59 protein-coding genes, 1 pseudogene and 1 riboswitch (2 of these 61 only partly in view) are annotated in these 55568 nt (G+C 67.5%); of the genes and pseudogenes, 31 read left to right on the plus strand and 29 right to left on the minus strand.

Annotated elements, in window-relative coordinates:
• The 4 genes in view from AU072_RS05105 to AU072_RS05120 are tightly spaced (at most 49 nt apart) and all read left to right on the plus strand, a layout consistent with a single transcriptional unit that may run on beyond the window.
• Positions 1-87: the 3' portion of a hypothetical protein gene (locus AU072_RS05105; protein ID WP_064412772.1), read on the plus strand. The gene continues 426 nt to the left of window position 1, outside the view; 87 of the gene's 513 nt are visible here — the last part of the coding sequence; its start codon lies off the left edge, out of view; the stop codon is at positions 85-87.
• Positions 88-136: 49 nt separating this feature from the next.
• Positions 137-448: a DUF2563 family protein gene (locus AU072_RS05110; protein WP_064412773.1), complete on the plus strand. Its 312-nt coding sequence runs from the start codon at positions 137-139 to the stop codon at positions 446-448.
• A gap of 17 nt (positions 449-465) precedes the next feature.
• The gene (locus AU072_RS05115; RefSeq protein ID WP_064412774.1) at positions 466-1020 is read left to right on the plus strand and encodes a hypothetical protein; all 555 of its coding nucleotides are present in this window, start codon (positions 466-468) and stop codon (positions 1018-1020) included.
• On the plus strand, positions 1020-1616 hold the full coding sequence (locus AU072_RS05120) for a hypothetical protein (protein ID WP_064347926.1): 597 nt from the start codon (positions 1020-1022) through the stop codon (positions 1614-1616). Before AU072_RS05115 ends, AU072_RS05120 begins: the two co-directional genes overlap by 1 nt.
• Here the strand turns inward: AU072_RS05120 and ipdF are convergent.
• Both ipdF and ipdE1 read right to left on the minus strand, forming a co-directional pair.
• Entirely contained in the window at positions 1613-2401 is a 789-nt protein-coding gene (gene ipdF, locus AU072_RS05125) for a (5R,7aS)-5-hydroxy-7a-methyl-1-oxo-2,3,5,6,7,7a-hexahydro-1H-indene-carboxyl-CoA reductase (protein WP_064412775.1), read from the minus strand. The two genes, AU072_RS05120 and ipdF, sit on opposite strands and share 4 nt — an antisense overlap.
• Positions 2398-3549: an acyl-CoA dehydrogenase IpdE1 gene (ipdE1, locus tag AU072_RS05130; RefSeq protein ID WP_064412776.1), complete on the minus strand. Its 1152-nt coding sequence runs from the start codon at positions 3547-3549 to the stop codon at positions 2398-2400. Before ipdE1 ends, ipdF begins: the two co-directional genes overlap by 4 nt.
• Positions 3550-3596: 47 nt before the next feature.
• Here ipdE1 and fadD3 point away from each other — a divergent pair, with 47 nt between their 5' ends.
• Genes fadD3 through AU072_RS05170 form a run of 8 tightly spaced genes read left to right on the plus strand, consistent with a single transcriptional unit; the run spans position 3597 to position 12580 of the window.
• Positions 3597-5141, plus strand: coding sequence for a 3-((3aS,4S,7aS)-7a-methyl-1,5-dioxo-octahydro-1H-inden-4-yl)propanoate--CoA ligase FadD3 (fadD3, locus tag AU072_RS05135; protein ID WP_064412777.1), 1545 nt, complete (start codon positions 3597-3599; stop codon positions 5139-5141).
• Entirely contained in the window at positions 5141-6265 is a 1125-nt protein-coding gene (locus AU072_RS05140; protein ID WP_064412778.1) for an acyl-CoA dehydrogenase family protein, read from the plus strand. Before fadD3 ends, AU072_RS05140 begins: the two co-directional genes overlap by 1 nt.
• 4 nt (positions 6266-6269) lie before the next feature.
• Positions 6270-7226, plus strand: a complete 957-nt coding sequence (locus AU072_RS05145; RefSeq protein WP_064412779.1) for an acyl-CoA dehydrogenase family protein — start codon at positions 6270-6272, stop codon at positions 7224-7226.
• The gene (gene ipdE2 / locus AU072_RS05150) at positions 7223-8164 is read left to right on the plus strand and encodes an acyl-CoA dehydrogenase IpdE2 (RefSeq protein WP_064412780.1); all 942 of its coding nucleotides are present in this window, start codon (positions 7223-7225) and stop codon (positions 8162-8164) included. Before AU072_RS05145 ends, ipdE2 begins: the two co-directional genes overlap by 4 nt.
• A gap of 36 nt (positions 8165-8200) precedes the next feature.
• Complete coding sequence (locus tag AU072_RS05155) at positions 8201-8926, plus strand: PhnD/SsuA/transferrin family substrate-binding protein (protein ID WP_064412781.1); 726 nt, start codon at positions 8201-8203, stop codon at positions 8924-8926.
• Positions 8923-10077 carry a pyridoxal phosphate-dependent aminotransferase gene (locus AU072_RS05160; RefSeq protein WP_064412782.1) on the plus strand — a complete coding sequence of 385 codons (1155 nt, stop codon included), beginning with the start codon at positions 8923-8925 and terminating at the stop codon, positions 10075-10077. Before AU072_RS05155 ends, AU072_RS05160 begins: the two co-directional genes overlap by 4 nt.
• A gap of 13 nt (positions 10078-10090) precedes the next feature.
• Positions 10091-11257, plus strand: coding sequence for an MFS transporter (locus tag AU072_RS05165; RefSeq protein WP_064412783.1), 1167 nt, complete (start codon positions 10091-10093; stop codon positions 11255-11257).
• Positions 11258-11302: 45 nt separating this feature from the next.
• Positions 11303-12580, plus strand: a complete 1278-nt coding sequence (locus AU072_RS05170; RefSeq protein ID WP_064412784.1) for an HNH endonuclease — start codon at positions 11303-11305, stop codon at positions 12578-12580.
• Here AU072_RS05170 and AU072_RS05175 read toward each other — a convergent pair.
• The 3 genes from AU072_RS05175 to AU072_RS05185 are packed head-to-tail and all read right to left on the minus strand — an operon-like array spanning position 12561 to position 16563.
• Positions 12561-14459, minus strand: coding sequence for an acetoacetate--CoA ligase (locus AU072_RS05175; protein ID WP_064412785.1), 1899 nt, complete (start codon positions 14457-14459; stop codon positions 12561-12563). The two genes, AU072_RS05170 and AU072_RS05175, sit on opposite strands and share 20 nt — an antisense overlap.
• The gene (locus tag AU072_RS05180; RefSeq protein ID WP_064412786.1) at positions 14456-15202 is read right to left on the minus strand and encodes a 3-hydroxybutyrate dehydrogenase; all 747 of its coding nucleotides are present in this window, start codon (positions 15200-15202) and stop codon (positions 14456-14458) included. Before AU072_RS05180 ends, AU072_RS05175 begins: the two co-directional genes overlap by 4 nt.
• Positions 15199-16563 (minus strand): MFS transporter, encoded by a 1365-nt coding sequence (locus AU072_RS05185; RefSeq protein WP_064412787.1) that lies wholly within the window; start codon positions 16561-16563, stop codon positions 15199-15201. The genes AU072_RS05180 and AU072_RS05185 overlap by 4 nt, the downstream gene beginning before the upstream one ends.
• 70 nt (positions 16564-16633) lie before the next feature.
• On the opposite strand from AU072_RS05185, the gene AU072_RS05190 reads away from it, so the two are divergent.
• Positions 16634-17590 carry a LysR family transcriptional regulator gene (locus AU072_RS05190; RefSeq protein ID WP_064412788.1) on the plus strand — a complete coding sequence of 319 codons (957 nt, stop codon included), beginning with the start codon at positions 16634-16636 and terminating at the stop codon, positions 17588-17590.
• A 10-nt stretch (positions 17591-17600) separates the two neighbouring features.
• Positions 17601-18368, plus strand: coding sequence for an alpha/beta fold hydrolase (locus tag AU072_RS05195; RefSeq protein WP_064412789.1), 768 nt, complete (start codon positions 17601-17603; stop codon positions 18366-18368).
• Between the two features lie 2 nt (positions 18369-18370).
• On the opposite strand, the gene hsaB is transcribed toward AU072_RS05195, so the two are convergent.
• From hsaB to hsaA, 4 genes are read right to left on the minus strand one after another with little or no spacing between them, the layout of a single operon-like run.
• Positions 18371-18937, minus strand: a complete 567-nt coding sequence (gene hsaB, locus AU072_RS05200) for a 3-hydroxy-9,10-secoandrosta-1,3,5(10)-triene-9,17-dione monooxygenase reductase subunit (protein WP_064412790.1) — start codon at positions 18935-18937, stop codon at positions 18371-18373.
• 19 nt (positions 18938-18956) lie between these two features.
• The gene (gene hsaC, locus AU072_RS05205; protein ID WP_064412791.1) at positions 18957-19856 is read right to left on the minus strand and encodes an iron-dependent extradiol dioxygenase HsaC; all 900 of its coding nucleotides are present in this window, start codon (positions 19854-19856) and stop codon (positions 18957-18959) included.
• Positions 19853-20764: a 4,5:9,10-diseco-3-hydroxy-5,9,17-trioxoandrosta-1(10),2-diene-4-oate hydrolase gene (gene hsaD / locus AU072_RS05210; protein ID WP_064412792.1), complete on the minus strand. Its 912-nt coding sequence runs from the start codon at positions 20762-20764 to the stop codon at positions 19853-19855. The genes hsaC and hsaD overlap by 4 nt, the downstream gene beginning before the upstream one ends.
• 12 nt (positions 20765-20776) lie before the next feature.
• A complete protein-coding gene (gene hsaA / locus AU072_RS05215; RefSeq protein WP_064347907.1) occupies positions 20777-21961 on the minus strand; it encodes a 3-hydroxy-9,10-secoandrosta-1,3,5(10)-triene-9,17-dione monooxygenase oxygenase subunit in 1185 nt (394 codons plus the stop codon).
• A gap of 236 nt (positions 21962-22197) precedes the next feature.
• On the opposite strand from hsaA, the gene AU072_RS05220 reads away from it, so the two are divergent.
• Positions 22198-23256, plus strand: coding sequence for a ferredoxin--NADP reductase (locus AU072_RS05220; RefSeq protein ID WP_064412840.1), 1059 nt, complete (start codon positions 22198-22200; stop codon positions 23254-23256).
• A gap of 40 nt (positions 23257-23296) precedes the next feature.
• Complete coding sequence (locus AU072_RS05225) at positions 23297-23845, plus strand: hypothetical protein (RefSeq protein ID WP_174523718.1); 549 nt, start codon at positions 23297-23299, stop codon at positions 23843-23845.
• 84 nt (positions 23846-23929) lie between these two features.
• Here AU072_RS05225 and AU072_RS05230 read toward each other — a convergent pair whose 3' ends face one another.
• Positions 23930-26068 (minus strand): acyl-CoA dehydrogenase family protein, encoded by a 2139-nt coding sequence (locus AU072_RS05230; protein WP_064412793.1) that lies wholly within the window; start codon positions 26066-26068, stop codon positions 23930-23932.
• A gap of 221 nt (positions 26069-26289) precedes the next feature.
• On the opposite strand from AU072_RS05230, the gene kstR reads away from it, so the two are divergent.
• The 3 genes from kstR to AU072_RS05245 are packed head-to-tail and all read left to right on the plus strand — an operon-like array spanning position 26290 to position 28666.
• Positions 26290-26970, plus strand: coding sequence for a cholesterol catabolism transcriptional regulator KstR (kstR, locus tag AU072_RS05235; protein ID WP_064412794.1), 681 nt, complete (start codon positions 26290-26292; stop codon positions 26968-26970).
• A gap of 2 nt (positions 26971-26972) precedes the next feature.
• Positions 26973-27725 (plus strand): trehalose-phosphatase, encoded by a 753-nt coding sequence (gene otsB / locus AU072_RS05240; RefSeq protein WP_064412795.1) that lies wholly within the window; start codon positions 26973-26975, stop codon positions 27723-27725.
• Positions 27722-28666, plus strand: a complete 945-nt coding sequence (locus AU072_RS05245) for a phosphotransferase (protein WP_064412796.1) — start codon at positions 27722-27724, stop codon at positions 28664-28666. Before otsB ends, AU072_RS05245 begins: the two co-directional genes overlap by 4 nt.
• On the opposite strand, the gene AU072_RS05250 is transcribed toward AU072_RS05245, so the two are convergent.
• From AU072_RS05250 to AU072_RS05265, 4 genes are read right to left on the minus strand one after another with little or no spacing between them, the layout of a single operon-like run.
• The gene (locus AU072_RS05250) at positions 28663-29763 is read right to left on the minus strand and encodes an Rv3575c family transcriptional regulator (RefSeq protein WP_064412797.1); all 1101 of its coding nucleotides are present in this window, start codon (positions 29761-29763) and stop codon (positions 28663-28665) included. The genes AU072_RS05245 and AU072_RS05250 overlap by 4 nt on opposite strands.
• Positions 29764-29795: 32 nt before the next feature.
• The gene (locus tag AU072_RS05255) at positions 29796-30662 is read right to left on the minus strand and encodes a metal ABC transporter permease (protein ID WP_064412798.1); all 867 of its coding nucleotides are present in this window, start codon (positions 30660-30662) and stop codon (positions 29796-29798) included.
• Positions 30662-31465: a metal ABC transporter ATP-binding protein gene (locus AU072_RS05260; RefSeq protein WP_064412799.1), complete on the minus strand. Its 804-nt coding sequence runs from the start codon at positions 31463-31465 to the stop codon at positions 30662-30664. The genes AU072_RS05255 and AU072_RS05260 overlap by 1 nt, the downstream gene beginning before the upstream one ends.
• Entirely contained in the window at positions 31452-32414 is a 963-nt protein-coding gene (locus AU072_RS05265; protein ID WP_064412841.1) for a metal ABC transporter solute-binding protein, Zn/Mn family, read from the minus strand. Before AU072_RS05265 ends, AU072_RS05260 begins: the two co-directional genes overlap by 14 nt.
• Positions 32415-32480: 66 nt before the next feature.
• On the opposite strand from AU072_RS05265, the gene bluB reads away from it, so the two are divergent.
• Positions 32481-33152: a 5,6-dimethylbenzimidazole synthase gene (gene bluB / locus AU072_RS05270; RefSeq protein ID WP_064412800.1), complete on the plus strand. Its 672-nt coding sequence runs from the start codon at positions 32481-32483 to the stop codon at positions 33150-33152.
• Complete coding sequence (locus tag AU072_RS05275; protein WP_064412801.1) at positions 33149-33907, plus strand: LamB/YcsF family protein; 759 nt, start codon at positions 33149-33151, stop codon at positions 33905-33907. Before bluB ends, AU072_RS05275 begins: the two co-directional genes overlap by 4 nt.
• Before the next feature lies 1 nt (position 33908).
• Here AU072_RS05275 and AU072_RS05280 read toward each other — a convergent pair whose 3' ends face one another.
• From AU072_RS05280 to AU072_RS27490, 5 genes and pseudogenes are all read right to left on the minus strand, one after another.
• Positions 33909-34559, minus strand: coding sequence for a (2Fe-2S)-binding protein (locus tag AU072_RS05280; protein ID WP_064412842.1), 651 nt, complete (start codon positions 34557-34559; stop codon positions 33909-33911).
• On the minus strand, positions 34556-35338 hold the full coding sequence (locus AU072_RS05285) for an ABC transporter ATP-binding protein (protein ID WP_064412802.1): 783 nt from the start codon (positions 35336-35338) through the stop codon (positions 34556-34558). Before AU072_RS05285 ends, AU072_RS05280 begins: the two co-directional genes overlap by 4 nt.
• Complete coding sequence (locus AU072_RS05290; RefSeq protein WP_064412803.1) at positions 35335-36405, minus strand: FecCD family ABC transporter permease; 1071 nt, start codon at positions 36403-36405, stop codon at positions 35335-35337. The genes AU072_RS05285 and AU072_RS05290 overlap by 4 nt, the downstream gene beginning before the upstream one ends.
• Positions 36402-37382, minus strand: coding sequence for an ABC transporter substrate-binding protein (locus AU072_RS05295; protein WP_064412804.1), 981 nt, complete (start codon positions 37380-37382; stop codon positions 36402-36404). The genes AU072_RS05290 and AU072_RS05295 overlap by 4 nt, the downstream gene beginning before the upstream one ends.
• A gap of 85 nt (positions 37383-37467) precedes the next feature.
• Positions 37468-37627: riboswitch (cobalamin riboswitch) on the minus strand.
• Positions 37628-37678: 51 nt separating this feature from the next.
• Positions 37679-37900, minus strand: a pseudogene (locus AU072_RS27490) (WhiB family transcriptional regulator); the annotation flags it as partial.
• Positions 37901-38087: 187 nt separating this feature from the next.
• Here AU072_RS27490 and AU072_RS05300 point away from each other — a divergent pair.
• Positions 38088-39008, plus strand: coding sequence for an MBL fold metallo-hydrolase (locus tag AU072_RS05300; protein WP_064412805.1), 921 nt, complete (start codon positions 38088-38090; stop codon positions 39006-39008).
• Positions 38999-40237 (plus strand): SLC13 family permease, encoded by a 1239-nt coding sequence (locus tag AU072_RS05305; RefSeq protein ID WP_064412806.1) that lies wholly within the window; start codon positions 38999-39001, stop codon positions 40235-40237. Before AU072_RS05300 ends, AU072_RS05305 begins: the two co-directional genes overlap by 10 nt.
• Here the strand turns inward: AU072_RS05305 and rlmB are convergent.
• From rlmB to carD, 4 genes are all read right to left on the minus strand, one after another.
• The gene (gene rlmB, locus AU072_RS05310; protein WP_064412807.1) at positions 40234-41178 is read right to left on the minus strand and encodes a 23S rRNA (guanosine(2251)-2'-O)-methyltransferase RlmB; all 945 of its coding nucleotides are present in this window, start codon (positions 41176-41178) and stop codon (positions 40234-40236) included. The genes AU072_RS05305 and rlmB overlap by 4 nt on opposite strands.
• Complete coding sequence (cysS, locus tag AU072_RS05315) at positions 41179-42579, minus strand: cysteine--tRNA ligase (protein ID WP_064412843.1); 1401 nt, start codon at positions 42577-42579, stop codon at positions 41179-41181.
• Positions 42580-42682: 103 nt separating this feature from the next.
• Positions 42683-43162 carry a 2-C-methyl-D-erythritol 2,4-cyclodiphosphate synthase gene (gene ispF / locus AU072_RS05320; protein WP_064412808.1) on the minus strand — a complete coding sequence of 160 codons (480 nt, stop codon included), beginning with the start codon at positions 43160-43162 and terminating at the stop codon, positions 42683-42685.
• A 5-nt stretch (positions 43163-43167) separates the two neighbouring features.
• Positions 43168-43656, minus strand: a complete 489-nt coding sequence (gene carD / locus AU072_RS05325; RefSeq protein ID WP_003888533.1) for an RNA polymerase-binding transcription factor CarD — start codon at positions 43654-43656, stop codon at positions 43168-43170.
• A 341-nt stretch (positions 43657-43997) separates the two neighbouring features.
• On the opposite strand from carD, the gene AU072_RS05330 reads away from it, so the two are divergent.
• The 3 genes from AU072_RS05330 to disA all read left to right on the plus strand — a co-directional run bounded on the left by AU072_RS05330 (position 43998) and on the right by disA (position 47189).
• Complete coding sequence (locus tag AU072_RS05330; RefSeq protein WP_064412809.1) at positions 43998-44564, plus strand: copper chaperone PCu(A)C domain-containing protein; 567 nt, start codon at positions 43998-44000, stop codon at positions 44562-44564.
• Between the two features lie 75 nt (positions 44565-44639).
• Positions 44640-46040 (plus strand): DNA repair protein RadA, encoded by a 1401-nt coding sequence (gene radA, locus AU072_RS05335; RefSeq protein ID WP_064412810.1) that lies wholly within the window; start codon positions 44640-44642, stop codon positions 46038-46040.
• Positions 46041-46070: 30 nt separating this feature from the next.
• On the plus strand, positions 46071-47189 hold the full coding sequence (disA, locus tag AU072_RS05340; protein WP_064412811.1) for a DNA integrity scanning diadenylate cyclase DisA: 1119 nt from the start codon (positions 46071-46073) through the stop codon (positions 47187-47189).
• Positions 47190-47203: 14 nt separating this feature from the next.
• Here the strand turns inward: disA and AU072_RS05345 are convergent, their stop codons facing one another.
• Positions 47204-47965, minus strand: a complete 762-nt coding sequence (locus tag AU072_RS05345; protein WP_064412812.1) for a hypothetical protein — start codon at positions 47963-47965, stop codon at positions 47204-47206.
• A gap of 58 nt (positions 47966-48023) precedes the next feature.
• Positions 48024-48644 (minus strand): carbonic anhydrase, encoded by a 621-nt coding sequence (locus AU072_RS05350; RefSeq protein ID WP_064412813.1) that lies wholly within the window; start codon positions 48642-48644, stop codon positions 48024-48026.
• Here AU072_RS05350 and AU072_RS05355 point away from each other — a divergent pair.
• Positions 48643-49518 carry an iron-sulfur binding domain-containing protein gene (locus AU072_RS05355; RefSeq protein ID WP_064412814.1) on the plus strand — a complete coding sequence of 292 codons (876 nt, stop codon included), beginning with the start codon at positions 48643-48645 and terminating at the stop codon, positions 49516-49518. The two genes, AU072_RS05350 and AU072_RS05355, sit on opposite strands and share 2 nt — an antisense overlap.
• A gap of 10 nt (positions 49519-49528) precedes the next feature.
• Here AU072_RS05355 and AU072_RS05360 read toward each other — a convergent pair whose 3' ends face one another.
• Positions 49529-50524 (minus strand): GlxA family transcriptional regulator, encoded by a 996-nt coding sequence (locus AU072_RS05360; RefSeq protein ID WP_064412815.1) that lies wholly within the window; start codon positions 50522-50524, stop codon positions 49529-49531.
• A gap of 71 nt (positions 50525-50595) precedes the next feature.
• On the opposite strand from AU072_RS05360, the gene AU072_RS05365 reads away from it, so the two are divergent.
• The gene (locus AU072_RS05365) at positions 50596-50850 is read left to right on the plus strand and encodes a hypothetical protein (RefSeq protein WP_064412816.1); all 255 of its coding nucleotides are present in this window, start codon (positions 50596-50598) and stop codon (positions 50848-50850) included.
• Here AU072_RS05365 and AU072_RS05370 read toward each other — a convergent pair.
• On the minus strand, positions 50824-51609 hold the full coding sequence (locus tag AU072_RS05370) for an alpha/beta fold hydrolase (RefSeq protein ID WP_064412844.1): 786 nt from the start codon (positions 51607-51609) through the stop codon (positions 50824-50826). The two genes, AU072_RS05365 and AU072_RS05370, sit on opposite strands and share 27 nt — an antisense overlap.
• A 54-nt stretch (positions 51610-51663) precedes the next feature.
• Between AU072_RS05370 and mhuD the strand changes: the two genes are divergently transcribed.
• The 3 genes from mhuD (at position 51664) to AU072_RS05385 (ending at position 54572) form a co-directional block, all read left to right on the plus strand.
• Positions 51664-51987: a mycobilin-forming heme oxygenase MhuD gene (gene mhuD / locus AU072_RS05375; RefSeq protein ID WP_064412845.1), complete on the plus strand. Its 324-nt coding sequence runs from the start codon at positions 51664-51666 to the stop codon at positions 51985-51987.
• Positions 51968-53341 carry a serine hydrolase gene (locus AU072_RS05380; RefSeq protein WP_235629822.1) on the plus strand — a complete coding sequence of 458 codons (1374 nt, stop codon included), beginning with the start codon at positions 51968-51970 and terminating at the stop codon, positions 53339-53341. Before mhuD ends, AU072_RS05380 begins: the two co-directional genes overlap by 20 nt.
• A gap of 88 nt (positions 53342-53429) precedes the next feature.
• Positions 53430-54572 carry a beta-propeller fold lactonase family protein gene (locus AU072_RS05385; RefSeq protein WP_064412817.1) on the plus strand — a complete coding sequence of 381 codons (1143 nt, stop codon included), beginning with the start codon at positions 53430-53432 and terminating at the stop codon, positions 54570-54572.
• Positions 54573-54609: 37 nt separating this feature from the next.
• Here AU072_RS05385 and AU072_RS05390 read toward each other — a convergent pair whose 3' ends face one another.
• Both AU072_RS05390 and AU072_RS05395 read right to left on the minus strand, forming a co-directional pair.
• Positions 54610-55155, minus strand: a complete 546-nt coding sequence (locus AU072_RS05390) for a histidine phosphatase family protein (protein WP_064412818.1) — start codon at positions 55153-55155, stop codon at positions 54610-54612.
• Positions 55152-55568, minus strand: partial view of a CbtA family protein gene (locus AU072_RS05395; RefSeq protein WP_064412819.1) — the 3' portion only. It continues 399 nt past the right edge of the window; the window shows 417 of its 816 coding nt (coding positions 400-816); its start codon lies beyond the right edge, outside the window — the gene reads right to left on this strand; the stop codon is at positions 55152-55154. Before AU072_RS05395 ends, AU072_RS05390 begins: the two co-directional genes overlap by 4 nt.

Below are 55568 nucleotides of genomic sequence, written 5' to 3' on the forward strand. Positions count from 1 at the left end.
AACGGCAAGCATTGGCTCATGGTCGTCGAGGGCGACAGCGACGTGCCCCTGGAGCCCCTGAGACGCTACGGCTTCCGCATTGGTTGACCCGGAATCTGTGCGCGGAACCCTCGTGGCATCCGCTTAGGCTCGAATCATGTTCGTCGATACCGAGATGCTGCGGATGGGAGCCGACTTCGCCAAGAGCGCCGGTGAGATCGTGAAACGGGGTGCAGAGGAGTTCGCGGCCACGTCGCTGCCCGCTGGGATCTTCGGTGACTTCGACGCCGCGCACGAGTTCCACAACGCCTTGGGCCGAGCGCACGAAGCTCAAGCCGCGACCATGCGTTGGCACCACGCCACCTTCGACGGTTTCGCCACCAAGGCCAGCGACGGAGCCACCACTTTCGATCAACGAGACGAGTCCGGCGCGGCGGCGGTGCGTTCGGCCGGCGAAGCCATCACCTGACCGATAAGGCCACGGCGATGGTCAATCAAACTGAAGCTCTGGCACGGGAGTTGGTGATATCCCGCGTACAGGAGCAGTTGATGCGGGCCGGTATGTCGTCCGAAGGTGCCGCCGCTGCAACCGACAGCATGGCGCGGGGCATCGTCCCGCAAGATCTCGCGGACGCGGCATCTGCTGCAAACAAACCAATCGCGGGTGGGGCGAAGGCTTTTGACTATCTCGCTCAATCGCTGCCCACCGGCGAGCACTGGAAGCCCGATGTGACGACTTTCTCGCCAAGCGATGTCGAAGTGCTCAAGAAGGTCGGAGGCAACCTAGGGGTGGCAGGGAACCTCGTCGACTTCGGCGTCGGAATCTACGAATGGCGAACGGGAACACCACTCGGCGAGGTTGCTGCCAAGACCGGTGGTGGCATGGTGGGTGCCTCAGGAATGGCTGCCGTCGGCGCATGGCTCGGGGCCCCTGCAGGTCCAGTAGGTGTTTTCGCGGGCGCGTTCATTTTGGGTTCCATCGGGTCCCTCGGCGGCGAGCAGATCGGCGAAACGATTTATCAGAAAATGGCTGGTAATTGATGAACGACTTCTTCATGTTTGTCGCTTTCGGCGGACTCGCCATCGCGATTGTCGCGGGATGGCTGCCCCTGCATATCGGGCGCATCGTCTACTGGTCCGGCGCCGTCATAACGACTGTGTCGGTGTTCTTCATGGCCTATCCCCACGACTGGGGGTCGGGACTGATGATGTCGCTCTTCGCCGCATGTGCTATCACCGGCGTGGCATACGTCCACACCGAGTTCATCTCTATTCGCGGCAAAACCTTCTCGCTGTTCGCCGACCCGAACACGATCGACGACTACGGACTCGGATTGACCCCCACGAAGACGTGGTGGCTGACAGTGTTGGGGGTGGCGATACTCGTTACAAGCGGTGTGTCTTATGTCGCCGACGGCGCTGCGGCCTGGCTCCCGGTTGGCATGGGCGCCATCGCCGTGTTCATCGCCGTCTCGCTCGGATACCGCGATGCGTTGGCCCGCAGGGTCATCGCAGCTGGACAGAAGATACAACTCGGGCTCTTGACGGTGCTGACCCTCGGCGCCTTCCCAATCCTTTATCTGATCGCCTACAAGGCTGGTACACGGCGGACCGCCGACAGGCGGATCACCGGCTAGGCCCGCTGGCTCGACACCGAAATCACTTCTCCAGTCAGGTAACTGGAGTACTCACTGGCCAGGAACGCGATCGTCGCGGCGACCTCCCAAGGCTCGGCGGCACGGCCGAACGCCTCGCCCTCCGACAGCCGGTCCAGCAGATCCGCGCTGCTGGTTTTCTCCAGGAACTTGTGCCGCGCGATGCTCGGCGAGACAGCATTGATGCGCACGCCGTACTCGACGGCCTCGATCGCACTGCACCGGGTCAGCGCCATCACGCCCGCCTTGGCCGCTGCGTAATGCGATTGTGAATGCTGTGCGCGCCAACCCAATACGCTGGCGTTGTTGACGATCGCACCGCCATGGTCCGCCTCGCGGAAGTAGCGCAACGCCGCGCGCGTCGCCCGCATCACCGATGTCAGGGTCACGTTGAGGACGCGGTCCCACTCCTCGTCCGTCATGTCGACGACCGGTGTTTGTCCGCCAAGGCCCGCATTGTTGACCAAGACGTCCAGCCGGCCCAACCGCGCCGTCGTCGAGGCGACCAGCGCATCCACCTGCGCGGTGGAGGTGACGTCGCAGACGACACTTTCGACCCGCCCCAACCCGAGTTCGAGCAACTGATCGCGGGTCTCCCCCAGCCGCCGTTCGTGATGGTCGGAGACGACCACGTCGGCACCCTCAAGCAGCGCCCGGCGCGCCACTGCGGACCCGATTCCGGTGCCCGCGGCGGCCGTCACGACGACGACCTTGCCGGCCAGCAGGCCGTGTCCCTCAATCTCTTTCGGGGCTTCTGACAGGTTCACGACGGCCTGACCTCTCGGGGTAGTCCGAGCACCCGCTCGGCGATGATGTTGCGCTGCACCTCGTTGGACCCGCCGTAGATCGTGTCAGCCCGCGAGAACAGGTACAGCCGTTGCCATTCGTCGAAGTCGCCGTCGGTCAGAGTCAACCCCTCACGACCGAGCACGTCCATCGCGATCTCGCCGAGTTCGCGATGCCAGTTGGCCCACAACAACTTCGACACATTATCTTGACCCGCTTGTTCCACGTCCATCGTCGCCAGCGCATACGAGCGCATCGTCCGTAGTCCCACCCAGGACCGGGTCAACCTCTCGCGGATCAGTGGATCGTCGGCCGCGCCAGTGCGTTTCGCCAACTCCGCGACACCGGACAGCTCACGTGCGTACTCGATCTGCTGGCCCAGCGTCGACACGCCGCGCTCGAAGGTCAGCGTGCCCATCGCCACGCGCCAGCCGTCGCCCGGTTCACCGACCACCAGGGACGCGTCCGTGCGGGCGTCGTCGAAGAAGACCTCGTTGAACTCCGAATCCCCGGTCAGCTGGACGATGGGCCGGATCTCCACACCGGGCTGATCCAGCGGCACCAGCAGGTACGACAGGCCCGCGTGTCGTTTGGAGCCCTTCTCGGTGCGGGCGACGACGAAGCACCACTGCGCCCAGTGCGCAAGCGATGTCCACACCTTCTGCCCGTTGACCACCCACTGGTCGCCGTCGAGTTCGGCGGTGGTCGACACGTTGGCGAGGTCGCTGCCGGCACCCGGCTCGGAATAGCCCTGGCACCACAACTCGGTGACGTCGAGGATCTTCGGCAGGAATCGCTTCTGCTGTTCGGGGGTGCCGTATGCGATCAATGTCGGCCCGAGCAACTCCTCACCGAAGTGGTTGACCTTCGCAGGAGCGTTCGCGATCGCGTACTCCTCGTAGAAGGCCACCCGGTGCGCAACCGACAGCCCGCGCCCGCCGTGCTCTTCTGGCCACCCCAGACACGTCAATCCGGCCGCCGCCAGGTGCTGGTTCCACGCTCGGCGTTCCTCGAAAGCCTCGTGCTCCCGGCCCGGCCCGCCGAGGCCCTTGAGTGCGGCGTACTCCCCGACCAGGTTGTCGGCGAGCCAGTCGCGGACCTCGGCCCGGAACTCCTCGACCTCAATCACCCTTGTAGGCTAACCTACCAAGCACTTGCTTTGTTAGAGGAGCAGCGATGAGTTCGGATCCAAGGACCATTCCCCAGGTCTTGGACCGTATTGCCGACCGGTTTTCCGACCACAATGCACTGGTCACGGAACATCGCACCGTCACGTTCGCCCAGCTACGCGACGAGGTCCGCAGAGCGGCCGCGGCCATGATCGACCACGGCATCAACGCCGGAGACCGCGTCGCGATCTGGTCCCCCAACACCTGGCACTGGGTGGTCGCCTGCCTGGCCACCCACTACGCAGGCGGCGTCGTCGTCCCTCTCAACACCCGCTACACCGCCAGCGAGGCCACCGACATCCTCTCGCGCACGGGCGCCCCGTTGCTGTTCGCATCGGGTGAGTTCCTCGGCGCCGACAAGGCCGCCTCCATCGACCGCTCCGCCCTGCCGCAGCTACGCCACGTGGTCCGGGTGCCGGTCGACAAGGACGACGGCACCTGGGACGAGTTCGTCGCGCGGGGCACCGACCTGGACGCCGTGGATGCGCGCGCCGACGCGGTGCAATCCGACGACGTGTCCGACATCTTGTTCACCTCCGGAACCACCGGCCGGAGCAAGGGCGTGCTGTGTGCACACCGCCAGTCGCTCGACGCACCGGCGGCGTGGGCCGAGTGCGGCCGGCTGGCAAGCGATGACCGTTACCTGTGCATCAACCCGTTCTTCCACAACTTCGGTTACAAAGCGGGAATCCTTGCCTGCCTGCAGACCGGCGCCACGCTGATTCCCCAGTTGACGTTCGACCCCGAGAAGACGATGTCGGCCGTTCAGGAACACCGAATCACCGTGCTGCCGGGGCCGCCGACGATCTACCAGACGCTGCTCGACCATCCCAAGCGCGCCGATTACGACCTGACGTCGCTGCGGTTCGCCGTCACCGGCGCGGCGACCATCCCGGTCGTGCTGATCGAGCGGATGCAAACCGAACTCGACATCGACATCGTGCTGACCGCCTACGGCCTCACCGAGGCGAGCGGTTTCGGAACCATGTGCCGTCCCGACGACGACGCTGTCACCGTGGCCACCACGTCGGGCCGGCCGATCGCGGATTTCGAACTGCGCATTGACAACCCCGGCGAGGACGACGCCGGCGAGGTGCTGCTGCGGGGACCGAACGTGATGCTGGGCTACCTCGACGACCCCGAAGCCACCGCGGCGGCCATCGATTCCGACGGTTGGCTGCACACCGGTGATGTCGGCACCGTCGACGAGAACGGCAACCTGCGCATCACCGACCGCCTCAAGGACATGTACATCTGCGGCGGGTTCAACGTCTACCCCGCCGAGATCGAGCAGGTGCTGGCGCGGCTCGACGGGGTGGCCGAAGCCGCGGTGATCGGCGTGCCCGACGACCGGCTCGGTGAGGTCGGCAAGGCCTACGTCGTGGCCAAGCCCGGCGCCCAACTCGACGAGGACGCCGTAATCGCCTACACCCGGCAGCATCTGGCGAACTTCAAAGCTCCCCGCTCGGTCGAGTTTCTCGATGCGCTGCCGCGAAACCCCGGGGGCAAGGTAGTCAAACCGCTGCTGCGTGAGAGGGCTGGATCTTCCTGATGGACCTGAATTTCGACGACGCGACCCTCGAGTTCCAGGCCGAGGTGCGCGAGTTCCTGGCCAAGAACAGAGACAAGTTCCCCACGAAGTCCTACGACACCGCAGAGGGTTTCGAACAGCACAGGCGTTGGGACAAGGTGCTCTACGACGCCGGGCTGTCCGTGATCACGTGGCCGGAGAAGTACGGCGGCCGCGACGCGAGCCTGCTGCAGTGGGTGGTGTACGAGGAGGAGTACTTCCGTGCCGGTGCCCCCGGCCGCGCCAGCGCCAACGGCACGTCGATGCTGGCGCCGACTCTGTTCGCCCACGGCACCGAGGAGCAACTCGACCGCGTTCTGCCGAAAATGGCCAGCGGCGAGGAGATCTGGGCGCAAGCCTGGTCGGAGCCCGAGTCGGGCAGTGACCTGGCGTCGCTTCGCTCGACGGCCACCAGGACCGACGGCGGCTGGCTGCTCAACGGGCAGAAGATCTGGAGTTCCCGCGCGCCGTTCGGGGAGCGCGCCTTTGGGCTGTTCCGTTCCGACCCCGAAGCCGAACGCCATCGCGGCCTGACGTACTTCATGTTCGACCTCAAGGCCGACGGCGTCACGGTCCGACCCATCGCGCAACTCGGCGGTGACACCGGTTTCGGTGAGATCTTCCTCGACGACGTGTTCGTGCCCGACAACGACGTCATCGGCGACGTACACGAGGGCTGGCGCGCAGCGATGAGCACATCGAGCAATGAGCGCGGCATGTCACTGCGAAGCCCGGCCCGCTTCCTGGCTCCCGCTGAACGGCTCGTGGCGCAGTGGAAAGAGAACCCGGACCCGGCCTATGCCGAGCGGGTGGCCGACGCGTGGATCAAGGCGCAGGCCTACCGGCTGCACACGTTCGGCACGGTGACACGCGTTGCCGCGGGCGGTGAACTGGGTGCCGAGTCCAGTGTGACCAAGGTGTTCTGGTCAGACCTCGACGTCGCCATCCACCAGACCGCGCTGGATATGCGCGGTCCCGACGCCGAGCTCGCCGACAACTGGACCGAGGGGTTGTTGTTCTCGCTCGGCGGACCGATCTACGCGGGGACCAACGAGATTCAGCGCAACATCATCGCCGAGCGCCTGCTGGGCCTGCCGCGAAAGTAACCACATGAACTTTGAATTGGACGAACAGCAGCGCGATTTCGCCGCCAGCATCGACGCCGCGCTCGGCGCCGCCGACCTGCCCGGTGCGGTTCGGGCCTGGGCCGCCGGGGACACGTCGCCGGGCCGCAAGGTGTGGGCGCAGCTGACCGATCTCGGCGTCACGGCGCTCCTCGTGCCGGAGAAGTACGACGGCATCGAGGCTCATCCGGTCGACCTGGTGGTCGCCGCCGAACGGCTCGGCCGGTGGTGCGTTCCCGGCCCGGTGGCCGAATCCATTGCGGTCGCGCCGATTCTGCTCGCCGACGACGAGCGTTGTGCCGGCTTGGCATCCGGTGAGCTGATCGCGACCGTCGCCCTGCCGCCACAGGTACCCAGGGCCGTCGACGCCGACACCGCGGGCCTGATCTTGGTGGCGGCGGACGGCGAGGTACGTGACGGCACCGCAGGGACCCAGCACGAATCGGTCGACCCGAGCCGAAAGCTGTTTGACGTCAACGCTTCAGGTGACGGCAGGGCGGCCGACGTGGCGCGTGCCTATGAGTTCGGTGTGCTTGCCACGGCGGCCCAACTGGTGGGCGCCGGCCAGGCGATGCTGGACATGTCGGTCGAATACGCCAAGCAGCGCAGCCAGTTCGGCAAGATCATCGGCACCTACCAGGCGATCAAGCACAAACTCGCCGACGTGCACATCGCGGTGGAGCTGGCCCGGCCACTGGTGTACGGCGCGGCCCTGTCGCTCGCCGAGAACTCGGCCGACACGGCGCGTGATGTGAGCGCCGCCAAAGCGGCGGCCGGCGAGGCGGCGCTGCTGGCGGCTCGCTCCGCGCTACAGACACATGGCGCGATCGGGTTCACCCAGGAGCATGACCTGTCGTTGTGGCTGCTGCGTGCGCAGGCGCTGCGCTCGGCGTGGGGGGATCCCGCTGTGCACCGTCGGCGCGTACTGGAGGCCCTTTCATGAGTGAAGAACGCCAACTGCTGCGCGAGACCGTCGCTGCCCTGGTCGACAAGCACGCCTCACCCGCTGCGGTGCGTGCGGCGATGGAATCCGAACGGGGATACGACGAATCGTTGTGGACGCTGCTGTGCGAGCAGGTCGGCGCGGCGGCGCTGGTGGTGCCCGAGGAGCTGGGCGGCGCGGGCGGTGAGCTCGCGGATGCGGCGGTCGTGCTCGAGGAGCTCGGCAAGGCGCTGGTTCCGACTCCGTTGTTGGGAACCACTCTCGCGGAGTTGGCATTGCTGGCCGCAGACGAGCCGGACACCGAAGCGCTCGAGGGTATGGCCGAGGGGACCCGGGTCGGCACGGTGGTCTTCGACCCCGACTATGTGATCAACGGCGACATCGCCGACGTGGTGGTCGGTGCGGACGGTGACCGGTTGACCCGGTGGACCGAGTTCACCGCGACACGACTGGACGCGATGGACCTGACCCGCCGACTGGCCGGCCTCGAGGTTCAGCAGAGCACCGATATCGCCGCGGACCCGGGACTGGCCGACACCGCCGCGCTGCTGCTGGCCGCCGAGCAGATCGGTGCCGCATCGCGTTGTCTCGATCTCACGGTGCAGTACACCAAGGACCGGGTGCAGTTCGGCAGGCCCATCGGCAGTTTCCAAGCACTCAAGCACCGGATGGCCGACCTGTACGTCGCGGTTCAGTCCGCGCGTGCGGTGGTCGACGAGGCGATCGCCGCGCCGTCACCGACCTCGGCCGCCCTGGCCCGGTTCTCGGCGAGCGAGGCATTCACCAAGGTTGCCGCCGAAGCCGTGCAGATGCACGGCGGTATCGCGATCACCTGGGAGCACGACATCCAGCTCTATTTCAAGCGCGCACACGGCAGTGCACAGTTGCTCGGGCCGCCGAGCGATCACCTGCGCCGCCTCGAATCCGAGGTGTTCTAGCGTTGGCCGGTGGGCTTGCGACGTAGGCTCGCGGCAATGTTGAGCTTCGTCGTGGATCGAAACCTCGGCCTGCCCGCCTGCGACGAGCCGTGGACCACACTTCTCGCGGCAGCGGGGATCACCGCGACCGAGAGCACCGACCTCGCGGGCATCGACCGGGCGCTGGCGCACCATCAGCCGGACATCGCGTATGTCCCGGCACCCAGCCTGCACTCCTTGCTCCGAAGCGGTGATGAGCATTACCGCGGCCTGGCGATCGCAACGTCGAAGTTCACCGGTGAGCCCCGCCAGACCAGCGTGCTCGTGGTCCGCCGCGACGACCCGGCTACCGGACTGGACGACCTGGCCGGCGCGCAATGCGGTTACATCAACACGTCGTGCACATCGAGCTACTTCGCTCCCGCCATTCTGTTCACCGGGCAGCCCCCGATGGATTTCGTTGCGGTTCCCCCCTGGCAGGGACAGATCGACGCCGTTGTCGCCGGCCGCGTCCGGGCGACGATGGTCCTCGAGGATGTATGGAAAACCACACCCGAGAACGCCTCGACGACCAGGATCGTCGCTCGATACGACAACTGCAGGCCGCCGGTCGTCCTCGTCAGCGCATCACTCGACAAAGCCTCCTGTGCAACGCTTCTCGACGCTCTGATCACCTGGGTGCCCGACTGGAAGTGCGTGTACGGCGCCTTCAAGCCGTTTTACTACGCCGACGTGCACGGGTTCTTTCACGATCTCGATCGGCTGACGGAGTGCTCCCGATGAGCGTCGCTCTACGCGCGGGGATTCCGCCCTTCTACGTCATGGACGTGTGGCTGGCCGCCGCCGAACGGCAGCGCACCCACGGCGACCTCGTCAACCTGTCCGCGGGCCAACCCAGCGCGGGCGCTCCGGCAGCCGTGCGGGCTGCAGCCAAGGAGGCGCTGGAGACCACCGTACTGGGCTATACCGTCGCGCTCGGAATCCCGGAACTGCGCGCGGCCATCGCGCATTCATACCTGGATCGCCATGGGCTGCAGGTGGATCCGGCTGACGTGGTCATCACCACGGGCTCGTCGGGTGGCTTCCTGCTGGCGTTCCTGGCCAGCTTCGACGTCGGAGACCGGGTGGCGATCGCCAGCCCGGGCTACCCCTGTTACCGAAACATCCTCTCCGCGCTGGGTTGTGAGGTCGTGGAGATACCCTGCGGCGCGGCGACCCGCTTTCAGCCGACGGTGCAGATGCTCGAGGAACTCGATCCGCCCGTACACGGCGTCATCGTCGCCAGTCCCGCCAACCCGACCGGCACGGTGATCCCGCCGGACGAGCTCTCCGCGATCGCTTCCTGGTGCGCATCGCGCGGGGTGCGCCTGATCAGCGATGAGGTGTACCACGGTCTGGTCTACGAGGGTGCTCCCGCCGTCAGCTGCGCCTGGGCGACATCGCGGGATTCGATTGTGGTGAACAGCTTCTCGAAGTACTTCGCGATGACCGGCTGGCGGCTCGGCTGGCTGTTGGTGCCGAAGGAGCTGCAGCGGGCGGTCGACCGTCTCACCGGAAACTTCACCATCTGCCCGCCGACTCTGCCGCAGTACGCCGCGGTCGCGGCGTTCACCCCGGAGTCCATCTCGGAGTCCGACGCGCTGCTGCACCACTACGCCGCCAACCGCGGGATGCTGCTCGACGGGCTCCGAAGCCTCGGCATCGACCGCCTGGCGCCGACCGATGGGGCGTTCTACGTCTACGCCGACGTCTCGCATCTGACCTCGGATTCGCTGTCGTTCTGTTCGAAGTTGCTCGCCGACACCGGAGTTGCGATCGCACCGGGTATCGACTTCGACCCGACCCGCGGCGGAACCTTTGTCCGGCTGTCGTTCGCGGGTCCCTCGTCGGACATCGACGAGGCCGTGCGACGCATCGGCGCGTGGTTGGCCTGAGGTTGCGCGCGGTATGAGCGGCACCGCTGCGCGCGCACCGCTGTTGGCGGCCGGCTTCACCACGGCCTTCGGGGCACATGCCGTGGCCGGCATGCTCGGCACGACCACCACCGGCACCGCCGCCTCACTGCTGACGCTCGGTGCGCTGCTCGCGATCTACGACGGGGCGGAGGTGGTGCTGAAGCCTGTTTTCGGGACACTGGCCGACCGCATCGGCGCGCGCACCGTGCTCATCGCCGGGTTGCTCATCTTCGCCGCGGCGTCGGTGACGTACGTGGTGGCCGACGATCCGGCGTGGCTGTGGGTGGCGCGATTCGGCCAAGGCATCGGCGCGGCCGCCTTCTCCCCTGCCGCCTCCGCCCTCGTCGCGCTGCTGACCCCGGCGGGCTCCCACGGCCGCGCCTTCGGCACCTACGGGTCCTACAAGTCCGTCGGTTACACGCTCGGGCCGCTACTGGGCGGACTGATCGTGACACTCGGCGGTTTGCAACTGCTTTTCGCAGTGCTGACCGTCCTCGGCGCCGGCGTCGCACTGTGGGCCGCTTCCGCGGTACCGGCCGTCACTCCGCAGCCGCGGCGACGTCAGACTCTGCTCGACACCCTGCGCAGATTCACCCAAAGCTCCTTTGTCACTCCGACACTCGCGCTGGCCGCAGCCACCGCGGCCCTGTCGGCTGGTGTCGGTTTCCTTCCGGTTCTCGGTACGCAGGCCGGCCTGAGCCCGGTCGTGACCGGCGCCGTCGTCTCTGTGCTCGCGCTGGCCACCGCCGTTGCACAGCCCGTAGCCGGGCGCTTGTTCGACGCCGGAAGGATCACCCTGGGGGCCGGCATCGCGTGCGGATTCGTGCTCACCACTGCCGGTGCGGCCAGCGCGATATTGCCCGGCCTCACCGGACTGCTGTGTGCCGCCGTTGTGATCGGTGTGGGTTGCGGCGTCATCACACCACTGGCCTTCACGATGCTGGCGCAGACGACGCCCGCGGAGCGCCTCGGCCAGACGATGGGCGCCGCGGAGATCGGGCGGGAGAGCGGTGACGCCGCGGGTCCCCTCATCGTCGCATCGATCGCGGCGGCTTCCTCGGTACCACTCGGATTCGTTGGGCTGGCCGTTATCGTCACCGCGGCAGGCGCGGCCGCGGCCGGTTCTGAGCGACGCCGCGGGCGTACGATGCCGCGCTGACCAGGCCGCAGTCACTTGTCGGTGCCCGTGTGTAGCGTCTCGGGCATGTTCGAATATCAGTTCGATGTGGACCCGGGTGCTTCCGAGGCGGACTTACGGGATGCAGTCGAGCGATTCGAGCGGTTGAAGTCCTGCGCCGCCGCGGCACAAGCCCGCGCGACCGTGCTGTGGAAGGAGAAACGCCGCGCCGCCGAAGAGGCCGCGGGTGTGCCCGCGAACCGTCGGGGCCGCGGCTTGGCGACAGAAGTCGCACTCGCACGACGCGATGCGCCGGTGCAGGGAGGCCGTCACCTGGGCTTCGCCACGGCTCTGGTTGACGAGATGCCCTGCACCCTGGCGGCTTTGGAGTCCGGAGTGCTCTCGGAATGGCGCGCCACCCTGATCGTGCGCGAGTCAGCTTGCTTGAGTGTCGAGCATCGTCGCCGACTGGATTCGGAGATGTGCCGCGACACCGCGCGTCTCGAGGGGTGGGGTGACAAGCGGATCGCCGCCGAAGCCAAGAAGATTGCCTGTGCGCTCGACGTCGAAGCGGTCGTGGATCGCAGCGCCAAAGCCGCTGCCGACCGATGCGTCACCATCCGTCCGGCCCCCGACACGATGACGTGGGTTACCGCCCTGCTGCCCGTCGCGCAGGGTGTCAGTGTCTACGCGGCGTTGAAACGCGCCGCCGACACCACGTTCGATGACAGGTCTCGCGGGCAAGTGATGGCCGATACCTTGGTGGAACGGGTCACGGGGTGTCCGGTCGAGCAGCCCGTGCCGGTGACGCTGAACCTCGTGATGGCCGACACAACACTGTGGGGTGACGACGATTCACCCGCATGGCTCGACGGATACGGTCCGCTACCGAGTTCGATCGCGAGAGCACTGACCGTTGACGCGGCCACCGCCGCCGCCAAGGCGATGCTGCGGCGTCTGTACCGCCATCCGGTCAGCAGTCAGCTCGTCGCCATGGAATCCCAAGCCCGCGCCTTCCCAAAGGGTTTGGCGGCATTCATCGGAATTCGAGACCAGACGTGCCGCACTCCTTACTGCAACGCACCGATACGACACCGCGACCATGCGGTGCCGCGGCACCGAGCCGGGCCTACGAGTGCGTTGAACGGGCTAGGCGAATGCGAGGCCTGCAACTACGCCAAGGAAGCGCCCGGCTGGTCGGTGGTGACCAGTGATCGCGACGGCGTACACAGCGCCGAGTTCACGACGCCCACCGGCGCAACGTATCGATCGACCGCACCGCCGCTGCCCGGTCCACCCGTGCGATCCGTCAGCATGATCGAAGGCCGGCTCAGCGTCGACCTGGTCACGTTCGACGCTGCGTGACGTACCAGTCCAACAGGTCCGGGTCGTCGACGGCGCTGCGCTCGACCACCTTCGCGGCGTCGGCTCCCTGGAACAGCTTCTTGATCGGCACCTCGAGCTTCTTGCCTGTGCGGGTGTGCGGCACACCTGGTGCGGCGATGATCTCGTCGGGCACATGCCGCGGTGAGACTTCCTCGCGGACGGTGTTTTTGATGCGGTCGCGAACCTCGTCGGTCAGTTCGGCACCCTCGGCGAGGACCACGAAGAGCGGCATCCAGTATCCGCCGTCGGGTTCGTCGACGCCGATAATCAAGGCTTCCGCCACCTCGGGCAGCCGTTCGACCGCCTGGTAGATGTCGGCGCTGCCCATCCGGATACCGTGCCGATTCAAGGTCGAGTCCGAGCGGCCGTGCACGATGATGCTGCCGTGGTCGGTGATGGTGATCCAGTCGCCGTGTCGCCACACACCGGGGAACATCTCGAAATACGCTGCGCGATAACGCGACCCGTCGGGATCGTTCCAGAACCCGACGGGCATCGACGGCAAAGGCTGGGTCACCACCAGCTCGCCGACTTCGTTGCGCACTGGGTTGCCGGACTCGTCCCACGAGTCCAGCGCGCATCCCAGGTACGGGGCCGACAACTCACCCGGCCACACCGGGACCGTGCGGACCCCGCCGATGAAAGCGGACACCACGTCGGTGCCGCCGCTGATCGACGACACCTGGACATGCTCACCGACGTTGTCGCGCAACCACAGTGACGACGACGGAGGCAGCGACGAGCCGGTGATGCCGACCGTGCGCAACGCCGACAGGTCGTGCTCCTTGCGTGGCACCGCGCCGGCCTTCGCGCAGCCCAGCACATAGCCCGGGCTCGTCCCCAGCACGGTCGCCTTGACCCGCGCCGCGATCTCCCAGAGCGCATCCGGACGCGGTGCGTTGGGGCTGCCGTCGTAGCAGACGATCGTCGCCCCGACCAGCAGGCCGGCCACCTGAAAGTTCCACATCATCCAGCTGGGGCTGGTGTACCAGAAGAAGGTGTCGTCAGCTCCGATGTCCGACTGCAGGCTCACAGCTTTGAGGTGTTCGACCAGCACACCGCCGTGCCCGTGCATGATGCCCTTGGGCAGCCCCGTGGTGCCCGAGGAGAACAGGATCCACAGCGGGTGGGCGAAGTCGACCGGTGTCGTGGTCAACTCCTTGCTGCTGCTGCCCGCGAGGTCGGGTGCCATCACCGTCGCGCGCAGCGTCGGCAATCCCTTCTGCAGCGCGGCGATGTCGGCGCCCTTGTCGTGGAACTTCCCGCCGTAGGTATAGCCGTCGGTGGTCACCAGCACCGTCGGTTCGAGCTGACCCAGGCGGTCGAGCGCGGCCTTCGCCGAATAGTCCTGGCCGCAGGCACTCCAGATCGCACCGAGGCTGGCGGTGGCGAGGAATGCGATCACGGCCTCGGGAATATTGGGCAGATAGCCCACGACCCGGTCGCCGGCGCTCACACCGAGGTCACGCAGCGTCTGTGCGAACGCTGCCGTACGTCCCAACAACTCGCTCCACGACACATCGACCGGATCCCCGCCCTCACGCAGGTACACGATGGCGGGCCGGTCCGACCGGGCATTGCGAATCACCTGGTCGACATAGTTGAGCTGTACCCCCGGAAACCACTGCGCCCCAGGCATTTCAGCGGATGCGAGCACCTTTTCCGGTCGGTCACCGAGGTCGAAGTAGTCCCACAACGCGGCCCAGAACGCATCCGGCTTGTCGGTCGACCACTGCCACAGCGACTCGTAGTCGGGGTGGTTTCGGCCGGTGCGGCGCTGCACGAACTGTGCGAAGTCGGTGACCCGCGCTCCGGCCACATCGGCTTCGGTGGGTGTCCATTGCGGGGTGGCGGTCATCGGGCACTCCACCCGCCGTCCATCGTGTACGACGCTCCGGTCACCATCCCCGCGTCCGGCGAGGCGAGCCAGGTCACCAGGGAGGCAACTTCTTCGGGTTCGACAAGTCGCTTGATTGCACTCTCCTTCAACAGAATGTCGGCGACCACCTTATCCTCGTCGATGCCGTGGGTGCGGGCCTGATCGGCGATCTGCTTGGTCACCAGCGGGGTCCGCACATAGCCGGGGTCGACGCAGTTGCTCGTGACGCCGTGCGGGCCGCCTTCCAGAGCCGTCACCTTCGACAACCCTTCCAACCCGTGCTTGGCGGTGACGTAGCCGCTCTTGTACTCCGAGGCGCGCAGACCGTGCACAGATGAGATGTTGATGACGCGCCCGAACTTGCGCAAGTACATGTGCGGCAACGCCGCACGGATCAACAGGAACGGCGCTTCGAGCATCAACGCGAGGATGAAGCGGAAGCGCTCGGGCGGAAACTCGTGGATCGGGCTGACATGCTGTACGCCGGCGTTGTTGACCAGGATATCGGTCTGCAGCCGAAGATCCTCGAGCGCTGACACATCGGAAAGGTCTACCGCCCAGGCTTTTCCATCGATTTCGTCGGCGACTTTGTTGGCGCCGCCCTCGTCGAGGTCCGCGACGGTGACCGTCGCCCCACGCTGGGCCAAGGCACGCGCACAAGCCGCACCGATGCCACTGGCGCCGCCGGTGACCAAAGCGGTGCGCCCGTCGAGATCGCTCATACGACACCCGCTTTGGCGAGTTGCTCACGATCGGCTGCGTCCAGCGTCGCGAGATCGAGGCCCTTGGTCTCACGGTTGAACAACGCGGCCACCAGGGTGATCAGCGAAGCCCCCGCGAGATAGAGAGCGATCGGCACCGCCGAGTCGAACTTGTCGAGCAGCCAGGTGGCGATGGCGGGCGCGAGCGATCCGGCGACGATCGATGTCACCTGATACCCGAGGGAGACACCGGAATACCGCATGCGGGTCGGGAACATCTCGGCCATGATCGCGGGCTGCGGTGAGTACATCAGCGCGTGGATGACGAGCCCGAGGATGATGGCGGCCATGATCAGCGCGTAGGAACCACTGTTCATCATCGGGAACGCGAAGAAGCCCCACGTGCCTCCGAGGATCGCCCCGACGATGTACACCGGCCGTCTGCCGAACCGATCGGACAACCGCCCCACTTGCGGGATCACCACGAAGTGCACCGCGTGCGCGACCAGCAACCACCACAGGATGTCGCTGGTGTCCGCGCCGACGTGCGTCTTGAGATAGACGATCGAGAAGGTGACCACCAGGTAGTACATGATGTTCTCGGCGAACCGCAGGCCCATCGCGGTGAAAACCCCTCGGGGATACCGCTTCAGCACCTCGATCACGCCGTACGAGACGGCCTTGACGCGCTCGACCTCTTCTTGAGCGGCCACGAAGATCGGAGCATCGGTGACCTTGGTCCGGATGTAGTACCCGATCACCACCACCACCGCCGACAGCCAGAACGCGACCCGCCATCCCCAGGACAGGAACGCCGTCTCCGGCAGCGCGGCGGTCAACACCAGCAAGACGACGGTGGCGAGCATATTGCCCACCGGCACCGCCGCTTGCGGCCAGCTGGCCCAGAAGCCGCGCCGGTCGTTGGGCCTGTGCTCGGCGACCAGCAGGACCGCGCCACCCCATTCACCTCCGACCGCGAAGCCCTGCATGAACCGCAGGACCACCAACAGGATCGGCGCCCACACGCCGATCTGCGCGTAGGTCGGCAGGCACCCCATGAGGAAGGTGACGGCGCCGACGAGCAGGATCGCGAACTGCAACAGCTTCTTGCGCCCGTACTTGTCACCGAAGTGACCGAAGACGATGCCGCCCAGCGGCCGTGCCACGAATCCGACGGCGTAGGTCAGGAGTGCGGCGATCAGGCCGCTGGCCTCACTGGTGCTTTCTGCGAAGAACACCTTGTTGAAGACGAGAGTGGCGGCGGTGGCGTAGAGGAAGAATTCGTACCACTCGACGACGGTGCCTGCCATCGAGGCGACCACGACGCGTTTGAGTCCGGTGGGGACCGGCGCGGCGCCGCTGTCGGGGTTGGTGACGCCCATCGCAGACTCCTTCGGGTTGTGATGGCAGACAAGTCGCCTGTGAGTATTCCCGCAGATAGGTCACCGGGCAATGGCGAAAGGTGCAGGGAGTATCTGCAAAAATGCACATATGACCCAGTCGTCGGGTCGGCGACGACCGAGCGCCGATGATCTCCTGGTGCTGCTGGCGGTCGGCCGGTCGGGCCGGTACAACGCCGCCGCGGAGGAGCTGGGCCTCAACCACACCACGATCTCCAGGCGTATCGCCGCACTCGAGGAGTCGGTGGGTGGACGCGTGCTGGCCCGCGGCGCGGGCGGATGGGAACTCACCGAACTCGGACGCGAAGCGCTGGCCGCAGCGGAGGTCATCGACTCGGCCGTGCGCTCGCTGGCCGTCGACCCCGCCGGCGAACGTGCGCTCGAGGGCGTCGTCCGGATCTCGGCCACCGACGGCTTCTCCGCCTATATCGCCGCCCCCGCCGCCGCGCGTGTGCAACGGCAGCATCCGAATGTGGCCGTCGAGATCGTCGCCGCCACCCGCCGCGCGACCCAGCAGAGGTCCGGGCTCGACGTCGAGGTCGTCGTCGGCGAACCGCGAGTTCATCGGGCCAGGGCGATCAGGCTCGGTGATTACTGCCTCGGCCTCTACGGTTCCCGTGACTACCTGGCCGAGCACGGTACGCCGACCACCGTCGCCGACCTGAACCGTCATCCGCTGGTCTATTTCATCGACTCGATGTTGCAGGTCGACGACCTCGATGCGGCGACGGGTTTCGCACCCGCGATGCGGGAGTCCGTCACGTCGACGAACGTTTTCGTCCACGTTGAGGCGACCCGCGCTGCCGCGGGACTCGGGCTGCTGCCCTGCTTCATGGCCGACCGCCACGCCGATCTCGTGCGCGTCCTGCGCACCGAGGCGTCGGTGCGGCTGACGTACTGGCTCGTCACCCGTGGTGAAACACTGCGCCGGCCCGAGGTGGCGGCCGTCGTGGACGCGATCCGCGACCGGATGCACGACCAGCACGACGTGTTGCTGGGCAAGGGTTAACGTCGTCGGTATGCCGTTCATCGACCACCCGAAGGGCCGGGCCTACCACCGCCACTGGGCGTCGGCGCAGCCGCGCGCGGCGGTGATCTTCCTGCACGGCTTCGGCGAGCACACCGGGCTCTACCACCGCTACGGCTTTGCGCTCAACGCCGCGGGCGTCGACCTGTGGGCCGTCGACCAGTTCGGCCACGGTTTGAGCCCGGGCACCCGCGGGGACTTCGGATCAACCGAGGACAGCTCCTCGCTCGCCGACGCCCTGATCTCGCTCGTCGAAAGTGCCACGCCCGCAATACCGTTGATTGCACAAGGGCATTCGTTCGGCTCGATCGTCACGCTGTTCCGGCTGCTCGACCAGCCCGACCGTTATGCCGGCGGGGTTGTCTCGGGCGCTCCGCTGGTGCCGATCCCGGCGATGCTCGACAACGACACCGCACTGCGCCTCGAGCCCAGTTGGCTGTCCGACGACCCGTTCTACCTCGACCTGCTGGCGACCGACCCGCTGGCATTCGTCGATGCCGACGGTGTGGCGCTGACACGGGAACTCGACCGGGCCTGGGACCGGTTCGGCGCCGTCCTGCCGAAGCTGGCGGTGCCGACCCTGGCCGTGCACGGTTCGAATGATCCGATCGCTGCGGTCGGGGCGGTGCGGGCCTACTCCGAGCAGATCGACTCGTTGCGCCTGGCCGAATTCGAGGGCGCACGTCACGACGTTCTCAATGAGACCGTGCACCGGGAGGTCGCGGCGACGATCGTCGGCTTCATCGACGAGTTGTTGTAGCGCTACAGCCAGGTGTCGTCGGTGGTGGCGGTGAGGAACGCCTCGAGGTCGTCGCGCCATTGCGCGGGCGTGTTCTTCTCCGGCTCGATACCGGTGTACTGCCCGCGGTAGAACAGCAGCGGCCGCGGCTTGCGGTGCGGGACGTCCGACAGCGAATGCACCGCGCCGAACACGACGAAGTGGTCGCCCCCGTCGTGCACCGAATGCACCGAGCAGTCGATGTGAGCGAGCGTGCCCTCGATGACCGGCGAGCCGAGTTTCGACTGATACCAGTCGATTTCGGCGAACTTGTCGGGTTCCTTGGAGCCGAACCGCGCCGAGACGTCCTTCTGGTTCTCGTGCAGCACGTTCACGCAGAAATGACCGCTGGCCTCGATGGCCTGCCACGACCGCGACATCTTCGTCGGGCAGAACAGCACCAGCGGTGGATCCAGGCTCAGCGCGGCGAACGACTGGCACGCGAATCCGATCGGCACGCCGTCGTGGACCGTGGTGATCACCGTGATGCCCGTGCAGAACTGCCCGAGCACGCTGCGGAATGTGCGCGGATCGATCGGTTCGGCCGCCATTATCGAGTGATCTTCACCGTCACTTGAAGCCGACGCTGAAGTCGTGGCCCCACAGGCTGACCGCGGTGCTTTCCCGCGCGACCCAGTCCTCGTTCTCGACTTGCAAGCCCTCACAACCGAATTCGACGTCGAACCCGCCCGGCGTCTTCATGTAGAACGACAGCATCTTGTCGTTGACGTGGCGGCCCAGCGTCGCCGACATCGGCACCTTGCGGCGCAACGCGCGGTCCAGGCAGAGCCCGACGTCGTCGGCACTTTCCACCTCGACCATCAGGTGCACGATGCCGCTCGGCGTCTCACCGGGCATGAACGCCAGGCTGTGGTGGCGCGGGTTGACCCCGAGGAAGCGCAGCCACGCGGGCGCGCCGTCGGCGGGCCGTCCGACCAGCTGCGGCGGCAACCGCATCGAGTCACGCAGATGAAACCCGAGCACGTCCCGATAGAAGTGCAGCGTTTCGGCGTCGTCACGGGTGGTCAGCACCACGTGGCCCAGGCCCTGCTGCTCGGTGACGAACTTGTGGCCGTACGGGCTGACGACGCGGCGGTGCTCGAGCGCGACGCCGTGGAAGACCTCGAGCGTGTTACCCGACGGGTCGTCGAAGCGGATCATCTCGTCGACCCGGCGTTCGGCCAGCTCGGCGGCCGAAGCCTCCTTGTACGGAACACCTTGGATGTCGAGCCGGTTCCGGATGTCCTGCAATTGCTCGGCATTGGCGGTCTCCCAGCCGGACTGCAGCAGGCGGTCGTGCTCTCCCGGCACGATCACCAATCGGGCCGGGAACTCGTCCATCCGCAGATAGAGCGCGCCGTCGGTCTGGCCGGAGCCCTCGACCATGCCGAGCACCTTCAGGCCGTACTCGCGCCACGCCGCGACGTCCGTTGCCTCGATCCGAAGGTAGCCAAGCGATTTGATGGTCATCGCACGCCCTCCCGAGAAGGTTTCAAGAAATCGATGGTGAGCTTGTTGAATTCGTCGAACTTCTCCAGCTGGGCCCAGTGTCCGCACTGCCCGAAGACGTGCAGCTGCACGCGCGGAATCTGTTTGAGCGCCACCAGCGCGCCGTCGAGCGGGTTGACGCGATCCTCGCGGCCCCAGATCAGCAGGACCGGCTGGCGCAGCTTGTACACCTCGCGCCACATCATGCCGAGCTCGAAGTCCGCGCCCGCGAACGACATTCCCATCGCCTTGGCCGCGGCCAGTGACTCGGGCTGGCTGGCGATCTCGAACCGTTCGTCGATCAGCTCACCGGTGATCAGGTTCTGGTCGTAAACCATGATGCGCAGGAACCTCTCCATGTTCTCGCGCGTGGGCTCGGCGGTGAACTTGCCGAGCAGTTTGACGCCCTCGGTGGGGTCGGGCGCGAAGAGGTTGACCGACAGCCCGCCGGGCCCCATCAGCACGAGCCGGCCTGCCCGCTTGGGATTGTCGAGCGCGAACCGCACCGCGGTCCCCCCGCCGAGCGAATTGCCGACCAGCGCAGCGCGTTCGATGCCCAGGTGGTCGAACAACCCGAGCACCGCGTTCGCGCTGTAGCGGTTGTACTGCTCGTGCTCGGTGTGTTTGTCGGAGTGGCCGTAACCGGGCTGGTCGACGGCGATGACGTGAAAGTGCCTGGCGAGCACCGCGATGTTCTTGGAGAAGTTCGACCAGCTCGACGCGCCGGGTCCGCCGCCGTGCAGCAACACGACCGTCTCCGAGTGGCCGACGCCGGCTTCGTGGTAGTGCAGCCGCATGTCTCGTTCACCAGCGCGAACCTGCGCGTACCGGGACGTCGATTCGAAGGTGACCTCGACCTGCTGCTCGGTTTCCTGGATGTATGAGGTCATCTGGCCTTCCCGTTAAACCATCGTGTCCTGCGGCGGCAGCCCGAACTCGTTGTTGCCGAAGATCAGGTAGGCGCGTTCGGGATCGTTGGCGGCGTGTACGCGCCCGGCGTGGGCGTCCCGCCAGAACCGTTGCACCGGTGCGTCGTTGCTCAACGCGGTGGCACCGGAAGCCTCGAAGAGGCGGTCGATCGAGGCGATCGCACGGCCGGTCGCGCGCACCTGGTCACGGCGGGCGCGGGCGCGCAGCTCGAACGGAATCTCCTCGCCCGCTTTCAGCAAGGCGTACTCGTCGCCGACATTGCCCATCAGCTGACGCCAGGCCGCGTCGATATCGCTGGCGGCCTCGGCGATCCGGATCTTGGCGAACGGATCGTCCTTGGCCTTCTCCCCCGCAAACGCCGCGCGCACCCGCTTGCCCTGATGTTCGACGTGCGCGTCGTACGCGCCGTACGCCATACCGACGATGGGCGCGGAGATGGTGGTGGGATGCACTGTGCCCCACGGCATCTTGTAGACCGGTGCGGTGTTGGTCTCCAGCCCGCCCGCGGTGCGGTCGTTCATCGCCTTGTAGGACAGGAAGCGGTGCCGTGGCACGAACACGTCCTTGACCTTGAGCGTGTTGCTCCCGGTTCCCTTGAGACCGACCACATGCCACACGTCGTCGATCTCGTATTCGGAGCGCGGAATCAGGAAGCTGCCGAAGTCCACCGGCTTGCCGTCCTTGATCACCGGTCCGCCGACGAACGTCCACGTGGCGTGGTCACAACCGGACGACCAGTTCCACGACCCGTTGACGATGTAGCCACCGTCGACGACGGTGCCCGCCCCCATCGGCGCATACGACGAGGAGATCCGCACGGCGGGATCGTCGCCCCACACCTCTTCCTGCGCCTTCTGGTCGAACAGCGCGAGGTGCCAGTTGTGCACGCCGATGATCGAGCTGACCCAACCGGTCGAGCCGCAGACGCTGGCAAGGCGGCGCACCGCCTCGTAGAAGAGCGTCGGATCGCACTGCATTCCGCCCCACTGCTCGGGCTGAAGCAGCTTGAAGAAGCCGACCTCGTTGAGTTCGTTGACCGTGTCGTCGGGGAGGCGGCGCAGGTCTTCGGTGGCCTGTGCGCGTTTGGCGATCAGCGGCAGTAGATCGTCGATCCCGGCTAGGACCGACTGCACGTCACGCTGTTCAATGGACGTCACTGATGTGCCTCCCGGGATAGGACGGACTGCGATGAGCGCTCACGCGAAGAGCCCACAACTGCGATGAGCACTCACGCGAAGCGCGAACCGCTTAGCCGTCAGATTAGAACACGTTACGATTCGTGTCGAGTAGGGCATACCTGTAGGACCTGGACCTGCACACATGCATTTCTGTAACCTGTTCTAGTTATCGCCCTGGGTCGCAGGGCTGGCGGACGTGAGAGGTGGACGCGAAAGTGACCGACGAGCCGCTCGGCAGCCACGTGCTCGAGCTGGAACTTGCCGATGTCGTCACCGAGACCGACGACGCGCGCTCGCTGGTGTTCAGCGTGCCCTCCGGCGCCGATATACCGGCCGAACGGTTGCGCTATGCGCCAGGACAGTTCCTGACACTGCGCGTGCCCAGCGACCGGACGGGTTCGGTGGCGCGCTGCTACTCCCTGTGCAGTTCGCCCTTTACCGACGACCGGCTGACCGTCACCGTCAAGCGCACCGCCGACGGGTACGCCTCGAACTGGCTGTGCGATCACGCGCACGCCGGCATGAAGATCCACGTCCTCGCACCTTCGGGCACCTTCGTGCCCAAGACGCTGGACACCGACTTCCTGCTGCTGGCCGCCGGCTCCGGGATCACGCCGATGATGTCGATCTGCAAGTCGGCGCTGGCCGAGGGCAGCGGCAAGGTCGTGCTGATCTACGCCAACCGGGACGAGACGTCGGTCATCTTCGGCTCGGCGCTACGTGAGCTCAGCGAGAAGTATCCCGAGCGGTTGGTCGTCGTGCACTGGCTGGAAACGGTGCAGGGTCTGCCGAGCGCGGCCGCACTCGCCGCCCTGACCGCTCCCTACACAAGTCACGACGCCTACATCTGTGGTCCGGGGCCGTTCATGGCCGCGGCCGAGGAGGCGGTCAAGGGTGCGGGCATGCCCGCCGAGCGGGTGCACATCGAGGTGTTCAAGTCGCTGGACTCCGATCCGTTCGCGGCGGTGGTCATCGAGGAGGACGACAGCGACGAGGGTCCGGCCACCGCGATCGTCACGCTCGACGGCGAAACCCACGAGGTGCGGTGGCCCCGCAACGCCAAACTGCTCGACGTGCTGCTGGACAAGGGGCTCGACGCGCCGTTCTCCTGCCGCGAGGGCCATTGCGGCGCGTGCGCGGTGCTGAAGAAGAGCGGCGACGTCGAAATGGACGTCAACGACGTGCTCGAACAATCCGACCTCGACGAGGGGCTGATCCTGGGCTGCCAAGCCCTGCCCCGCTCGGAATCGGTCGAAGTCACCTATGACGAATAGCGCGCGGGCTAGCATTCGCCGCACGTGGAAGGGGAGCAACGTGACGAACCGGTTGACCGGCGTCGCTGCGGCGATCTCGGTGATCCTGCTGGCGCTGACGGTCATGGCGCCCACCCCGACGGCGGCCGCGGCCGTCGACACCGCGGACTCCTCGGTTCCGGTCGACCCCGGCACCAACCTCGAGATGCACGTGACCGCGAACTGCATCGCGGCCGAGGCCAAGTGCTTGTTCGACGCCAACGCCAACCTGCGCCGCGGCCCAGACGTTCTTGGCTTCCCCGGCGACCTGTGGGCCCGCCAGACCACGACGCTGCGCACCATGGACCGCAGCGTGTACATCAACTTCAATTTCGATGCGCCCAACACCCGGTCGTTCAAATCGCTGACCGACGTGGAGTTCACGACCATCTACTTCGGGGGCGGACCGCCCGAGAAGTTCCAGTTCCACGGGATCGCCTGGCCGGTAGATCAGCGCACCGGCGCGCCCCGCACCGACGTTCCACTGATCGTGTGCTCGCACATTCAGGTGGTCTACGGCGGGGTCAACATCACCTCGCCGGACGCGTGCGCGCAGGCCGCGTTCAGCTGACGGGGCAGCCCGGCGCGCTTAACGGGTTGGTTACAAGCACCAGCTGCGTGCGATCAACCCGTTAGGCCACCAGGCCGCGTTCAGCTAACGGGGCAGCCCCAGCAGTCGTTCGCCTGCGAGGGTGAGCAGGATCTGCTCGGTCCCGCCCGCGATGGTCAGGCACCGGGTGTTGAGGAAGTCGAACACCGTCGAGTTTTCGACCACGCCCCCGCCCTCGGACAATTCCATCCGCAGTTCGGCGAGCGCCTGCCGGTAGCGCACGCCGATCAGCTTGCGCGCGCTGGCCTGCGGGCCGGGATCCTGGCCTCCGACAGCGAGTTCGGCGATCTTCTGATCCAGCAGTGAACCGACCTGAGCCGCCACGATCAACGAACCCAACCGATCCTGGCCGGCCACGTCGAAGTCCAGCGTGGCGACCTGTTTGAGCAACTCCTCCATCGGGTTGCCCAGCGCGGTGCCGTGAGCCATCGCGACCCGCTCGTTCGCCAGCGTGGTGCGCGCCAGCCGCCATCCGTCGTTGACCTGGCCGACCACCATCTCGTCGGGCACGAACACCTCGTCGAAGAACACCTCGTTGAACAGGTTGTCCCCGGTGATCTCGCGCAGCGGGCGGATGTCGATGCCCGGCGATTTCATGTCGACGAGGAAGTACGTGATCCCCTTGTGCTTCGGCGCGTCCGGATCGGTGCGGGCAAGGCAGACACCCCACGCGGCCTTGTGCGCCGCCGAGGTCCACACCTTCTGACCGGTCAACTTCCAGCCCGGTTTGTCTGCGCCGCTCGCGGTCGCGCCGTCCACGCGAACCGCCTTCGTGCGCAGCGCCGCCAGATCCGATCCGGCGCCCGGCTCGGAGAACAGCTGGCACCACTGCAGTTCGCCCCGCAGCGTCGCGGGTACGAACTTCTCGATCTGTTCGGGGGTGCCGTGCTCGAGAATCGTTGGCGCAGCCCACCATCCGATCACCAGGTCCGGCCGGGTGACCCCGGCGGCCGCCAGCTCCTGGTCGATCAACAACTGCTCCGCGGGGCCGGCCCCGCGGCCGTACGGCTTGGGCCAGTGCGGTGCCTGCAAGCCCGCATCGGCGAGCGCGGCCTGCTGTTTCTCGACGGGCAACGCTGCGACTTCCGCGACGGCAGAGGCGATCTCGGGGCGCAGGTCGGCAACCGACTCGAGATCGATGCGCAGGTCACGGCGCACACCCTGTTGCGTCAACGCCGCAACTCGGCGCAACCAGCGCGGCGCTCCGCCGAGGAAGTGCGAAATGCCGTAGGCGCGACGCAGATACAGATGCGCGTCGTGCTCCCAGGTGATCCCGATGCCGCCCAACACCTGGATGCAGTCCTTGGCGTTGGCCTTGGCGGCCTCGATCCCGACGGCGGCGGCCACCGCCGCGGCGATCGAGAGTTGGTTGTCGTCGCCGTCACCGGATAAGACGCCCTCCGCGACCGCCCTTGCCGCATCCATGGCGGCCACCGAGGCCTGCTCGGACCGCAGCAGCATCTCTGCGCACATGTGCTTGATGGCCTGGAAACTGCCGATGGGCTTGCCGAACTGCTCGCGCACCTTCGCGTACTCGGTCGCGGTCTGCAACGCCCAGCGCGCCAGACCCGCGGCCTCGGCCGCCATGACGGCGGCGGCGATGTCGATCACTCGCTGTGCGGGAGCGCTGACCGCCTCGGCGGGCGCGGACTCGAGCACGACGCGCGCCAGCGGCCGGGAGAAGTCTGTGGCCTTGCGGGGCTCGACGGACACGCCGTCCGCACCCGCGTCGACCATGACGAAGACGTCGCCGGCCGGCACCAGCAGCACCCCGGTGGGATCGGCCCCGAGCACGTAGTCCGCGGTGCCCGAGGCCCGGCCGTCGGCAAACCGCACGTCTGCCGTCAACGCCACCCCGGCGACCCGCTCGCCCGAAGCCAGCGCCTGCAGCACTTCTGGCGGCTCGAGCACGAGCGTGGCCAGTGCGGTCGTCGCGACGGGACCCGGCACCAACGCGGCCGCCGCCTCGTCGACCATCGCGCACAGGTCGTCGACCGTGCCGTCGGCGCCGCCGTGCTCCTCCGGCAGCGCCACGCCGAAGATCCCGAGTTCGGCCAAACCCGAATAGGCTCGGCGCCAGGCGTCCGCCTGCCCCTGCTCGACGTCTCGCGCCGCGGCGACGACGCCGGAAGCGCTTGCCCAGTCACGCACCAGCTCCCTGACGGCAGCCTGGTCGTCGGCCATGGTCCCCGGGGATGCGAGCGACACCGTCCACTCCTGACTATTGGGTGAGAAGACGGTGCTCCTCACTAGAACGTGTTCTAATAGTGCCAGCGACCGACCGTCAAGTCGACCGCCATTACAGCAGGACACGTCGGTGCCATCGGGGACATCGGGGTGAGAAAAGTGCATATGCATGCGTATCGTTTCTGACGAGAACGCATAGCGAAGGAGAAACCCGCCGCATGTCCGGCCCGTCTCAGCCAGCAGCCGCCAACCCGGGCGCGCAGTCGGACTCTCGACCTCGTCAGGTGATGAACGTGGCGGTCCTGTCCGAGTCAGAGCTCGGCTCGGAAGCCCAGCGCGAGCGCCGCAAGCGCATCCTGGACGCCACACTGGCCATCGCTTCCAAGGGCGGCTACGAAGCCGTCCAAATGCGAGCTGTGGCCGAACGGGCCGACGTCGCGGTCGGCACCCTCTACCGGTACTTCCCGTCCAAAGTGCACCTGCTGGTCTCCGCGCTGGGACGCGAGTTCGAGCGCATCGACGCCAAGACCGACCGCGCCTCGCTGGCCGGTGGCACGCCGTATCAGCGGCTGAACATCATGGTGGGCAAGCTCAACCGCGCGATGCAGCGCAATCCGCTGTTGACCGAGGCGATGACGCGGGCGTTCGTGTTCGCCGACGCGTCGGCGGCCGGTGAAGTCGACCACGTCGGCAAGCTGATGGACTCGATGTTCGCCCGCGCCATGAGCGACGGTGAGCCGACCGAGGACCAGTACCACATCGCGCGCGTCATCTCCGACGTCTGGCTGTCCAACCTGCTCGCCTGGCTGACCAGACGAGCCTCGGCAACCGACGTCAGCAAGCGACTGGACCTCGCGGTGCGGCTGCTGATCGGCGACGGAGAGCACCCTAAGATCTAGGCGTGCTTCCCGCGGATCTGCAGCGCGCGCTCACCTCGGCCGCCGCGGCGCCACGGCTGCTGATCACCTCCGACTTCGACGGCACGCTCGCGCCGATCGTCAGTAATCCGGCCGACGCCCGGCCACTCGCCGACGCCGCAGACGCCCTGGCCGCGCTCGCCGACCTTCCGGACACGGCTTCCGCGCTGATCTCCGGACGCGCGCTCGACGTGTTACGCGAGTTGTCGGGGATGCCGGCCGCGGTACATCTCGTCGGCAGCCACGGCGCCGAGTTCAACACGGGCTTCACCCACGAGGTCGACGACGTTCTCCTGCAACGCATCACGTCGGCACTGCGCGAGATCGCCTCCGGCAAGCCGGGTGTCACCGTCGAGACCAAACCTGCCAGTGTCGCCCTGCACGTGCGCAACGCCTCGGCGAGCGATGGCGCGGCCGCCCTCTCCGCGGCCCGCGAGGCGGCGGCGGATTGGGACGCGCAGCTGACCGAAGGCAAAGCGGTGCTGGAGTTCGCGGTGATCCAGACGGACAAGGGCGAGGCGATCGACATCCTCCGAGAGCAGGAGAACGCGACCGCCGTGGTGTTCTTCGGCGATGACGTCACCGATGAGAAGGCGTTTCGCCGCCTTCGCGGCGACGATGTCGGGGTGAAGGTCGGACCGGGCGAGACACTGGCGGCCTATCGGGTCGAGGCGCCCGAAGACGTTGCCGCGGCGTTGATTCACCTGCTCGACGCGCGGCGCTCGCGGTCGCGATGACGGTGCTGACCGACGCCGAGATCGCCGAGCGGACCGCTTCCGCAGTCGCCGCGGCCAGCGCCGCCGGGGCCGACCTCGGCCTGCGCTGCGACGACCCCCGCGTCCTCTACGACGTGTTCTCCGTGATCGTGCACCTTCACCCCGAACCGGTCGTCGTCCGGGTGCCCACCGTGCTGCCGCCGTCGTACACCAACAACCCGGATGTGCAGACCAGACAACAGCGCGCGGAACTCGCCGTCACCCGATGGCTCGCCGAACGCGGGCATCCGGTGGTCCCACCGAGCCCGCTGGTGCCCGCCGAACCTGTTCGCCGCGACGGGTTCTCGATGACGTTCTGGCAATTCGTCGAACAGATCCCCGATGCGAACCCGGACCTGGCGCAGCGCATGGAGCAGACCGCGCAGCTACACGCCGCACTGCGCGACTACGACGGAGATCTCGATTTCTGGGCGCCGTTCGGCACCTCCATACCGGAGGGACTGGCGGCGTTACGGAACCTGCCCGAACTGATTTCGGCACCGGATCTTGCACGGGCACAACGTGAATGGGATGTCATCGCCCCGGTTCTGACGTCGCGCACGGCATTCGAGTCCGCGTTCCCCGGCGTCGACGTGCAGCCCATCCACGGTGATGCGCCGTACCACAACATGATCACCACACCGGACGGCGAGCTGTGGTCGGACTTCGAGCTCGTGACGGTGGGTGCGGTCGAATCCGACCTGGCGATGGTGGGCGACGACGCGCTGGCCGCCTACGACGCGGCCGCCGTGGACATGAGGCTGCGGCCGACCGACGAACGTGTCCTACGGATCACCGAGGCCGCCGGCCGGCTCGCGATGATCGCGGCGCTGGCGATGGCTCCTGAGCTGCCGCTGCTCGCCGACAGCGTCGCACCGATGGTGGAGCAGTGGCGGGCGTGCCCACCGCTCACCCAGATTTAAGCGGGCGGGCCCGCCGTGCGGCCCCGTACCACCTCGGTGTCGAGCACCTCCACGACGGGCAGCCCCGACCGTGGCGGGTGGTGCAGCAGCCGCCCCGCCCGGCGGCCCTTCTCGATGCTGGGCTGCGCGACGGTGGCCAGGCCGCGCCGCAGCGCTTCCGGAACCCCGTCGAATCCGGTGACCGTCATCTGGCCGGGAACGTAAATACCCCGCGCGCGTAGGTAATCCATCGCCGACAGGGCCAGTACGTCGGCGGTGCACATCAACGCGGTCAGCCGGGGATTGGCGGCCAGCGCGACCTCCGCGGCCGCGCCGCCCGACGTCGGCAGGTGCTCGTAGCTCTCCACCACGGTCAGCGATTCCGGGTCGAGTCCCGCCGCGCTCATCGCATCACGAACGCCCGCGATGCGCTCGCGCTGCACGTGAAAGTGCGGCGTCTGCAGCCGTCGTGGATCGGCCACGGTGGGTCCGGCCCCGCCCTGCGGCCGATCGCGGCCCAGCCGCATGGTCAACAGGCCGATCTCCCGATGACCCAGCTGCACAACGTGTTCGGCGAGTCGGCGCATCGCACCGCGGTCGTCGATGCACACATGCGAGGCACCAGGTACGTCCTTGGGCTGATCGATCACCACCATCGGCAGGTGCCGCTGCTGGACGGTCGCGAGATACGGGTCGTCGTCGGAGGCCGAATACACCGCGAAACCGTCCACGCCGGCAGCGAGGATCGCCGCCGTACCGTCGCTGACGCTGCGATTGGGCCCGATCGCCACGAGCAGCAGTCCTTGCCCGGCCTCCTCACACGATTCGGCCAGGCCGGCCACGAAGTCGAGGGCGGCCGGATCGCTGAACGAGTAGTTGAGCGGTTCGGTGATCATCAGGCCCACCGCACCGGCCTTGCGGGTGCGCAGCGAGCGCGCCACCGGGTCGGGGCCCGGGTATCCCAGCCGCTTCGCGGTGGCCAGCACCTGCTCGCGCAGTTCGGCCGACAACTGGTCCGGCCGGTTGTAGGCGTTGGAGATCGTGGTGCGCGAGACCTTGAGTTCGGCCGCCAGAGAAGCCAGCGTGGCACGCCGTCGCGGCGAGGGACTCCTCGGCATGCTCCGTGAGGGTAGCCGACCACGCCTCGGGCTCAGGTGACCAGCACCCGATCGGCGGTTCGTCGCAGCCCGCGCTGCCCGGCCCACACCACGGCCCAGACGCTGCACGCGACCGTCACGATCACGAAGCTGGGCGGCGCGTTGAACATCGCCGACAGCCCCAGACCCGCCCATACCGCAGCGAGGCTGAAGCCCGTGGACAAGGCGATCGCTTTGCCCGGTCGCGGTGTCAGCATGATCGCCGCCGCGGCGGGGCTCACCACGAGCGCGAACAGCAACAGTGTGCCGACCGCCTGCACCGCCATCGTCACCGCCAGCCCGAGCAGCGCCATGAACGCCACCGAAAGGGCGCGCACGGGCACCCCCTTGGCGTCGGCCACCTGGGCGTTGACGGAGGTGAACAGCAGCGGCCGGTAGATCATCGCGATGCAGACGGCCAGCACCGCGACCAGCACCGCGAACGTCGTGATCTGCTGCCGGGAGATCGCCAGCAGGTTGCCGAACAGGACGTTGGTCAGCGTGCTCGAACTCTTGGTGGCCAGCGAGTTGAAGAACAACCCGAGACCGGTTGCCATGGCCAGCACGGTTCCGGTGGCCACCTCGCGGTCGGCCGCGCGGCGGCCCAGCGCCCCGATCACCAGGGCGCCGCCGATGCAGAACACCCCGAGCCCCACCCCGACCGGGACGCCGATGAGCACCGCCCCTGTGGCGCCCGGCAGCCCGATGTGAGCGAGGGCGTGGGCGGCGAAGGCCGTGTTGCGCACGACGACGAAGTAGCCGATCAGGCCGGCGGCCAGGGCGACGATCGTGCCGCCGATCAAGGCGTTGCGCATGAAGGCCGACGTGAGGATCTGCCACCAATTGTCTTGGTAGCCAAGCGCGACGATGGTCGTGTTCATCACGGCCTCCGCATGTACAGATCACCCTGCGGCGTGTGCACGACCTCGACTCGGGTGCCGTAGAGGTGGCTCAGCAGCGTCTCGTCGACCACGCCGTCGAAGGTGTCGAAGTGCGCATGCCCGTCGAGCAGATAGATGGCGCTGGTCAATACGCCCAGCAATGGGTTCAGGTCGTGCGCGACGACCAGGATCGTCACGCCGAACTCCTTGCTGATCTGGTCGAGCACGGCGACGATCTCGCGCTGGCTGCGCAGATCGAGCGCGGCCAACGGCTCGTCGAGGATCAACATGCGGGGTTTGGAGACCAGCGCCTCGGCCAGCGCGACCCGCTGGCGTTGGCCGCCGGACAGTTGCGACAGCCGTTTGTGTGCCACCGCGGTCGCGTCGACGGCGGCCAGCACCTCGTCCACGCGACGGTTGTCCTCGCGGCTCGGCCACCCGAAGCCCCACCGGTGTCCGACGAGGCCGAGCATCACGGCGTCGCGCGCACGGATCGCCTCGCCGGAGCCCGACGCGTAGTTCTGCGGGACGTAGCCGATCGACCTGTTTAGCGCACCGGCCGGTTGACCGAAGACGCGAACGTGTCCGGATGCCGGGGGTACCAGGCCGAGCACGATCTGCAGCAGCGTCGTCTTTCCGGCCCCGTTCGACCCGATGACGGCCACGATGCCGCCTGCGGGGACCTCGAACGTCGCCTCCGACCAGATCAGCCGCCCGCCGCGCGCCGCGCTGACGTCCTCGAAGGTCAGCGCCGGCTGCTCGACGTCGGATCGGGCGACAGGTTCCGAATCAGCTTCCGACACCGAGCGCCTCGCCGAGTGCGATCAGCTGGTCGACCTGCCAGCTTAAAAACGAGTCCGCGTCCGGCGGCAAGGTCTCGGTGATCTCGACCACCGGAACCCCCGACTGTTCGGCCACCATCCGAAGTTGTTGCGGGACAGAACCTTCCGTCTGCACGTTGTAGATCAGGACGTCAACGCCGCGGTCGGACAGCAGCTGCAGGAAGGCATCGAGGTCGGCCGGGGACGGTTCGGAGTCGTTGGACGACGCGACCTGATAGCCGCGAGGCGTGCGGTTGGTCAGGCCGAGCGCCGCACCCATGTCATCGAATGACGTCTCGGTCGCGGCGTAGCTCTTGCCGGACGCTTTGGCCTTCAGGGAATCGATGAGCTCATGGTACGGCTTGAGATCCTCCGCAAACGCGACGCGACGTTCGTCGAAGTACCCCGCCGCCTCCGGCGCGAGTTGACGCAGTCGGGCGGTAACCGCGTCGGCGAGGGCCGTCACCGCGGCGGGGTCGTACCAGGCGTGGGGGTTGGTCTCGCCTTGGTGGTCCTGGTGACCGGCGGCCACCACTGCCTCCACGACCGGCGCGTCGGGCGCCGTGCTCGCGGCGAGCTTTACCGCCCATTCGTCGTAGTGGCCACCGTTGAGAACCACGAGCTGAGCGCCTTCGAACTTCGCCGCATCGGACGGCGCGGGCTCGAAGTCGTGGGGGTCGGCCGCCGAGCCGGCCAGCACCGTGGCGACCTGCGCGCAGCCGCCGCCCAGCTGGGAGACGATGTCGGCCCACTGGTCGACGCTGACGACCACGTCGACCGGCCGGACCGGACACGGAGCGGTACTCGTCTCCTGGGCTCGCTCGTCACCGCCGGCGCACGCCACCTCGAACGGAGCGGCCAGCACCGCGCTGGCGAGGATCGTGCGGGCAACCCGGGCAGTCAACACACCGATAACGATAACCGTTTCCAATAGCGAGCGCCTCTTGCACCGCGCGGCCGACGTCACGGCGGGCTCCCGGACGCCTAAGCTGACCGCGTGAACCAGCACGCGTTCGACATCGAAGAACGCCGCGCGGTTTACCGCGTGATCGCCGAACGCCGCGATATGCGCCGGTTCCTGCCCGGCGCGGCGGTACCCGAGGACGTGCTGGTGCGGCTGCTGCAGGCCGCACACGCCGCGCCGAGCGTCGGCCTGATGCAGCCGTGGCGGTTCATCCGGATCACCGATGATCGGTTACGGCGAGCCATCCGCGACCTCGTCGACGAGGAGCGTGTGCGGACCGCCGAGGAGCTGGGGCCACGCGGCGAGGAGTTTCTGGCCCTCAAGGTCGAAGGGATTCTGGACTGCGCCGAGTTGCTCGTCGTCGCGCTGGGCGACGGTAGACACGAGCATGTGTTCGGGCGGCGCACCCTTCCGCACATGGACCTGGCCTCGGTCTCCTGTGCGATACAGAACCTGTGGCTGGCTGCGCGCGCAGAGGGGCTCGGCATGGGTTGGGTCTCGATCTTCGAACCGGACAGGCTCGCCGAACTGCTCGGCATGCCGCATGGCGCTGAGCCCGTGGCGATCCTGTGTCTTGGACCGGTCCCCGAATTCCCCGACCGTCCACAGCTCGAAATCGACGAATGGACGACCGGACGGCCCCTGACCGAGTTCGTCGCCGAAAACCGCTGGCCGTCATCCACATCCGCGGGGTTACCGACATGAGAACCGTCGACATGAACGCCGACCTCGGCGAGGGTTTCGGGGTCTGGCGGCTCGGTGACGACGACGCCATGCTCGACATCGTCACGAGCGCCAACGTCGCCTGCGGCTTCCACGCCGGTGACCCCGCACTGCTTTTGCGGGCCTGCCGGGCGGCGGCCGAGCGCGGCGTGCGGGTCGGCGCCCAGGTGAGCTATCGAGACCTGGCCGGGTTCGGCCGCCGGTTCATCGACGCGACGCCCGAGGATCTCAGGGCCGACGTGATCTATCAGATCGGTGCTCTGCAGGCGATCGCGCGCGCCGCCGGGACCGCCGTCACCTACGTCAAACCACACGGGGCGCTGTACTTCGCGATCGTGACGAACACCGACCAGGCGCGAGCCATCGCCGAGGCCGTACACGACGTCGATCCGGCCCTCCCGGTGCTCGGGCTCACCGGTTCGGCGTTCTTCCGCGAGGCCGAACAGCTCGGATTGCGCACCGTCCCTGAGGCGTTCGCCGACAGAGCCTATCGCCCCGACGGTCGGCTGGTGGACCGTCGCCAGCGCGGCGCCGTCCTGCACGACACGGGCGTCATCGCCGACCGGATCGCGTCGATGGTGTCCGCCGGGCGAGTGGACGCGGTCGACGGTTCGACGATCCCGATCACCGTCGATTCGATCTGCGTGCACGGCGATTCGCCGGATGCCGTGCAGATTGCCACGGCCGTCCGCGAGCGACTGCTCGCCGAAGGTGTCGAGATCGCGCCCTTCACCTGACTCAACGCAGCGCGCAGTCCCCGCATTTGGACCCGTCGCTCACCCGGTAGTACAGGCAGCAGCTGCGGCGGCGAAACGCCAAGTTGTGCTTGACCGTTCCGGTGCCGACGAGCTTCCCGGTCTCCAGTAGCGACCGTGCCAGCATGGTCGCCGAATCGCGCAGCGGCGGCCGCACCGAGTACAGCGCCCGGGTCGCGGCCACCAGCGCCGAGGCGATGTTGCCGTAGAGCAGACGGGGTGCGACCTTGACGCGCAGACCGTCAGCCAATCGCTCCAGGTGCTCTTCCACGACGATGCGGTACAGCGTGGCTTCGCGGTCCCCGTCCAACAGATCACCATCGGGGACAGGGATTCTCAGTGCCGCACTGTCCGGCGCTCGCTGCAGACCCGTGAGGTCGGGCACGACGCCGTGTTCGAGGGCGCACGCGAGCACGGGCGACCAGAGCCTGGACGCGTGGCTCAACTGCACCGTCGAAGCGCCGATGCGAAGGTCGCCGGTGCGGTAGCGCGCGGCCGTCGCCTCGATCAGGTCCTGGTATCCGTCGGCGTAACACGCGGTCACCGGCCGCCAACCCGGTTCGGCAGGCCCATGGGCGATGGCGAAGAACCCGCCGAAGCGAGCGATCTCGGTGAGTTGACTGTCGATCCTCATCGGGTCCACTCCTTGGGTGTCACGTCGACCCGTATCCGATGGGTGCCCGCATCGAGTCCGACCCTGGCTGCGACGCCGTAGACCTCGGCGAGCATGTCCTCGGTCAGCACCTGCGCGGGAGTGCCGATCGACACGACGCCGCCGGAATCGAGGAGGCAGATCCGATCGCAGTACGCCGCAGCGAGATTGAGATCGTGCAATGCCGCGACGACGGTGGCACCGGAGGTCCGCAGCAGGTGCAGGGCGTCGTGCTGGTGGCGCAGATCCAGGTGGTTGGTCGGCTCGTCCAGCACGATCGTGCCGGTCCTCTGAGTCAGCGCACGTGCGATCATCACGCGCTGCTTCTGACCCCCCGAAAGCCGGTCGAACGGCTCGTTGGCCAGGCCGGATACGGCCACGGATTCGAGTGCCTCGGCGATGATGCGGCGATCGTCGGCGTTGTCGCCATCGAACGCGCGCTTGTACGGGGTTCGGCCCATCGCGACCACGTCGAACACCGTCAGCGCGAAATCGCCCGGCGCGTCCTGCAACACGGCTGCGATCCGGCGCGCCGCGCGCTTGGCCGGCATCTGCCAGACGTCCTCGCCGTCGACCAGCACACGTCCCGACGTCGGCCGCTGAGCACGGTAGAGAGTGCGCAGCAGCGTCGTCTTGCCGGCACCGTTGGGCCCGACGACGGCCACCATCTCACCGCGCTGCACCTGCATGGAGACGTTGCGGATCAATGTCTTTCGCCCCTTCGACACCGTCACGTCGTCGATGTGGATGCCGCCGGTCATGCCGATACCTTGCGCCGCATGAGCCACAGGAAGTACGGCCCGCCGACGAGGGCGGTGAGGACGCCGACCGGCAGTTCCTCCGGTGCGGCGACGGTGCGTGCGGCGATGTCGCACGCGATGAGGAACGAGGCTCCCAGCAGCGCGGCCGCCGGCAGGGCGCGACGGTGATCGGCGCCGACGAGCATCCGGACGATGTGGGGCATGATCAGGCCCACGAAGCCGATCGCACCGCTGACCGCAACCATGGCGCCCACCATCAGCGCGACCACGACGAACATGGCGGCGCGGAAGCGGTGCACGTCCAAACCCAGTGCAGCAGCGGCTTCTTCACCGCTGTACAGCAGATTGAGCGGCCGGGTGACGGCGAGCAGCACCGCGATACCGACGGCCAAAGCGATGGCCGGGATCCACACCGTCGACCAGGTTGCCCCACCGAGCCCGCCCAGCATCCAGCGCACCGCGGACTGGGCTTTGTGCGGGTCGTCGGAGGTGACGATCAACAGGCTGGCGACGGCCGAGAGCACCTCCGCGACCGCGACGCCGGCGAGTATCAGTCGTAGTGTCGTCATCCGGCCCCCCGTACGGGCCAGAAAGTAGACGGCCACCAGCGCGACCAACGCCCCGAGAAACGCCGCCGCCGGCAGCATGAACAAGCCGAGGCCGGCGCCGGCCACCAACACCGCGACGGCACCCACGGACGCACCCGACGACACACCCAGAAGCATCGGATCGGCCAGGGGGTTGCGCACGACAGCCTGCAACACCATCCCGCAGCCTGCCAGGCCGGCCCCGATGACCGCCGCCAGCACCACTCGGGGGAGTCGTGCGTCGAGGACGATCGAGGCGCGCACCGGCGGCCATGTCGGATCGACCAACATCGGGTTGAGTCGATGCAGCAGGATCTGCCACACCTGACCGGGTGGAAGGGCCACCGATCCGATGGTGACCCCTGCGGTCACGCACACCAGAAGCAACGCCACGAGCGCCGCCAGTACCAGGCCGTACCGAACGCGATGATCACGCGGGGGCGCGGGCCGCGCCGGCTTGTCAAGGGTGACGGCCGTCATCCGGTCAGCTCCGGATATAGCTGCTCGGCAAGGGATTTCACCGCGCGCCCGACGCGGACGCCGGCGGTGATCTCCGATAGCGGCAAAACCGCGAAGCGTTGATCGCGAATGGCGGGAACTCGTTGCAGCACCGGATTGCCCAACAGGAACCGTTTCTTCTGCTCGACCGATTGCTCACCGTAGTCGTAGATCAGGATGGCTTCGGGGGCGCGCTCGGCGAACTGTTCGAACGAGACGTCGGCCCACACCTTTGGAACGTCGGCGAACAGGTTGCGCCCGCCCGCGGATTCGATGATCTGATTGCCGGTGCCCTGGCCGCCGGAGGTGAACACGGTCGCCTCACCGCTGTCGTAGACGGCGACGTCGACCGGTACCACGCCACGCACGTGGTGACGGGTTTCCCGCAGGGTCCGCCGCTGGCGTTCGACCTCCCGGTCGGCTCGGTCACCGACGCCGAATATCCGTGCGATGGTGCGAATTTCGTCGTCCACCGCAGACAGCGTCATCGGTTCAGCAGAGCAGTTCTCCGGGTTGAGGTGCGTGTCGATGCCGACCTGTTTCAACCGTTCCCTCCCGCGCCCCTCCTTCTCGTCGAATGCGCTTGCCCAACCGCCGTAGACGAAGTCGGGTTCGGCGGCGAGCAGCGTCTCGTATGACGGGTACTCCTCGGCGATCACCGGTATGGCCTCGTAGGCGTCCCGGTATTCGGGCAGCACCCGATCGTCGAGGAATGCGGTGCCGACCATGGACTTCTCCAGTCCCAGTGCCAGCATCGTCTCGACCGAATGCTGATTGAGGGCCACGGCCCGGCGCGGTGGACGGTCGTAAGTCGTGGTGATGCCGCAGTTGGTGACGGTCACCGGGAAGCCAGCCAGCCCGTCGTCAGAGGTGGTGTCGGTCGGCGGTGTCGCCGTGCCGCACGAAGTGCACAGCAGAGCCGAGATCACCGCCGCCGCAAGGTGTCGACGCACCGCCATCCACGTGCCTTCCGTCGTGCGGACACCACGGGAAGCGCTCTCGGTACGCCGAGATCAGCCTCACCGGGGAAGTCCGCCCCAGCCTTATGAGGAGGCGACCGCGGTGAGTATCTGGCTCCCGGCTCGGTCTCGAAAAAGACCTCGCCGCTCACAGTGGCGGGACCGCGCCGGATTCACACCGGCTTCCTCTGGTCGCGATCGCCTATGGCAAGTGATCCTGCCACACCTCGATCTGGCGGCGCCTTGTCGGCCGAGCCGGTGGGCCTTGTCGTCAACAGGCCCTGGTCGATCAGTTGCCGTTCTCGGGGCGTCGTTGCGCCCCATACCCCCCAGGCCTCCACGGAGCTCAGGGCGTACCTGAGACATTCGCGCTTGACCGGGCACGATCGACACACCTTCTTCGCGCGTTCCTCGCGCGCCGCTCTGAGTTGGCCGCGCTCGCCATCAGAAGGGAAGAACATCTCCGTCGGCAGCCCTCGGCATCTGGCGTGCAACTGCCAGTCGAGATCCTGCGCAGTTGGGCGCCGATGTGAGTGCGATACGGGGTTACCGAAGGCTGGTGCTCGGCCGGTGACCTGACAGTGCGCGGACATGTTCCTCCTCGGCTCGGTACACTAACGGTAATGAAAATCGTTTTCAATACCAGGAAGGGGTGCTGCTCGCGGGTCAAGCGCATCGTCAAGCGGCCCACCTAGAGTTGACGCCATGCGTCTCAAGCTCGGCAGGCCGAACCTGGCGGACTACGAGCGCTATTTCGACACCCCGCGGGCGACGGCGTCTACCCCATTGACGGCCACCTGGGCGGGCGTCACGACGCTGCTCATCGACGACGGCGAATCGGCGCTGCTGACCGACGGCTTCTTCTCCCGGCCGAGCCTGCGCGAAGTCGGGCTGCGACGACTGTCGCCGTCGGAACCGCGTATCGAAGGCTGCCTGGCCCGCCTGCGGATCGACCGGCTGGAAGCCGTGCTTCCCGTGCACACTCACTACGACCACGCGATGGACAGCGCGGTGGTCGCCGAGCGTACCGGCGCCCGTCTCGTCGGCGGCCGGTCCGCCGCTCAGGTTGCCCGCGGCCACGGTTTACCGGAGGACCGCATCGAGGTCGTCAGCCCCGGCGACCCTGTCGCGCTGGGCGCCTACGAGGTCACCCTCGTCGAGGGGAATCACTGTCCGCCCGACCGCTTTCCGGGTGTCATCACGCGGCCGGTCGTTCCGCCGGTCAGGGTGTCTGCGTACCGGTGCGGTGAGGCGTGGTCCACGATCGTTCACCACCGCCCGTCGGGCCGTCGCCTTCTGATCGTCGGCAGCGCGGGATACGTTCCGGGCGCGCTGACCGGACAGCGCGCCGACGTCGTGTACCTCGGGGTCGGTCAGCTCGGGCTGCAACCAGAGCACTACCTGCATGAGTACTGGCACGAGACCGTGCGGACCGTGGGCGCGCGCCGCGTCGTGCTCATCCACTGGGACGACTTCTTCCGTTCCCTGCACCAACCACTGCGCGCGCTCCCCTATGTCGCCGACGACCTCGATGTCTCGATGCGGATGTTGTCGCGACTGGCCCACGACGACGGCGTCGCTCTGCACCTGTCCACGCTGTGGCAGCCTGCCGATCCGTGGATCTGATCCTGGCCGTGGCCGCCCTGGCGGTCGTGCTGGCCTTCGCGGTGGCCCGCCCGCACAAATGGCCGGAAGCCGTTGTGGCTGTTCCCGCGGCCGCGCTGCTCATCGGCGCCGACGTCATCTCGCTGCCCGAAGCCGCGGCGGAAATCGGCCGCCTGTTGCCGGTGGTCGGCTTCTTGGCCGTCGTTCTGGTGTTGGCGCGGTTGTGCGCCGACGAAGGGGTGTTTCGCGCCGCGGGGGCGGCGATGGCGCGTGCCGCCGACGGAAGCCAGAACCGGTTGCTCGCAGGCGTTTTCGCGATCGCCGCGGCAACGACGGCGATCCTGAGCCTGGACGCCACGGTGCTGTTGCTGACGCCCGTCGTGCTTGCGACTACCCGCATGCTGTCGGTGCCACCCACGCCGCATGCCTACGCGACCGCGCACCTGGCCAACAGCGCGTCGCTGCTGCTGCCGGTGTCGAACCTGACAAACCTGCTGGCGTTCACCGCGGCCGGCATCACCTTCCTGCACTTCGCCGCGCTCATGACCCTGCCGTGGCTGGTGGCCATCCTCGTCGAATTCGTCGTGCTGCGTTGGGTTTTCAGGCGACAGCTCGCGGTCCCGCCCCATCCCGTCTCCGGTGAGACGGTGCATGTCCCCGTGTTACCCCTTGTCGTATTGGGTTTGACGCTGGCCGGATTCATCATCACCTCGGCACTCGGGGTCTCACCGGCCTGGGCGGCACTCGGCGGAGTCGTCGTGCTCGGCGGCCGGAGCCTGGCGCACCGCCACACGACCGTGGCCCGGATGGCAGCCGCAGCCGATGTGCCGTTTCTGCTGTTCGTGCTGTGCCTCGGCATCGTGGTCGACGCCGTGATGGTCAACGGTCTCGACAACGCGATGCGGGGCCTACTGCCCGGCGGTCACGGCCTGCTCGCTTTGCTCGGGATCGCCGCCGTCGCGGCGCTGCTGTCGAACGTGGTCAACAACCTGCCCGCGGTGCTGGTGCTGCTGCCGCTGGTGTCTACATCCGGGCCGGGCCCCGTGCTAGCGGTGTTGATCGGAGTGAACATCGGACCGAACCTGACCTACGTCGGCTCGCTGGCCAACTTGCTGTGGCGCAGCGTGGTACGACGCGAAATCACGACCTCTGCAGGCGAGTTCAGCCGCATCGGTCTGTGCACGGTGCCCGTCACACTGGTGGCCGCAGTCGCCGGGTTGTGGGTGGGGCTGCGGCTGTTCGGCCTCTAACTTCGGCGCTGACGCGCGATCTCGGCGAGCACGACGCCTGCGGCCACGGAGGCGTTCAAAGATTCGGTCGGACCGGCCATCGGAATCGACACCACCGCGTCACAGGTCTCCCGCACCAGGCGCGAGAGCCCCTTGCCTTCGGAGCCGACCACCACGACGATCGGTCCTGAGCCGTCCAGTTCGTCAACCGTGGTGTCTCCGTCGGCGTCCAAGCCGACGATCTGCAGGCCCGCGTCGGCCCAGTTCTTCAGTGTGCGGGTGAGATTCGTGGCCCGTGCAACCGGAACCCGGGCGGCGGCACCCGCACTGGTGCGCCACGCGACTGCGGTCACCGAGGCCGAGCGGCGCTGCGGGATCAGGACGCCATGGCCGCCGAACGCGGCGACAGACCGCACGATCGCGCCGAGGTTGCGGGGGTCGGAGATGTTGTCCAACGCGACCAGCAGCGCCGGGGCGCCGTCAGCTGTGACCGCTGCGAGCAGATCGTCGGGATGAGCGTACGAGTACGGCGGAACCTGAAGTGCCACACCCTGATGCAGACCGTTGACGGCAATGCGGTCAAGGTCGTGGCGCGGCACTTCGAGGATCGAGATGCCCGCATCGGCGGCGATCTGCACGGATTCGGTCAACCGCTCGTCGGCGTCCGCGCCGAGCGCGACGTACAGCGCGGTCGCCGGTACCCCGGCGCGTAGGCACTCCAGGACGGGATTGCGTCCGAGCACCACCTCTGTGTCGTCGGTCTTCTTCCCTTGTCGACGCGGCTGGGATTTCGCCGCCTTGGCAGCACGTTTCGCCGCGGGGTGGTTGGGACGCATGTGCGCGGGCGGAGTAGCGCCGCGGCCCTCAAGGCCCCGTCGCCGCACGCCGCCCGACCCGACCGTCGGCCCCTTCTTCGTTCCAGGCTTGCGGACCGCGCCTCTGCGCCTCGAGTTTCCGGCCATCTACTTCGTGTGCCCGTCGAGCAGCGTCCACTGCGGACCATCGGCGGTGTCGGTGACCTCGATGCCGGCTTCCTTGAGGCGATCCCGGATCGCGTCGGCCTCGGCCCAGTCCCGCCGAGCCCGCGCATCCTCGCGCCGCTCGACTTCGGCGCGCACCAACACATCGACCGCGGCCAGCGCGGCCGACGTCTCGTCCTTGGACTCCCAGCGTTCGTCGAGCGGGTCCGCGCCGAGGATGCCCATCATCGCGCGGATCGACATCGCCTGCGTCAGGGCCGTCTCGTGGTCACCGGCGTCCAGCGCGCGATTGCCCTCGGCACGGGCCGCGTGCACCTCGGCCAGCGCGATCGGAACGGAGAGGTCATCATCGAGCGCCGCGGCGAACTTCGACGTCCACTCACCCGGGACGACGGCACCCACTCGGTTACGGACGCGGTGCAGGAAGTCTTCGATACCGGTGTAGGCCTTCGCCGCGTCCTGCAGCGCCGTCTCGGAGAACTCCAGCATCGACCGGTAGTGCGCGCTGCCCAGGTAATACCGCAACTCTGCTGCCCGAACGCGCTGCAGCACAGCCGGAATCGCGAGCACATTGCCCAGCGACTTGCTCATCTTCTCGCCACCCATGGTCACCCAGCCGTTGTGCAGCCAGTACCGGGCGAACGGGTCGCCGGCCGCCTCGGCCTGCGCGATCTCGTTCTCGTGGTGCGGGAACACCAGATCCATGCCGCCCGCGTGGATGTCGAACTCCGCGCCCAGATACGCCTGGCACATCGCGACGCATTCGGTGTGCCAGCCCGGCCGCCCGCGCCCCCATGGCGTCGGCCAGGACGGTTCACCGGGTTTGGCGCCCTTCCACAAGGTGAAATCGCGTTCGTCACGTTTACCGGTCGCAGCGCCCTCGCCCTGGTGTACGTCGTCGATCTTGTGGCCGGACAACTTGCCGTAACCCGGGAGGCTCAGGACGTCGAAGTAGACGTCACCGTTGCCGACATAGGCGTGGTCCCGCTCGATCAGCCGCTCGATCAGTTCGATCATCTGGGTGATGTGGCCGGTGGCGCGGGGTTCGGCCGACGGTGGCAACACCCCGAGCGCGTCGTAGGCGGCCGAGAACGCGCGTTCATAGGTGGCGGCCCACTCCCACCACGGTCTTCCGGCGTCGGCGGCCTTGTTGAGGATCTTGTCGTCGATGTCGGTGACGTTGCGGATGAACGCGACGTCGTAGCCCTTGGCCATCAGCCAACGCCGAAGGACGTCGAACGCCACTCCGCTGCGCACGTGCCCGATGTGAGGCAGACCCTGGACCGTGGCACCGCAGAGGTAGACCGAGGCGTGCCCGGGGCGCACGGGAACGAAGTCGCGTACGGCACCGCTCATGGTGTCGTACAGCCGCAGGTCGGTCACGCCCTGACCGCCCAACCGTTCGTCTGATTCACGCCACCCAATCGTTCGTCCCAATCACGACAGCCGAGTGTTCGCCCAGCTCACGACGGGCCAGCTTACAGGCCTAATCGCCGTCAACCACCAGAGCGGTCGCGATGGCCGCCAGGCCTTCCCCACGTCCGGTCAGACCCAGGCCGTCGGTCGTGGTCGCACTGACGGATACGGGGGCGTCGAGCAATTCTGACAGGAGTTTCTGCGCCTCGCCGCGGCGTGGACCGACCTTCGGCCGGTTGCCGATCACCTGGACTGCCGCGTTGACGATTCGGAAGCCTTGCGTCGAGACGAGCTCGCGGACATGCCGGAGCATGTCGGCGCCGCCGGCGTCGCGCCACTCGTCGCGACCGGTGCCGAAGACCTCGCCGAGATCGCCGAGCCCGGCCGCGGAAAGCAGCGCGTCGCACAGCGCGTGCGCCGCAACATCACCATCGGAGTGGCCTGCGCAGCCGTCTGCCCCGTCAAACAGCAGGCACAACAGCCAACACGGCCGCCCCGCCTGGATGGGATGTACGTCGGTGCCGAGCCCGACCCTTGGCAGGCTCGTCATCGGCTTCAGGAAGCGGCGGCGAGTGCCTCGTCGAGGATGGTCGCGGCCTTCTCGTCATCGGTGTTCTCGGCGAGAGCAAGCTCGCCCACCAGGATCTGCCGCGCCTTGGCCAGCATCCGCTTCTCACCAGCCGACAGGCCACGCTCCTGATCGCGCCGCCACAGGTCGCGCACCACTTCGGCGACCTTGTTCACATCGCCCGAGGCCAGCTTCTCGAGATTGGCCTTGTACCGCCGCGACCAGTTGGTCGGTTCCTCGGTATGGGGGGCACGGAGCACCTGGAAAACCTTGTCCAGGCCCTCCTGTCCGACGACGTCGCGCACCCCGACATACTCTGCGTTTTCGGCTGGCACTCGAACCGTGAGGTCACCCTGGGCGACCTTCAAGACGAGGTATTCCTTCTGTTCGCCTTTGATGGTCCGGGTTTCGATCGCCTCGATTAACGCAGCACCGTGGTGGGGATAAACAACGGTGTCTCCGACCTTGAAAATCATCAGTTTCGAGCCCCTTTCACGCCTCAATGCTAGCACGGTGCCCAGACGGGGGTGGATCAACGGTGCAGGTCAGGGGCACCTCGGGTGAACGTTAGGGGTTGACACGCCGACCAATCCGTGCATGGCCGCGGCGTCTTCGAGAGGTCCATGAGGTAGCTGAGGTAGGGCATCGATCATGGGGCAGTGGCACTTCCGGTGAGACTTCCGCCGTAGCTGCCCGCGGGTTCCCGGCGGCGTGCCGGACCTCAGCTACCGCCGCCCGCACGCACCTACTACTCTGCATAGTCGAATCCCGCGACCGATCGGATCGGTCGCATCGACGGCCCGAGCAGGAGGCAAGAGTGGACCGCTTCAAACTGGCCGCCTGCGGGCTGGCCGCTGCCTTTGTCATGGGCGGGGCGCTCGTCGGCTGCAGTTCGGGACAGGTCTCGCAGATGACCACGCAGGAGCCGGCCGTCAACGGCACCAGCGCCAACCTCGGCGAGATCGCGCTGCGCAACGTGCACCTGCGGGCCCAACAAGTCACCGACTTCGTCCGGCCGGGCAAAGAGGTCGAGCTGATCTTCGTGGCGGCCAACACTTCGGCCGAACAAGCCGACAAGCTGGAGTCGATCACCTCCGAGGTCGGCGAGGTGGCCCTGACCGGTGACACCACCGTTCCCGCCAGCGGCATGCTCACGGTCGGCGCTCCGGACGGGCAGATCACCCCGTTGGAGAGCGTCGAGGCCGCCGAAGCCGCCGAAGCGAAGGTCACCTTGAGCAAGCCGATCACCAATGGCCTGCTCTACGACTTCACGTTCAAGTTCGAGAAGGCGGGCGAGGCCACCGTGCGGGTGCCGATCTCCGCCGGTGAGGCGCCGCGGCGCGGCGAAGCCACCGAAGCCGGCGGGCACGGCGGCGGACACTGAGCGAAGTCCGCGACACGACCGCCTGGCACTGAGTTCCTGGCGGGATCTGTCTTAGGCGACGGCTACCGTCACTACGTGGCCAAAGGTGGCGTCAAAACGCGCTCGCAGTACCGCTGCTCGGAGTGCCACCACGTCACCCTCAAATGGGTCGGCCGCTGCCCCGAGTGCGGCACCTGGGGCACGGTCGACGAGGTGGCCGTGCTCTCGGCGGTGGCAGGAGCCGGAGCGCGACGTTCGGTCGCCCCGTCCTCGTCGGCCGTGCCGATCAGCTCGATCGATCCCGGGCGCACCCGCCACTGCCACACCGGTGTCGCCGAGCTGGACCGGGTCCTCGGCGGCGGCCTGGTCCCCGGATCGGTGACGCTGCTCGCCGGCGACCCCGGCGTCGGCAAGTCGACGCTGTTGTTGGAGGTCGCGCACCGCTGGGCGACGGCAGGCAAGCGCGCGCTGTACCTCTCGGGTGAGGAGTCGGCCGGCCAGATCCGGATGCGCGCGGAACGCACAGGCTGCACCCACGACGAGGTGTACCTGGCCGCAGAGTCGGATCTGTCCACGGCGCTCGCACACATCGACGAGGTACAGCCCAGCCTGGTGGTGGTCGACTCCGTGCAAACCATGTCCACCACCGAGGCCGACGGTGTCACCGGCGGCGTCACCCAGGTGCGCGCGGTGACCACCGCTTTGACGATGGCGGCCAAGACATCTGGCGTCGCGCTGATCCTCGTCGGCCACGTGACCAAGGACGGTGCCATCGCGGGCCCACGATCGCTCGAGCACCTTGTCGACGTCGTTCTGCACTTCGAGGGCGACCGCGCATCATCGCTGCGAATGGTCCGCGGCATCAAGAACCGCTTCGGCGCCGCGGATGAAGTCGGCTGTTTCCTGTTGCACGACAACGGGATCGAAGGCGTCGCCGACCCATCCGGACTGTTTCGCGACCAACGGCCCGAACCCGTTGCAGGAACCGCGATCACGGTCACCCTCGACGGTAAGCGCCCGTTGATCGGGGAGGTGCAGGCGCTGATCGGGGCACCGGCGAACGGAACGGCCCGCCGCGCCGTCAGCGGAATCGACTCGTCGCGCGCGGCGATGATCACCGCGGTTCTGGACAAGCACGCGGGCCTGTCGGTGGGGGCACACGACATCTACCTGTCGACGGTGGGCGGCATGCGCCTGACCGATCCGTCGGCGGACCTGGCGATCGCGGTGGCCATCGCGTCCTCGAAGATGAACCTCCCCGTGCCGGCCGCCGCCGTGGCCATCGGGGAGGTCGGGCTGGCGGGCGACCTGCGCCGGGTCACCGGAATGGACCGCCGCCTGGCCGAAGCGGCGCGGCTCGGCTTCACCTCGGCGGTCGTACCACCCGGCGTGACATCGGTACCCGCCGGTTTGCGGGCGGTCACCGCCCACGACATCGGTTCGGCGTTGCGGGTTTTGCGCGATATCAGCAAAGTCGGCAAAGATCAGCAAAGATAGAGCAGTGGCGGCCGATCCTAGGGAGGGGCGATGGCCGTGAAGTCGGGTGGCAGGTCGGGACGTACGGTCGTGCCATTGGCGCGGCCCACCATGCGCGAGACCATCGCTCGCTTGGCCCCGGGAACGGCGCTGCGCGACGGCCTCGAGCGCATCCTGCGGGGCCGCACAGGCGCACTGATCGTGATCGGCTACGACGAGAGCGTCGAGGCCATCTGCGACGGCGGCTTCTCCCTCGACGTCCGCTATGCGCCGACACGCCTGCGGGAGCTTTCGAAGATGGACGGCGCGGTGGTGCTGTCCAGCGACGGCGCGCACATCCTGCGGGCCAACGTGCAACTGGTACCCGACCCCTCGATCCCGACCGAGGAGTCGGGAACCCGTCACCGCTCCGCCGAGCGCACCGCGATCCAGACCGGCTATCCCGTGATCTCGGTGAGCCACTCGATGAGCATCGTGACCGTGTATGTGGCCGGTGAACGGCACGTGATCCCCGACTCGGCGACCATCCTGTCGCGCGCGAACCAGACGATCGACACCCTCGAGCGTTACAAGACGCGCCTCGACGAGGTCAGCAGGCAGCTGTCGACGGCCGAGATCGAGGACTTCGTCACGTTGCGCGACGTGATGACCGTGGTGCAGCGGCTCGAGATGGTCCGCCGGATCAGCCTCGAAATCGATTCGTACGTCGTCGAACTCGGCACCGACGGCCGTCAGCTCAAACTCCAGCTCGACGAGCTTGTCGGCGACAACGACACCGCCCGCGAGCTCCTCGTGCGCGATTATCACGCCAACCCGGACCCTCCGTCGGCGGCGCAGGTGAGCGCCACGCTCGAGGAGCTCGACGGGCTCTCCGACAGTGAGCTCCTGGACTTCACGACGCTGGCACGGGTCTTTGGTTACCCGTCGACGATCGAGGCGCAGGATTCGGCGATGAGCTCGCGGGGCTACCGCGCGATGGCCGGTATCCCGCGTCTGCAGTTCGCACATGTCGACCTGCTGGTGCGTTCGTTCGGCTCGCTACAGGGCCTGCTGGCGGCCAGCGCCGGCGATCTCCAGTCGGTCGAGGGAATCGGCTCGATGTGGGCGCGCCACATCCGGGAGGGTCTCTCGCAGTTGGCCGAGTCGACGATCGCCGACCAGCTGGCCTGAGTCCGCGCCGGACCTCAGTTCGGGACGGGTCCCGGTGGCGGGGCGGCGCCCTGACCGTGCTCCGGCGACTGCGGCGCGGCGAGGATGAACGGCACCGTGGCCGAGCGCAGATTGCCCAGCTGGACGACGAGGTTGTAGGTGCCGGGCCCGATGGGTTGACGCGGCAGCGGGCAACCGGGAGCCGATCCCATACCCGTCCAGGTGACCTCGGTGGTCACCTGCTCGCCGGGCTGGAACGCCTTGACCAGGGTCTCGTTCGACGGTGCACAGTCGAGGTTGGACCAGAGCCGCGCGTTGTCCAGCGAGTAGACGTAGGCGGCCAGCACCGCGGCGCCGACGTCGCGCTTGCAGCCGACGAGCCCGATGTTGGTCACGACCATCGTGAACTTCGGCTGCTCACCGACGACGTACTGCGGTTGGTTGGTGATGCCCTTGACCGCCAGCGTCGAGTCGGGGCAGTCGTCGCCCTCGTTGAGCACCGGCGGTGGCGTGACGGCCGCGGTGGGTGTCGGGGTGGGCGGCGGCGCGTCCTGCGCCGGCGGCATCACCGGGGTTTTGACCTCGGGGTTCTCCCCCGGCAGCGGCGTCGGCTCGCCTGCCGCGGCGGGGGTGGACGCCTCGGCGCCCTCCGCGTCGGAGCCCCCGGTGTTCTTCACGACAACGATCACGATGGCCGCGATCACGCCGATCACGAGGACCGCTATGCCCAACGCCAATGCCCTGCGACGCCAGTAAATCTGCGTCGGTAGCGGGCCATGCGGTTCCAGATCCAGCACAACCCCACGGTAAGGCCAGGTCACGCCTTATCGGCCGAGGTCCCTCGGCGTGTCGCCCTCAGCTTTCGCCGATGTCGCCGATATGGTCCCGCAACGCCACCCGCCCGTCGGCCAGGTGATAGGTCACGCCGACGATGGCCAGATCTCCCGACGCCACACGTTCGGACACCGTGGTGGAGCGGGCCAACAATTGGGCGCCGGTCTCGCTGACGTGGCGGGCCTCGAACTCGTCGACCCGGGTGAGCCCGTCGCGACGGCCCAACAGGATCGACGGCATCACGCGCTCGACGATGTCGCGGACGTAACCGCCCGGCACCACGCCCTCGTCGAGCGCGCCCAGCGTCGCCTTCACCGCCCCGCAGCTGTCGTGGCCGAGCACGACGACCAGCGGCACGTCGAGCACCGCGACGGCGTACTCGATGGAACCCAGCACCGCCGAATCGATCACGTGTCCGGCGGTGCGCACCACGAACATGTCACCGAGCCCCTGGTCGAAGATCAGTTCGGCGGCCACCCGGCTGTCCCCGCACCCGAACACGACGGCCGTGGGCGTCTGTGAGGTGGCCAGGCTCGCGCGGTGCTCGATTCCTTGGCTGGGATGCAGGGGCTTGCCGGCGACGAAGCGCTCGTTACCCTCTTTGAGTGCTTTCCAGGCGGTCACTGGGCTGGTGTTCGGCATGACCGACATTGTGCCCCAGTTGGTCGATTGGTATGACCGCGACCAGCGAGATCTGCCGTGGCGCCGGCCGGGGGTCACGCCGTGGCAGATCCTGGTCAGCGAATTCATGCTGCAGCAGACGCCGGTCGCACGGGTCGAACCGGTGTGGCTCACGTGGGTACAGCGGTGGCCCACTCCGTCGGCGACCGCGGCGGCAAGCGCCGCAGACATCTTGCGGGCCTGGGGGAAGCTCGGCTATCCGCGCCGCGCCAAGCGGTTACATGAATGCGCGACGGTGATCGCCGAGCAGTACGACGACGTCGTACCGTCCGACGTCGAGACCCTGCTGACGCTGCCGGGCGTCGGGGCGTACACCGCGCGGGCCATCGCCTGCTTCGCCTACCGCGACCGTGTACCGGTGGTCGACACCAACGTTCGGCGGGTGGTGACCCGGGTCGTGCACGGCCGCGCCGACGCAGCGGCATCGTCGTCTGCTCGCGACCTCGCCGATGTCGAGGCTCTGCTGCCCGAAGCCGCTCTGGCCCCGAAGTTTTCGATTGCCTTGATGGAGTTGGGTGCGACGGTCTGCACCGCGCGTGCGCCCCGATGCGGGCTGTGTCCGCTGAGTGAGTGCGCGTGGCGCTCCCGGGGATTCCCTGCGTCGGCCTCGCCGGCGCGGCGCGTTCAACGCTACGCGGGCACCGACCGACAGGTCCGAGGAAGACTGCTCGATGTCCTGCGGGACAACGACTCTCCCGTGAGTCGGGCGCAGCTGGACGTCGCGTGGCTGTCGGACACCGCGCAGCGCGACCGCGCGTTGGACTCGCTTCTGGTCGACGGACTCGTCGAGCAGACCGCCGACGGACGGTTCGCACTCGCCGGCGAGGGCGGCTGAGCGCGGGGCGTCAGGCCGATGCCATTTCGGTATCGGTGTCTGTCTCGGGTTCCCCTGTGCCACACGCGAACCGACGTCGGTAGTCCGATGGTGTAACCCCGATGATCCTGCGGAAGTGGTGCCGCAACAGTGTTGCCGTCCCGAAGCCGCTGCGCTCGGCGATCCGGTCGACGTCGAGATCGGTCTCCTCCAACAGGGTTCGCGCGTACAACACGCGCTGGTCGGTCACCCACTGCATCGGGGTACGCCCCGTCTCCTCCACGAACCGCCGCGCGAAGGTACGCGCCGACATGTGCGCGCGGGCAGCGAGCGTGGCGACCGTGTGCGGCTTGTCGAGATTGGTCAGTATCCAATCCAGATGCGGCGCAAAGCGTTCCGAACACCGCACCGGGATCGGCTGGTCGATGTACTGGCGCTGACCGCCGTCACGTTGGGGCGGCACCACCATGCGGCGCGCGATCTTGTTGGTCACCTCGCTGCCCAGTTCACGCCGGACCAGGTGCAGGCACGCGTCGATGCCTGCCGCGGTCCCCGCGCTGGTGATCAGGTTTCCATCGTCGACGAACAGTACGTTGCGGTCGACCTTGGCCGTCGGATACCTGCGCGCAAGTTCGTCGGCGTGCATCCAGTGCGTCGTGCACGGCCTGCCGTCGAGGAGGCCGGCGGCACCGGCGACGAACGCACCCGAGCAGACGGTCAGGATGATCGATCCCGACTCGGCGGCGGCCCGGACGGCGGCCAACGCCTCGGGCAGATACTGCGATCCACCGATCGCCGGGATGGCGACCAGGTCGGCGCCGATCAGGTCGTCGAGGCCGTGGTCGGGGGTCAGCGTCGCACCGACCGAGGTGCGAAGCGGCCTCCCGGGAACCGGACCGCACACCTTGAAGTCGAAGTTGGGAACGCCGTCGCCGGAGCGGTCGATGCCGAAGACCTCACAGATGACGCCGAATTCGAAGACTGCCAGGCCATCCAGGACGAGCGTCGATACGCTCTTGATTGGCATGGCAGCATTTTATCCCAAAGTGTCATTGCTGCCACTGTTGGCGGGATTTTATCTGGCGAATAGTTACTGCCATGAGCACGTTACTGGCACTTCTGGTTCTCGTTTCCCCGGTCGCGGTGGCGACCGCTCTCGCCTGGGCCGCCAGCCGCTCCGGACACCTGCGACTGCACCGCGACCAGTTCCGCATGGCCGCGCCGATGGCAGGCCGGGTATTCGAAGACGATCGCGACCTGCTGCGCGTCGAACACGACCTCGACGCGATCCGCACCCGTTTCGAGCGCCACCCCGTCTGGCCGTCCTCAGGCGCGGTCGGAGAGCGTCGCTAGGAACGACTCGACCGCCTGCCGATACGCCTTCGGCGCGTCGTCGTGGACGAGATGACCTGCCTCGGGCACCCGTAGGTACGTCGTGTGGGGCCCGGACTCCGCCATCCGGGCCATCTGCCCCGGGGGGGTGACCGAGTTGCCCGCCTCGATCAGCAGCGCAGGCACAGCGACGGCCTGCCATTCGCGCCAGTAATCGCGGGTGCCCCATTCGGCGGCGATCTCGATCCAGACATCCGGCCGACCGTGCAATCGCCAGCCACCCGGAATGCGGTCGAACGCCTCGAGGAAATACTGACCCGCCACTGGGCCGAACTCGTCGTAAACGCGTTGGGCGGAATCGAATTCGACCGGCAGCGCGTGCAGCCACGGTTCCCAGGGGCCCGTGGTGCGGCCGCGGAAGTCCGGAGCCATGTCCTCGACCACCAAAGCCGCCACGAGATCGGGGCGCGTAGCGGCCAGGCACCATGAATGCAGTCCGCCCATCGAATGGCCGATCATGATCGCGGGCGCACCGATGCCCGCCACCGCGTCACCGAGTTCGGCGACGAACTGCTCGGTGCTGATCGGCCGGACATCGGCGACCTCGCGGCCGCGGTGCCAGGGCGCGTCGTAGGTGTAGACCTCACCCAGCCGGGTCAACCACGGCAGCTGGCGCGACCACGTGCTACCCCGCCCCATCAGGCCGTGCACCAGGACGAGCGGGCGGCCCCTGCCGCCGCGGTGGGTGAGCGCGGCCCGCGTACCGCCTGCTGACTGCATCCCGACATCATCGTGCCTCCGGGCGACCCCGATGCATTCGGTAGCCTGATGCGCATGCCAAGCCAGAATCCCGTGGTGAAGATCAACGCGATCGAGGTCCCGGCCGACGCCGGTCCCGAACTGGAGAAGCGCTTCGCGCACCGGGCGCACGCCGTCGACAACCAGCCCGGCTTCCTCGGCTTTCAGCTGCTGCGGCCCATCAAGGGTGAGAACCGCTACTTCGTGGTGACGCAGTGGGAGTCCGAGGAGGCGTTCCAGGCCTGGGCGACGGGCCCGGCCATCGAGGCCCACAAGGGCCAGCAGGCCAACCCGGTGGCCACCGGCGCGTCACTGCTCGAGTTCGAGGTCGTCCTCGACGTTGCGGGTGCTGACAAGTAGAGGCTCGCTCATCGCGCGCCGGGCGCTCGGGCTGACGGTCGCGGCCTCGTTGGTCGTCGCCGTCGGCGGCTGCGCGGACGTCGGACCTGCGCCGGCCGACGCCGCGTACGGCGCCCCCATCGAGATCAACACGCCCCAGGGGCTGCGGGCCAAGCAGACGCTGGACATGCTCAACTCCGACTGGCCGATCGGCCCGGTCGGAGTGCGCACGATGGCGGTGCCCGAAAAGGTCGACGAGATCGTCGGCAAGCTCGACCGGATCTGGTGGGACCGGCCGTTCAAGGTGACCGACGTCGACATCCGGGCCGGACATGCCGAGGTCGGGGTGCTGACGTCGTACGGCGTCGCGCAGGAGATCGACCTTCGCACCAACGATGCCGGCTTGGTCGACCGGTTCGATGTGACGCTGCGCCCACCGCAGATCGACGAATGGGACGACGTCGACGCCGAGATCACGAAGTCGGGTGCCCGCTACTCGTATCAGGTGTCGAAGGTGGTTGCTGACCAGTCGAAGTGCGATGTGGTGGCCGGAACCAACACCGAACTGTCGTTGCCGTTGGCGTCGATCTTCAAGCTCTATGTGCTGCTCGCGGTCGCCGAAGCGGTCAAAGCCGGCACCCTGAAATGGACCGACCCGCTGACCATCACCAAGCGGGCCAAGGCGGTCGGATCCGCAGGCCTCGAGGAACTCCCTCCCGGCGCCCGGGTGTCGGTGAGAACCGCTGCCCAGCAGATGATCTCGGCCAGCGACAACATGGCCACCGATCTTCTCATCGATCGACTGGGGACGGGCGCTGTGGAGCGGGCGCTGGTCCTGGCGCGCCACCACGACCCGGCCAGCATGACGCCGTTCCCCACCATGCACGAAATGTTCTCGGTCGGCTGGGGCCGACCCGATCTTCGCGAGCAGTGGCGTCACGCGGTGGAAAAGGGCGGTCCGCAAGTCCGGGCGCAACTGCTCCAACAGACCAATTCGCGCCCCTACGAACCGGATCCACACCGGACGCATACCCCGGCATCGAACTTCGGGGCGGAGTGGTACGGCAGCGCCGCCGACATCTGCCGCGTGCACATCGCTCTGCAGGCGGCCGCCGTGGGCGAGGCCGCGCCCGTCAAGGACATCCTCTCGGCGATACCCGGCATCGATCTCGACGGGTCAAAGTGGGGCTACATCGGCGCCAAGGGCGGAAATCTGCCCGGCGACTTGACGTTCAGCTGGTACGCCGTCGACCACACCGGGCAGCCGTGGGTGGTCAGCTTCCAGTTGAACTGGCCCCGGTACCGCAGCCCCACTGCCGCGGGGTGGTTGCTCTCGATCGTGCGCCAGAGTTTCGACCTGGTGCCGGTCGGCTGATCAGCGGTTCGACCGAAACCCCAAAAGCACGCCGGGCCGGGTCTAGAGTTCCGCTGATAGTCCGGCATTCACTGGCGAAGGGGTCGTCATGCTGGGTGTGCTAGCCACCATTCCCGTTGGGCAAACGCCGGGCTGGATCACGATCAGTGCGGACGGTGCCCGCGCCTACGTGTTGAACAACACCAGCGACACGATCTCGGTGATCGACACCGCGACCAACTCCGTCACCGCCACGATCGCCTTCGCGGACGACCCGGCGTACCTGATGCACGCCGTCGTCCACCCGGACGGCAACCGGTTGTACGTGTCCCGGCTCGGCGTGGTTTCGGTCGTCGACGTCACCGCAGAAACGGTTGTCGCCGAAATTCCCGTCGGGAACTCGTGGCTGCGGTTGGCGATAAAGCCCGACGGCACAACGGTTTATGCGGCGGGCGGCGACACGGACACCGATACGGTCTCGGTGATCGACACGTCCACCAACACCGTCACCGAAACGATCGACGCCGACCAAGATCCGTACTGGCCCGCGGTGACCCCCGACGGCACCCGGTTGTACGTATCGCATATCCACGCGGGCACGATTCTGGTGATCGACACCGCCACCAATACCGTTGTCGATTCGATCACCGTCGGTGGACAACCGGGTGTGATCGCCCTCAGCCCCGATGGCGGACGCATTTTCGTGAGCATCCTGACCTCATGGGCCAACGGGCTCAAGGCGGAGGCGGTGAAGGTGATCGACACCGCCAGTGGGAATGTCGCGGCCACCGTCACCATTCCGGGAGACTTCTGGCCGCCCGCGGGAATGGCGGTCGATCCCGACGGTTCACGAATCTTCGTCGCGAGTGCGGCCGCTGACTGGAACGGCGTCCTCTCGGTGATCGACACCACCACCAACACGATCATCGACACCGTCGATGTGCACGGCCCGAATGGCGTGGTGGTCACGCCGGATGGATCCTGCATCTACGCTGTCAACCAGGTTCAGGACACCGTTTCGGTGATCGGACGGACGTTTCGCTGGGACGCGTCCCATCTGCCTGATCTCGTCGGGCAGCTGATGGGCGGCGCCGGAAGTGACGGTGGTGGCTGGTTGGTGATCGGCAACCGCTTCTACAAAATCCCACCGCGCCCTCCCGCCATACTGGCCATCGCGCGAGCCGCCCCCTACCTCGGGCAACCTGTCGAGAACCGAAAATTGGGGCAGCAACTGCGCAAAGGGCTGTCGTAGCGTCCAACGCGAGACAGTCAAAAGCCGAGCTCACCGGCTACTGGCGAAGTGTCCACGCATGCGCGCGGAAATGCATCACCGTTCGAGTTACCGGCGCAATGTCGATGCGCCAGAACGACTTCGGCGGAGCATCCAGCGCGATGAGGATCGCGGCGCGGATCACCGCCGGATGTGTCACCGCGACCAGCCTGCTGCGGCGGTCGGTCAACGAGTCCATCCAGTCGCGAACCCGGTCGACCAGCTCGACAACCGATTCGCCGCCGTGCGGCGCCCGGGTCGGATCGGTCAGCCAGATCGCCAGATCGGCCGGTCGCACTCCGCTCAGCACGTCACCGCGCCACCGACCGCAGTCCAGGTCCGCGAGCCGCGGTTCCACGTCGGCCTGCAGGCCGAGCAGTTCGGCGGTCTGCCTGGTCCGCTTCTCCGGACCGCACAGGGCCACGTCGACGACACCGAGGTCGATCGACGCGCCGACCTGCCGGTGGCCCGTAGGGTTCAACGGTTCGTCGGTGGGGAATCGTCCGGCCGACATCGCATCGGTCAGCCCGTGCGATACGAGCGTCAGCCGGACGACCTCACTCACGCAGGAATGCTCTCCCGACGGTTCCGTTCGAGCAGACGCGCGGCCATCGCACCGAAGACGAGCGCGATCGTCGCGTACACGACTATCTGGGTGCCCAACGAGTACAGCCGGAACTCGTAGAGCACATCTGCCGGAAAGCCCTCGTAGACAATGCTTCCGGCGTCATCGGTCAACGGCCCCGGCGTCTCGTCGATGGTCGGGAGCACGAGCATCACGACCGCGACCGCGACGATGTAGGCCCCCGCAGCGGCCAGGGCCGCATTCCAGGTCCCCAGCCGCCCGGCCAGCCGTCGGCCCAGATACACCGCGCCGACCAGAAGCGCCGCGGACAACACCACCATCAACAGGTACAGCAGAGTGCGCTGACGGATCGTCTCGTCCAGGCTCAGAGCCGGCGGGCTCGCCGGATACTT

This window comes from Mycolicibacterium novocastrense, assembly GCF_001499835.1.
GTDB classification, from domain to species: Bacteria; Actinomycetota; Actinomycetes; order Mycobacteriales; family Mycobacteriaceae; genus Mycobacterium; species Mycobacterium novocastrense.

Coding starts and splice junctions, on each gene's coding strand:
- AU072_RS05285 (WP_064412802.1), bottom strand. CDS start 35,338: ATGACCGGCGGCATCCACATCGACGACGTGACGGTGTCGAAGGGGCGA.
- AU072_RS05295 (WP_064412804.1), bottom strand. CDS start 37,382: ATGGCGGTGCGTCGACACCTTGCGGCGGCGGTGATCTCGGCTCTGCTG.
- AU072_RS05120 (WP_064347926.1), top strand. CDS start 1,020: ATGAACGACTTCTTCATGTTTGTCGCTTTCGGCGGACTCGCCATCGCG.
- AU072_RS05290 (WP_064412803.1), bottom strand. CDS start 36,405: ATGACGGCCGTCACCCTTGACAAGCCGGCGCGGCCCGCGCCCCCGCGT.
- AU072_RS05250 (WP_064412797.1), bottom strand. CDS start 29,763: ATGCCGAGGAGTCCCTCGCCGCGACGGCGTGCCACGCTGGCTTCTCTG.
- AU072_RS05195 (WP_064412789.1), top strand. CDS start 17,601: ATGCCGTTCATCGACCACCCGAAGGGCCGGGCCTACCACCGCCACTGG.
- AU072_RS05180 (WP_064412786.1), bottom strand. CDS start 15,202: ATGAGCGATCTCGACGGGCGCACCGCTTTGGTCACCGGCGGCGCCAGT.
- AU072_RS05360 (WP_064412815.1), bottom strand. CDS start 50,524: ATGCCAATCAAGAGCGTATCGACGCTCGTCCTGGATGGCCTGGCAGTC.
- AU072_RS05245 (WP_064412796.1), top strand. CDS start 27,722: ATGACGGTGCTGACCGACGCCGAGATCGCCGAGCGGACCGCTTCCGCA.
- carD (WP_003888533.1), bottom strand. CDS start 43,656: ATGATTTTCAAGGTCGGAGACACCGTTGTTTATCCCCACCACGGTGCT.
- AU072_RS05230 (WP_064412793.1), bottom strand. CDS start 26,068: ATGGCCGACGACCAGGCTGCCGTCAGGGAGCTGGTGCGTGACTGGGCA.
- AU072_RS05175 (WP_064412785.1), bottom strand. CDS start 14,459: ATGACCGCCACCCCGCAATGGACACCCACCGAAGCCGATGTGGCCGGA.
- AU072_RS05350 (WP_064412813.1), bottom strand. CDS start 48,644: ATGCCGAACACCAGCCCAGTGACCGCCTGGAAAGCACTCAAAGAGGGT.
- ipdE2 (WP_064412780.1), top strand. CDS start 7,223: ATGAGTGAAGAACGCCAACTGCTGCGCGAGACCGTCGCTGCCCTGGTC.
- AU072_RS05185 (WP_064412787.1), bottom strand. CDS start 16,563: ATGGGCGTCACCAACCCCGACAGCGGCGCCGCGCCGGTCCCCACCGGA.
- AU072_RS05155 (WP_064412781.1), top strand. CDS start 8,201: ATGTTGAGCTTCGTCGTGGATCGAAACCTCGGCCTGCCCGCCTGCGAC.
- hsaC (WP_064412791.1), bottom strand. CDS start 19,856: ATGACCATCAAATCGCTTGGCTACCTTCGGATCGAGGCAACGGACGTC.
- AU072_RS05145 (WP_064412779.1), top strand. CDS start 6,270: ATGAACTTTGAATTGGACGAACAGCAGCGCGATTTCGCCGCCAGCATC.
- mhuD (WP_064412845.1), top strand. CDS start 51,664: ATGCCAAGCCAGAATCCCGTGGTGAAGATCAACGCGATCGAGGTCCCG.
- kstR (WP_064412794.1), top strand. CDS start 26,290: ATGTCCGGCCCGTCTCAGCCAGCAGCCGCCAACCCGGGCGCGCAGTCG.
- AU072_RS05275 (WP_064412801.1), top strand. CDS start 33,149: ATGAGAACCGTCGACATGAACGCCGACCTCGGCGAGGGTTTCGGGGTC.
- AU072_RS05165 (WP_064412783.1), top strand. CDS start 10,091: ATGAGCGGCACCGCTGCGCGCGCACCGCTGTTGGCGGCCGGCTTCACC.
- AU072_RS05110 (WP_064412773.1), top strand. CDS start 137: ATGTTCGTCGATACCGAGATGCTGCGGATGGGAGCCGACTTCGCCAAG.
- fadD3 (WP_064412777.1), top strand. CDS start 3,597: ATGAGTTCGGATCCAAGGACCATTCCCCAGGTCTTGGACCGTATTGCC.
- rlmB (WP_064412807.1), bottom strand. CDS start 41,178: ATGGCCGGAAACTCGAGGCGCAGAGGCGCGGTCCGCAAGCCTGGAACG.
- hsaB (WP_064412790.1), bottom strand. CDS start 18,937: ATGGCGGCCGAACCGATCGATCCGCGCACATTCCGCAGCGTGCTCGGG.
- AU072_RS05355 (WP_064412814.1), top strand. CDS start 48,643: ATGACCGACATTGTGCCCCAGTTGGTCGATTGGTATGACCGCGACCAG.
- disA (WP_064412811.1), top strand. CDS start 46,071: ATGGCCGTGAAGTCGGGTGGCAGGTCGGGACGTACGGTCGTGCCATTG.
- AU072_RS05140 (WP_064412778.1), top strand. CDS start 5,141: ATGGACCTGAATTTCGACGACGCGACCCTCGAGTTCCAGGCCGAGGTG.
- hsaD (WP_064412792.1), bottom strand. CDS start 20,764: ATGACCTCATACATCCAGGAAACCGAGCAGCAGGTCGAGGTCACCTTC.
- AU072_RS05385 (WP_064412817.1), top strand. CDS start 53,430: ATGCTGGGTGTGCTAGCCACCATTCCCGTTGGGCAAACGCCGGGCTGG.
- AU072_RS05370 (WP_064412844.1), bottom strand. CDS start 51,609: ATGCAGTCAGCAGGCGGTACGCGGGCCGCGCTCACCCACCGCGGCGGC.
- AU072_RS05190 (WP_064412788.1), top strand. CDS start 16,634: ATGGCGAAAGGTGCAGGGAGTATCTGCAAAAATGCACATATGACCCAG.
- AU072_RS05365 (WP_064412816.1), top strand. CDS start 50,596: ATGAGCACGTTACTGGCACTTCTGGTTCTCGTTTCCCCGGTCGCGGTG.
- AU072_RS05255 (WP_064412798.1), bottom strand. CDS start 30,662: ATGAACACGACCATCGTCGCGCTTGGCTACCAAGACAATTGGTGGCAG.
- ispF (WP_064412808.1), bottom strand. CDS start 43,162: ATGACGAGCCTGCCAAGGGTCGGGCTCGGCACCGACGTACATCCCATC.
- AU072_RS05115 (WP_064412774.1), top strand. CDS start 466: ATGGTCAATCAAACTGAAGCTCTGGCACGGGAGTTGGTGATATCCCGC.
- AU072_RS05300 (WP_064412805.1), top strand. CDS start 38,088: ATGCGTCTCAAGCTCGGCAGGCCGAACCTGGCGGACTACGAGCGCTAT.
- AU072_RS05170 (WP_064412784.1), top strand. CDS start 11,303: ATGTTCGAATATCAGTTCGATGTGGACCCGGGTGCTTCCGAGGCGGAC.
- AU072_RS05280 (WP_064412842.1), bottom strand. CDS start 34,559: ATGAGGATCGACAGTCAACTCACCGAGATCGCTCGCTTCGGCGGGTTC.
- AU072_RS05160 (WP_064412782.1), top strand. CDS start 8,923: ATGAGCGTCGCTCTACGCGCGGGGATTCCGCCCTTCTACGTCATGGAC.